This is a genomic window from Variovorax defluvii (assembly GCF_039541515.1).
GTDB classification, from domain to species: domain Bacteria; phylum Pseudomonadota; class Gammaproteobacteria; order Burkholderiales; family Burkholderiaceae_C; genus Variovorax; species Variovorax defluvii.
On sequence record NZ_BAABGJ010000002.1, the window covers coordinates 56,846 to 111,076 of the forward strand.

Below are 54,231 nucleotides of genomic sequence, written 5' to 3' on the forward strand. Positions count from 1 at the left end.
CCCTGGTGGGATATGCTTTTTCGCACCGTCGACTTCCAGCATCGCTTCGATCCGACCGGCATCCGGGACCAGGTCGAGCCCGATGCCAGCGGACGCCTGCGCGACTACGGCCGCGGCTTTTGGGCGCAGCAGTGGCTGGGCCTGAAGCGCATGCTCGGTCGGGCCTGAGTCCAGGGTCACGCGCTGGCGTTATCCTCGGCGTCCCATGCGACTCCTCCTCGACTCCTTCTGGCGATCGGCCGCCTACTGCATGCACCCCCGGGTGATCGTGCTGTCCTTCTTGCCGCTGGGGCTGATGGTCGTGCTGGCGGCGCTGTTCGGCTACTTCTACTGGGATGCCACCGTGGCCTGGACGCGCGATGCGCTCGACGCCTGGCCGCTGATCGCCAGCTTCTGGGCCTGGCTCGGTCGCCTGTTTTCCAGCGATGTCACGGCGGTGGTGGCGCCGATGGTGGTGGTGGTGGCAGCCACGCCCTTGATCGTGGTGGTGTCGTTGCTGGTCGTTTCCGGCTTGATGGCGCCGGCGCTCACGCGGCTCGTGGCCGAGCGACGCTTCCCTTCGCTGGAGCAGAAGAAGGGTGCCTCCTTCCTCGGCAGCCTGTTACGTTCGCTTGGCCTCACCCTGCTGGCGCTGCTTGCGCTGGTGGTCTCGATGCCGCTGTGGCTGATACCGCCGCTGGTGCTGGTGCTGCCGCCCCTGATCTGGGGCTGGCTCACCTACCGGGTGATGAGCTTCGATGCCTTGTCCGAGCATGCCAATCCCGAGGAGCGCGCGGCCTTGCTGCGTGCCCATCGTCTGCCGCTGCTCGGCATCGGCGTGCTGTGTGGCTACCTGGGCGCCGCGCCCAGCATCGTCTGGGCATCGGGGCTCGTCTTTGCCGCTGCCTTCCTCGTGCTGGCGCCGCTCGCGATCTGGATTTACACCCTGGTGTTCGCCTTCTCCAGCCTGTGGTTCGCCCACTACTGCCTGGATGCCCTGGCGCAGCTCCGGGCGCAGCGTGCCGCGGCGGCCATTTCCACCTCGGCGGCCGAGTCGGCGGATGCCCGTGCCGTCGCAACCCAATGGGGGGCTCCATGACCCGTTCGTTCGGCCTCATCGTCGTCGGCGACGAAATTCTCTCCGGCAAGCGGGCCGACAAGCACATGCCCAAGATGATCGAGCTGCTCGCGGCGCGCGGGCTGCAACTGGCCTGGGCCGAGTACGTGGGCGACGAGCCCGTACGCGTCACTGCCGCGCTGGGGCGCGCCTTTGCCTCGGGAGACGTCGTTTTTTCCACCGGCGGCATCGGCGCCACGCCTGACGATCACACGCGCCAGTGCGCAGCTGCTGCGCTGGGCGTGCCGCTCGCCCTGCATCCGGAGGCCGAGGTCCTGATCCGCGAGCGCATGCAGGACACGGCGCGCGAGCAGGGCATCCCCTATGATCCCGACCGGCCCGACAACGTGCATCGCCTGAACATGGGCGTGTTTCCGCTGGGCGCCCGGATCATCCGCAATCCCTATAACAAGATCCCCGGCTTCAGCGTGGCCGACGTGCATTTCGTGCCGGGCTTTCCCGTCATGGCCTGGCCGATGATCGAGTCGGTGCTCGACGAGCAATACGGCCACCTGTTCGAGCAAGGCCGCTCGGTCGAAAAATCGGTGGTGGTATTCGGGTCCATGGAGGCCACCCTCACGCCGCTGATGGAGTCCGTCGAGCGCGCGCATCCCGGGATCCGGGTCTTCAGCCTGCCCAGCGTCGACCATCCTGAGCATGGCCGGCACATCGAACTGGGCGTCAAGGGCGATGGTGCTCGGGTTGACGCGGCCTATGCGCAGCTCCTCGAAGGGTTGCACGCCTTTGGTGTGCGACTCGGCCCTGAATTGGTGCGCTGACTCGACGCGCACCAGTTTGGTTACAAATCGCCTGCTTTTGGGGTCCCAAGAAGGGGCTGAACCGCTCCCGATGCCCTCCACAATGGCATAGAACCTGCATTCTCGATTGCGCTGTATTTCCAACCACTACCGATCCAAGGAGAAGCCTGATGGCTAAGACCGTCGCCGATGTACTCAAGCTCGTCAAGGAAAACGAGGTCAAGTTCGTCGACTTTCGATTCACCGACACCCGCGGCAAGGAGCAGCACGTGACCGTGCCGGTCTCGCACTTCGACGAGGGCAAGTTCAACGACGGCCATGCCTTCGACGGCTCCTCGATCGCCGGTTGGAAGGGCATCGAGGCCTCGGACATGCTGCTGATGCCCGATCCGAACACGGCCAACATCGACCCCTTCTTCGAAGAAACCACCCTGATCCTGACCTGCGACGTGGTCGACCCCACCGACGGCAAGCCCTATGAGCGCGACCCGCGCTCGCTGGCCAAGCGCGCAGAGGCCTACATGAAGGCTTCCGGCCTGGGCGATACCGCCTACTTCGGACCGGAGCCCGAGTTCTTCGTCTTCGACGGCGTGCGCTGGCAGAACGACATGTCCGGCTGCTTCGTCAAGATCGAGTCCGAAGAAGCATCGTGGAACACCGGCAAGGAATTCGAGCACGGCAACACGGGCCACCGCCCGGCGGTCAAGGGCGGCTACTTCCCGGTTCCGCCGGTCGACAGCTTCCAGGACATGCGCTCCGAAATGTGCCTGGTGCTCGAGTCGCTGGGCATTCCGGTCGAGGTGCATCACCACGAAGTCGCCAATGCCGGCCAGATGGAACTCGGCACCAAGTTCAGCACGCTGATCCAGCGCGCCGACTGGGTCCAGCTGCAGAAATACGTGATCCACAACGTGGCTCACGCCTACGGCAAGACCGCGACCTTCATGCCCAAGCCCATCGTGGGCGACAACGGCTCCGGCATGCACGTGCACCAGTCGGTCTGGAAGGACGGCAAGAACCTGTTCGCAGGCGACGGCTACGCCGGGCTCAGCGATTTCGCACTGCACTACATCGGCGGCATCATCAAGCACGCCCGTGCGCTCAACGCCATCACGAACCCCGGCACCAACAGCTACAAGCGCCTGGTGCCCGGCTTCGAAGCGCCGGTCAAGCTGGCCTACTCGGCCAAGAACCGCTCGGCTTCGATCCGCATCCCCTTCGTGGCCAACCCGAAGGGCCGCCGTGTCGAGGCGCGCTTCCCCGATCCGATGATGAACCCCTACCTCGGCTTCGCCGCCATGCTCATGGCCGGCCTGGACGGCGTGGAGAACAAGATCCATCCGGGCGAAGCCGCCAGCAAGGACCTCTACCACCTCCCGCCGGAAGAGGACGCGCTGATCCCGACCGTCTGCCACAGCCTCGACCAGGCGCTCGAGTACCTCGACAAGGACCGTGCCTTCCTGACCAAGGGCGGCGTGTTCACCGATGCCTACATCGACGCCTACATCGACCTGAAGATGCAGGAAGTCACGCGCTTCCGCATGGCTGCGCACCCGGTTGAGTTCGACATGTACTACTCGCTGTAAGGTGATCGCCCCCGCCGGGGCGATCCGCGTGAGAAAAGGACGGCTTGCCGTCCTTTTTTCATGGGCGCGACCACCCGCATGGCGATGGCATCGAATTGCACGAAAATGCCGGTTCGCTGCCCACTTTGCACTCGACGATATGAAGACCTCTTTCGCTCTCCTGCTGGCCGCCGCGGCAGCGGCCGGTGTGCCCATGCAGGCCCAGGCGCAGGAGCGCGTCTGGCGCTGCGGCAACGAATACACCAACAATGCGGCCCTGGCCCAGCAGCGCGGCTGCAAGGTCATGGAAGGCGGCAACGTCACCGTGGTCCAGGGCAGCCGGCCGGTCGCTGCGGCAGCCGCTGCCAGCAGTTCCACGGTCCGGGCGCCCGCCGGCACCCCGCGCGTCGAGAGCGCCGACCAGCGTGCCCGCGATGGCGAGGCCCGCACCGTGCTCGAGGCCGAACTCAAGAAGGCGGAGGAGCGCCAGGCCCAGTTGCTCAAGGAATACAACAACGGCGAGCCGGAAAAGCAGGGCAGCGAGGCCCGCAACTACCAGAAGTACCTGGACCGCGTCGCCGAAATGAAGGCCGAGATCGCCCGCAACGAGAGCGACATCGCAGGCATCCGCCGCGAGATCGGCCGCTTGCCGGCCCCGCGCTGATGGCTTTCGGCAAAGCCGCCGCCAAGCGCTTCCAGGCCTTCGACCTTCTCTCCACGCTGATCGCGGTCGTGCGCACCGATGGCTCGGTGCTGTTCGCCAACGCCAGCCTCGAGGATGCGCTCGGCACCTCGCGCCGCACGCTCGAAGGCTCCCAGTTCGGCGCCTGCTTTCAGGAGCCCCAGGTGTTGCGCACGGCCATCGACGGCGCGCGCAGCAACGACTTCGCCACTCTTCGCTACGAAGCCTTTCTGCGCCGCGTCAACCACGAGCTGATGCCGGTGCAGGTCACGCTCGCGCAGGGCGACAAGGCCGGCGAACTCGTCATCGAGATGTCGCCGCTCGAACAGCAGGTCAAGCAGGACCGCGAGGAGCGTCTGCTGGACCAGGCGCAAGCCAACAAGGAACTGATCCGCAACCTCGCGCATGAGATCAAGAATCCGCTCGGCGGCATCCGGGGCGCGGCGCAGTTGCTGCAGATGGAGGTCGAATCACGCGACCAGATCGAGTACACGCAGGTCATCATCCACGAGGCCGATCGCCTTCAGACGCTGGTCGATCGCCTGCTCGCGCCGCACCGCCGTCCGCACGTGGTGGGCGACGTCAACATCCACGAGGTGTGCGAACGCGTTCGCTCGGTCATCCTTGCCGAGTTTCCGCGCGACTTGCATATCGAACGCGACTTCGACGTGTCGATCCCCGAGTTCCGCGGCGATCGTGAGCAGCTCATCCAGGCCACGCTCAACATCGTTCACAACGCGGCGCAGGCCCTCGCCGAGCGCCGCGCCGCGGGCGATGCCCGCATCACGCTCAGGACCCGCGTCGCGCGTCAGGTGATATTCAACAAGCAGTGGTACCGACTGGCACTGGAATTGCATGTCATCGACAATGGTCCGGGTGTGCCGGACTCGATCAAGGACCGCATCTTCTACCCGCTGGTTTCGGGCAGGGAAGGCGGGACAGGCCTTGGGTTGACGCTGGCACAAACTTTCGTGCAACAGCACCATGGCGTGATCGAGTGCGACAGCGTTCCGGGCCGGACTGATTTCAAGATACTGATACCGTTGCCTTAGGACAGGGAAGAAGGAACCGCATGAAGCCGATCTGGATAGTGGATGATGACCAATCGATACGCTTCGTGCTTGAAAAAGCGCTGCTGCGCGAAGACCTGCCCACACGCAGCTTCACCAACACACGCGAAGTACTCGCAGCGCTCGAAGCTGCAGCCGACGACGAGTCGCAGGGCCCGCAGGTCCTGGTGAGCGATATCCGCATGCCGGGAGGTTCGGGCCTCGATCTGCTCGACAAGATCAAGGCGAGGCACCCCAGCCTGCCCGTCATCATCATGACGGCCTTCTCCGACCTGGACAGCGCCGTTTCGGCCTTTCAGGGCGGTGCCTTCGAATACCTGCCCAAGCCCTTCGACCTGCCGCGCGCGGTCGAGCTGATCCGCCGCGCAGTGGACGAGAGCCAGCGCGAGGAGGTCGCGGAGGAGCGCATGGCGGCCGCCCCCGAAATGCTCGGTCAGGCCCCGGCCATGCAGGACGTATTCCGTGCCATCGGCCGCCTGTCGCAGAGCAACGTGACCGTGCTGATCACGGGCGAGTCCGGCAGCGGCAAGGAGCTGGTGGCCCGTGCGCTGCACAAGCATTCGCCGCGGTCCAACGGACCCTTCGTGGCGATCAACACCGCGGCGATCCCGAAGGATCTCCTGGAGAGCGAGCTCTTCGGCCACGAGCGCGGCGCCTTCACCGGCGCGCAGACCATGCGGCGCGGGCGCTTCGAACAGGCCGAGGGAGGCACGCTCTTCCTCGACGAAATCGGCGACATGCCCTTCGACCTGCAGACGCGCCTGCTGCGTGTGCTGAGCGACGGGCACTTCTACCGCGTGGGCGGCCACAACTCGGTCAAGGCCAACGTGCGCGTCATCGCCGCCACGCACCAAGACCTGGAGCAGCGGGTCAAGCAAGGCGGCTTCCGGGAGGACTTGTTCCATCGTCTCAACGTGATCCGGCTGCGGCTGCCCGCACTGCGCGAACGCGGCGAGGACGTTCCCGCGCTCACCCGCCATTTCCTTCAGCAGAGCGCCAAGCAGCTCGGCGTGGAGCCCAAGCGCATTTCGGACGCAGCGCTGGCGCAGCTGTCGACCTTCTCGTTCCCCGGCAACGTGCGGCAACTCGAGAACATCTGCCATTGGCTCACCGTGATGGCGCCGGCGCAGTTGATCGAGCCCAAGGACCTGCCGCCGGAAGTGATGGTCGCCGTGCCGGCAGAGGCCCCGCCGCACGCCGCTGCGGCCCTGGTCTCGTCATCCGGCGCGGCTGTCGTCGCACCGGCGGGCAATGAGCACGAGCTTGTGAGCAGCCAGGTGCCGGCGGCCGTCGCGCCGCCCGTCGTCGTTGGCGCAGGCGCCGCACCGGCGTCTTCTTCGGCCTGGGAAAGCGGTCTGGAGCAGGAAGCACAGAGTCTGCTCGCGGCTGGCCGTCACGATGTGTGGGACACGCTGACGCGTCGCTTCGAGTCGCGCCTCATCCTCACGGCGCTGGCCAGCACGCGCGGCCGCCGCATCGAGGCGGCGCAGAAGCTCGGCATCGGCCGCAACACCATCACCCGCAAAATCCAGGAACTGGGCCTGGAATAGACCCGCGGGGCGGCGCGAGAGAAGCGTCGAGGGCGCCGCGTTCAGCGGCTGCGCTGCCCCATCGTCAGCGTGTCGAGCTGGAAGTTGCCGCTCCTGTCCCACAGCCAGGTGTCCACGTAGGTGTGGGCGCCCAGCTTGCCCGGGTTGGGCAGCGGCGAGGCATCCTTGATCAGCTGGGCGATCATCCCGCTCACCTCCGGCGCGTGGCTCGGCGTGCGGGTGAAATGCACGCCCGTCACCTTGCCCGTGCTGTCGATGTCGGTTTCGGTCACCACCACCGCATAGACCAGCGGCGGGATCTTGCCCTTGTAGATGCGCTGCGGATACGCGTTGTAGATGTGGCGCGCGCCGACCTTCCGGTAGGCCCGCACGGCGGGCGTCTGCGCAGTGATGAGGCGCGTGGTCGGCACTTCGGCCGAGGGCTTGCCGGCCTCGTCCGCGGGGCGCTCTGCGTCGCGCGAGGCCGTCGGGCCGGTGGCGGTGTCCTGCTTGAAGATCGAGCAGGCGGACAGGGCCAGCGCGGCCGTGAGGACGAGGGTCTTGAGTGCGATGTTCATGCTCATGCGGCGAGTTCCAGGATCACGGGGGCATGGTCGCTGGGCTTGTCCCATTTGCGCGGCACGCGGTCGATCACGCAGCCCTTGGCCAGCGGCACCAGCGGCTGGCTCAACAGGATGTGATCGATGCGCAGCCCGCGGTTCTTCTGGTAGCCCAGCATGCGGTAGTCCCACCACGAGTAGCTCTTTTCCGGCTGCTCGAACAGCCGGAAGCCGTCGACCAGGCCGAGCTGCAGCAGCGCCTTGAAATGCTCGCGCTCCTCGGTGGTGTGGTGGATCGTTTCTGCCAGGCCGACCGGGTCGTAGCTGTCGCGGTCTTCCGGCGTGATGTTGAAGTCGCCCAGCAGCACCAGCCGCGGATGCGCGGCCATCTCTTCGCGCAGCCAGTCCTTCAGCGCGTTCAGCCAACTCATCTTGTAGGCGAACTTCTCCGTGCCCGGGGCCTGCCCGTTGACGAAGTAGCCGTTGACCACGCGCAGCGGCCCGGAGGGCGTGTCCACCGTGGCGCTGATCACACGCGAATGGTCGTCCGCAAAGCCACCGATGTTCTTCGCGACGTCGCGCGAAGGCGTCAGGCTCAGGATGGCGACGCCGTTGTAGGTCTTCTGCCCGAACACCGCGGCGTGGTAGCCGGCCGACTGCAGCACCTCCAGCGGGAACTTGTCGTCGGTCAGCTTGAGTTCCTGCATGCACAGCACATCGACGGGATTCGCGATCAGCCAGTCCAGCACGTGCTGCAGGCGGGCGGTGAGGGAATTGACGTTCCAGGTGGCTAACTTCATGAAGGAGGTGTCTCGTGGGCGTGGGTCGATTTTGCCTTCATCGCGCGAGCCGTCTTGTGCGCCCGTCCGGCGTACCTGTCGGCTCCGCGCTGGGGAGCCAGGCCGTCTCGCCGCTGCCCAGCCGGGCCGCGATGAAATCGAGGAAGCAGGTGACCCGCGCCGCCAGCGCGGTGTTGCGGTAGTACACCGCATTGATCGGCTGCCGCACCTCCACGGTGTCGCGCGCCAGCAGTTGCACCAGTTCCCCGCGGGCGCGGTCCCCGGCGGTCATGAAGTCGGACAGGCAGGCGATGCCGGCGCCCTCCAGGGCCAACTGCCGCAGCGTCTCGCCGCTCGACGCGGTGATGGCCGGCGTGATGGGCCAGGCGTCCCCATGCACACCGCGCAAGGGCCAGCGGTTGAGCGATTCGGGTTGGGTGAAGCCCAGTAGCTGATGTCGGGCAAGGCCGGCCACCGAGCGCGGCCGGCCGTGCCGATCGAAATACGGCGGGCTGGCCAGCACGCGAATCCGGCTGGTGCCGAGAGGGCGCGCGTGCAGCGTCGAGTTGCGCAGCGTGCCGATGCGGATCGCGACGTCGGTGCGGCGTTCCAGCAGGTCGATGTTGAGTTCGTCGGTGTCCAGTTCCAGATCGATCTGCGGATAGGCCGAACGGAAGGCGGGCACCAGCGGCACGATGGCATGCAGCATGAAGGGCGTGGCGGCGTTCACGCGCAGGCGCCCGGCCGGCTGCTGGCGGCGCAGCGCCATTTGTTCCTCCGCCGTGTCGATGGCGGCGAGGATGGCGCGTGCATGAGTGAGGAAGGCCTGCCCTTCTTCGGTGAGCACGATGCGCCGCGTCGTCCGGCGCAGCAGGGTGGTGTCCAGCTTTTTCTCGAGCCGCCCCAGGGTCCGGCTGATGCCGGAGACCGTCTGGTCCAGGCGCTCGGCCGCCGCGGTGACAGAGCCGGTATCGACCACGGCGGTGAAGGCCTGCAGTTCGTCGAGCGTGGTTTTCATGGGGGCTGCCGTGCAGAATGATTGTTGATTTCAAGTCAATTATCTTGTGAGAAAAGACCGCTTTTTCTGCAACGATCGCGGTCCCACACTCCTGGCCTTCACAGGAGTGTTCCATGCCCATTGCATTGTTCGCGCTGACCCTCAGCGCATTCGCCATCGGCACGACGGAGTTCGTGATCGTCGGCCTCATCCCCACTGTCGCGGCGGATCTAGGCATCGGCCTGCCGTCGGCCGGCCTGCTGGTCAGCCTGTATGCGCTCGGCGTTGCCGTCGGCGCGCCGGTGCTCACCGCCATCACCGGCCGCATGCCGCGCAAGGCGCTGCTGCTCGGGCTCATGGCCTTGTTTACCGCCGGGAACTTGCTTGCGTGGCAGGCGCCCGGCTACGAAGCGCTGATCGTGGCGCGTGTCTTCACCGGCCTCGCGCACGGCGTGTTCTTCTCCATTGGCTCGACCATCGCCACCGGCCTGGTGCCGAAGGAGAAGGCGGCCAGTGCGATCGCGATCATGTTCACCGGCCTGACGGTGGCCCTGGTCACCGGCGTGCCGCTTGGAACTTTCATCGGCCAGCATTTCGGTTGGCGCGAGACCTTTCTTGCTGTCTCCGCGCTGGGCGTGATCGCCTTCGTCGGCAGTTGGATCTTCGTGCCCGGCAACATCCGCCATACGCCACCGGCGTCCTTGCTGCAACAGGCGAAGGTGCTGGCCGAACCTCGCCTGCTGCTGGTCTATGCCAAGACGGCCATCGGCTATGGCGGCACCTTCATTCCCTTCACCTTCCTGGCGCCGATCCTGCAGGAGGTCTCGGGCTTCTCGGCGGGCGCCGTGGGCTGGGTGATGCTGGTGTACGGAGTCTCGGTCGCGGTGGGCAACATCTGGGGCGGCCGCCTGGCCGACCGCCGGGGCCCGATTCCCGCGCTGCGGATCATCTTCGCGCTGCTCGCCGCGGTGCTGCTGCTGTTCAACTTCACGGCGCCGCACGGGTGGCTCGCCGTCGTCACGGTGCTGCTGTGGGGCGCCGTCGCCTTCGGCAACGTGCCGGGGCTGCAGGTCTACGTGGTCAAGCAGGCCGAACGCTATACCCCGCAGGCGGTGGACGTGGCCTCGGGCCTGAACATCGCGGCCTTCAACTTCGGCATCGCCGGCGCCGCCTGGGCGGGTGGCCTGATCGTCACGCACCTGGGGCTGATGCAGACGCCCTGGATCGGCGCCGTGGTCGTGCTGGTGTCGCTGGCCCTCACGCACTGGAGCGGCATGCTGGACCGCCGGGCCGGCATCCCGGTGCGTGCCGCCGGGGCCGTGCCTGTCGGTCACTGAGCCTCTTTTTCCTCGTTCGTTCGCAACCTCCATCCTTCGCAGCCCTCCGTGGCGCCACGTGCTGTGCAGTTCGAAGGCGGAGAGGGGCTGGAGGCTTTTTGCGCTGAATCGCCGCAGCTGTTTGAGCGGAGTGCACCGAAGGGGCACGTAGCGAGTTCTGCGGCGCCGCCGCACGCAGCCGCCCTGCGGCGCATGCAGCCCCGAGGCGCACGCAAACCCGAGGGCGTGCAGCACGCACCCGACATCTCACCCATCCGCGAACTGCTCGAAGATCACCCCCCGCAACCACTGATTCCCCGGGTCGCGGTGAAAGCGCGTGTGCCAGAAGCAGTTGATCGCGATCTCCGGCAGCTTGGCCGGATGCGCCCGCCAGACCAACCCGAAGGGCCCGGCAATGCTGTGCGCCAGCCGCTCCGGCACCGTGGCGATCATCGGCGTGGAGCGCAGGATGTGGCCGACGGCCACGAAGTGCGGCACCGTCAGGCGTACGCGCCGCACGATGCCCTGCGATGCCATCACCTCGTCGGCCTGGCCGTGGCCGGTGCCCGCCGCCTTCACCAGCAGGTGCTCCGCCGTGCTGAAGTCCTTCAGCGACAGCCGTGGCTTCGCCGCCAGGGGATGCGCGGCGCTGAAGAGGCACACGTAGCGCTGCAGGAACAGCCGGCGCTGGAAGATGCCGCTCTTGAGCTGCGGCAGCAGCCCGATCGCGATGTCCACCTGCCCGGCCTCCATCGCGTCGCGCAGATTGATGGCGGTGTTGCGCACCGTACTGATGGTCACGCCCGGCGCGCTGCGCGCGAGCGCGTCCATCAGGCGCGGGGTGAAGTAGATCTCGCCGATGTCGGTCATCGCCAGCGTGAAGGCGCGCGTGCTGCTGGCCGGGTCGAACACCGCGTGCTGGTTCAGCGCGCCGTGCAACGCGCTCATCGCGTAGGCCACCGGCTCGGCCAGCTGCAGCGCGAAAGGCGTGGGCTCCATGCCGCGCGCGGTGCGCAGGAACAGCGGGTCGCCGAACGCGCGGCGCAGCCGGGACAGCGCGTTGCTGATCGCCGGTTGCGACAGGCCCAGGGTTTCCGCCACCGCCGAGACCCGCTTTTCCGCAAGCATGCGATCGAAGACCAGCAGCAGGTTGAGATCGATGTCCTTGAGTTCCATCATGAACCTTTATTCATCGCAGTGATTTGATGAATTCACGGAATTCTATTGGCCAATAATGCGAGGGCGCGGATGATCGTCCGCCATGGAACTGCATGTTCGACCCCTTGCGCGCACCATCCCGGTCCAGCCGGGGGCGAACCTGCTGGAGGTGCTGCGCGAGCACCAGGTGCCGGTGTCGTACAGCTGCATGGCGGGCCGCTGCGGCACCTGCCGCTGCAAGGTGGTCGAGGGCGAGGTGCTCGATGCCGGAACGGGGAAGGGCGCGCTGCGTCCCGACGGCCCGCGGGAGCAGCACGTGCTGGCCTGCCAGAGCACGCTGACCGGCAACTGCACCATCGAGATTCCCGAGCCGGACGAGGTGGTGGTCCACCCGGCCCGCATCGTCAAGGCCACCATCGCCGGCATCGACGAGCTGACGCACGACATCCGCCGGCTGCGGCTGAAGCCGGCCAGGCCGCTGTCCTTCTCGCCGGGCCAGTACGCGCAATTGCAGTTCGCGCCCGAGCACGCGCGACCGTATTCGATGGCGCGCCTGTGCGGCGATGCCGAACTCGAGTTTCACGTGCGGCGCGTGCCCGGCGGCCGCGTCACCGACTACGTGTTCGAGAAGCTCAGGACCGGTGACGCGGTGCGCGTCAGCGGCCCGCTGGGCGCGGCCTACCTGCGCACCCGCCACGTGGGCCCGATCCTCTGCGCGGCCGGCGGCACCGGGTTGGCGCCGGTGCTGGCGATCGTGCGCGGCGCCATCGAGGCCGGCATGGCGAATCCCATCCATCTGTACTTCGGCGTGCGCTCGCAGGCCGACGTCTATGGCCTGGAAGACCTGCGCGAACTGCAGGCACTGCACCCGGCGTTGAAGGTGCACGTGGTCGGCGTCGCCGGCCCGCTGCGCCCGGGGATGCGCCAGGGGCTGATCACCGACGCCATCCGCAGCGACTGGCCGCAGGGCTTCGAGGGCTGGCGTGCCTACCTCTGCGGCTCGCCGCCGATGGTGGAGGCCGTAACCCGGCTGCTGCAGGAGCGCGGCCTGCCGATCGAGAAGATCCACGCCGATGCCTTCTATCCGCAGGCCGCATGAGCCCGCCCAAGACAAGGAGACTCCATGACCACCGCCCCATTCACCGTTTTCCCGCAGGAACTGCGCTGGGAGTCCGAGAAGACCAGCCGCATCCCCTTCATGGCCTACACCGGGGAAGAACTGCACAAGAAGGAACTCGAGCGCTTTTTCTACAACAAGCACTGGTGCTACGTCGGCCTGGAGGCCGAGATCCCGAACGCGGGCGACTTCAAGCGCACCGCGATCGGCGAGCGCTCGGTGATCATGGTGCGCGACGAGTCGGGCGGCATCCACGTGGTCGAGAACGTCTGTGCCCACCGCGGCATGCGCTTCTGCCGCGAGCGCCAGGGCAACCGCAAGGACTTCGTCTGTCCCTACCACCAATGGAACTACTCGCTCAAGGGCGACCTGCAGGGCGTGCCCTTCCGGCGCGGCGTCAAGCAGGACGGCAAAGTCAACGGCGGCATGCCGGCCGACTTCAAGACCGAGGAGAACGGGCTCAACAAGCTGAAGGTGGCCACCCGCGGCGGCGTGGTCTTCGCCTCCTTCGACCACGAAGTCGAATCGCTGGAAGACTTCATGGGGCCGGCGATCCTCCATTACTTCGACCGCCTCTTCAACGGCCGCAAGCTGAAGATCCTGGGCTACAACCGCCAGCGCATACCCGGCAACTGGAAGCTCATGCAGGAGAACATCAAGGACCCGTACCACCCGGGACTGCTGCACACCTGGTTCGTCACCTTCGGCCTCTGGCGCGCCGACAACAAGTCGGAACTCAGGATGGACGCGCGCGGCCGCCACGCGGCGATGATCTCCACCCGGGGCAGCGCGGGCAAGGCGGCGCAGGTCACGCAGGTCTCCAGCTTCAAGGAGGGCATGCAGCTGAAGGACCCGCGCTTCCTCGACATCGTGCCGGAGGAATGGTGGGGCGGCCCGACCGCGGTGATGACCACGCTCTTCCCCAGCGTGATCCTGCAACAGCAGGTCAACAGCGTCTCCACCCGCCACATCCAGCCGGTGGGGCACGATGCCTTCGACTTCGTCTGGACGCACTTCGGCTTCGAGGACGACACCGATGAGATGCAGCGCCGCCGCCTGCGCCAGGCCAACCTCTTCGGGCCGGCCGGCTTCGTCTCGGCAGACGACGGCGAGGTGATCGAGTTCTCGCAGCAGGGCTTCGAGCAGAAGCCCTACCACCGCACGCTGGCCGAACTGGGCGGGCGCGAAGTCGAGGACGCCGACCACATGGTCACCGAGACCTTGATCCGCGGCATGTACAAGTACTGGCGCGAGGTGATGGAGGCCTGACGATGAACTTCGAAGACTACTTCGCGCTGAACCAGCTCTACGCCGACTACGCCCGTGCCGTCGATTCCGGCAACTGGGACCTGTGGCCGGCTTTCTTCACCGAGGACTGCAGCTACCGCCTGCAGCCGCGCGAGAACCACGAGCGCGGCCTGCCGCTGGCCACGCTGTCCTTCGAGAGCCGCGGCATGCTGGAAGACCGCGTCTACGGCATCCGCGAGACCCTGTTCCACGACCCGTACTACCAGCGCCACGTGGTGGGCCAGCCGCTGGTGCACAAGGTGGACGCCGACGGGACCATCCACAGCGAGGCCAACTACGCGGTGTTCCGAACCAAGCTGAGCGAGCTGTCGACGGTGTTCAACGTGGGCCGCTACATCGACACCGTCGTGCGCAGGCCCGAGGGCCTGAAGTTCTCTTCGCGGCTCGTCGTCTACGACAGCGAAATGATCCCGAACTCCATCATCTATCCGATATGACGCCCAGCCCCGGGCTGCCGCGCAAGCAAGACAAGGACGAATCACGATGAGCACCACCACCACCACGGCCACCGAATGGACCGACGCCGCCGCCGTCGACGAACTGCCCGAAGACGACGTGCTGGGCGTCGAGGCCGGCGGCCTGGACATCGCCCTCTACAGCGTGGCAGGCGAGGTCTACGCCACCAGCAACACCTGCACCCACGGCCAGGCGCGCCTGTGCGACGGCTTCCTCGAAGGCCACGAGATCGAGTGCCCGCTGCACCAGGGCCGGTTCGACGTGCGCAGCGGCAAGGCGATGTGCGCACCGCTGACGGAGGACATCCGCACCTACCCCGTGAAAATCGAGGGCGGGCGGGTCTACCTGGCGCTGGGCGGGTGAGACCGGCGCAAGAAACCGCGGATCAAGGCGGCTGCAAGCGCTGCAGCAGCTCCAGGGTCGGAAAGCCGTCCGCGGGCAGGCCGATGCTGCGTTGATAGCGCCGCACGCCTTCGCGCGTGGCCGGCCCCATCACGCCATCGGGCACGCCGCTGGCGAAGCCGCGTTCGTTGAGCGCGGTCTGCAGCGCCATCATCTGACTGCGCGTCAACATGGCCAATTCGCGTGGCCAGGGGGCCTGCACGCCAGGGCCGCCGGCGATGCGTTGCGCCAGCAGTCCCACCGCGAGCGCGTAGCTGGTCGAATTGTTGTAGCGCAGGATGGCGCGGAAATTGGGGCCGACCAGGAAGGCGGGGCCGCGCGAGCCGGCCGGCAGCAGGACCCATGCGTCGGCGAAGACAGGCAATGGCTGGCCGTCCGCACTTTGCAGCCCTTCGGCCGCCCACTGCGTGCTCGACTGGCGGATCGACGGATCGGCGCGGGCAGGATCGAAGCCGGGAAACAGCCGGACCTCGGCACCCCAAGGCTGACCCGCCTGCCAGCCGGCGCGCGAGAGAAAGTGCGCGGTCGACGCCATCACGTCGGCCATGCTGCCCCAGATGTCGCGCCGGCCGTCGCCGTCGGCGTCCACCGCGTAGGCCAGGAAGCTCGAAGGCAGGAACTGCGTCTGGCCCATGGCGCCGGCCCAGGAGCCGATCATGGCTTCCCTGCCGATGTCACCCCTGTCGAGGATCTTCAAGGCCGCGAGCAGCTCGCCCCGCGCCCATTCCGCGCGGCGCCCTTCGAAGCCCAGCGTGGCCAGCGCGTCGATGGTCGAGGTGCTGCCGTAGTTGCTGCCGTAATTGCTCTCCATGCCCCAGACGGCGATCAGGATTTCGGGGGGCACGCCGTAGCGCGCCGCTGCCGTGTCGGCCTCGCTGCGCAGCTGCAGCAGCTTGTCCTGGCCGGCCGCGATGCGCTGGGCCGAGACCGCGTTGTCGAGATAGTTCCAGACCGCGCGCGTGAACTCGGGCTGCGCACGGTCCTGCTCGATGACGCTCGGGAGATACCGAGGGTTGTCGAAGGCTGCGTGCAAGGTCGCCTCGCCGACGCCTGCGGCCCGTGCGGTGTCGCGGAAATCGCTGATCCATTGCGCGAAGCCTTGCGGGTTCTGCGTCTCGTTGGTGGCCGTGGGCGTCGAAGGGGTGGGCGCTGCTGCCGGTGCCGGCACTCCGGCTGCAGGAGGCGGCGACGGCGCCGTGGCGCAGGCGCCGAGCAGCGTGGCCACAAGGGCCAGGCCCAGCCGCGCGCGGCGCAGCGATGAACGTGCGATCGGTGGCATCCGGCCCATTCTCGCCCGCGCCAGCAGCCGGGCGTGTAGGCGCGGCGATGATGATGCTGATGCGGATGCCCGGCAGGGCCGCGGCGCTCAGGGCCGCTCGAGCGTGATGAAGCTGTAGCGCAGCCCGTTGGACGCCACGTGCGACTCGCGTGCCGTCTCCCGCCATGAGGTGTCGAAGCGCGGCGCCCAGGCGTCGCCTTCGTAGTGGCGGTCGATCTCGGTCACGATGGCGCGCTGGGCCAGCGGCTCGGCCTCGGCGTAGATCTGTGCGCCGCCGATCACCCACACTTCCGGCTCCTCGGCTTGCTCGCAACGGGCCAGCGCCTCGCGCAGGCCTTCGGCACGCTCGGCGCCTTCGGCCTGCCAGTCCGGCTGCCGGGTGATCACGATGTTGCGCCGCCCCGGCAGCGGCCGGAAGCGCGGCGGGAGCGAGTCCCAGGTCTTGCGCCCCATGATTACCGGCGCGCCGGCGGTCTGCTGCTTGAAGTGGGCCATGTCCTCCGGCAGATGCCAGGGAATGCCGCCCTCGTGGCCGATCACGCCGTTGGCGGCGCGGGCGAGGATGAGGTTGATGCGGGTGGAGGTCATGGCGGACATTCTGGACTGACTACACCGCGACCGGCGCCTTGATCGGATCGTGGTGGCGGTAGTCCAGGATCTCGAAGTCCTCGTACTGGTAGTCGAAGATCGAGTCCGGCTTGCGCTTGATGCGCAGCGTCGGATAGGGGTAGGGCTCGCGGCTGAGCTGCAGCGCCACCTGCTCGGCGTGGTTGCTGTAGATGTGGCAGTCGCCGCCGGTCCAGATGAAGTCGCCCACGTCCAGGTCGCACTGCTGCGCCACCATGTGGGTGAGCAGCGCGTAGCTGGCGATGTTGAAGGGAACGCCCAGGAAGATGTCGGCGCTGCGCTGATAGAGCTGGCAGCTGAGGCGGCCGCGTTCGCCGTCTTTCTGCGGCGGCGCCACGTAGAACTGGAAGAAGGCATGGCATGGCATCAGCGCCATCTTCGGCAGGTCGGCCACGTTCCAGGCGCTCACGATGATGCGGCGCGAATCGGGGTCGGTCTTGAGGGTGTCGATCACCTGGCGGATCTGGTCGATGTGCCCGCCGTCCGGTGTCGGCCAGCTGCGCCATTGCACGCCGTAGACCGGGCCCAGGTCGCCGTCCTCCCGCGCCCATTCGTCCCAGATGGTGACGCCGCGCTCCTTGAGCCAGTTGTTGTCGCTGGAGCCGGTCAGGAACCACAGCAGCTCCACGATGATGGACTTGAGGTGCACCTTCTTCGTGGTGACCAGCGGAAAGCCCTCGTTCAGGTCGAAGCGCATCTGGTGGCCGAACACGCTTTTGGTGCCGGTGCCGGTGCGATCGCTCTTGTAGACGCCGTGGGTGGCCACGTGGCGCATGAAGTCTTCGTATTGGGAGCGGATGGGGCGGGTGGTCATGGAATGAAGCTGGTTTCAGTAGGAGCCGAACAGCGCGTCCAGTGCATCCTGCACCTGGTACTGCTCCGTGCGCAGGCTGGCGACGGGGCTGCGCAGCCAGCCGCGGGGGAAGGTGACAATGGTGGGCGTATCTAGCACGACCTCGCGTCCCTGGATGTGGAATAGGGGGTGAATGCGCTCCAGCCGGGCGCCATGGACGCGGGCATCGCGCATGGGAATGATCACTCGCGTCTCGACACTATCGAGATGGTCGTTCTGGACATCGAGGACGAACGGTGTGTGCCGGTGTTCGGACTTGTCGGGGTTGGCATACACGTCGAAGCGCGCCATGGTCTCAGGCAGCCTTCTTCTTGCCACCCGCCTCTGCCGTTAGCCGCCCGTCACCCAGGCTGCGCGCGACGGTGCGGTACTTCGCACCCCAGATGCCTTCGCTGCGGATGCGCTCGTTGTATTGCTCCAAGGCCTCCTTGTTGCGCTCCTTCCACTGGGCCCAGTAGACCCGCTCGACTTCCTTGGCGAGCAAGGCGTCAACCGTCTGCGACACGTTCATGCCAAGTTCGCGTGCCATCTCCAGCACCTTGCTGTTGAGTGAGAGGTTCGCGGCTTTCTTAGGCGCGTTGTCGAAGCGAAGCATGCACAGGCTCCTTGAGCGTGAGGAATGCGCATAGTTTACGCGCATGGACCCTGCGTGCGACCGGTTCAAGCAGCAAGTCCCGCCGTGCTGGCCGACACGATCTTCAACTGCGTATCACCCGCCCCGGATTCAACAGGTTCTGCGGATCCAGCCCGCGCTTGATGGCGCGCATCATCTCCAGTGCCACCGGCGACTTGTGCGCCTCCAGCGTCTCGACCTTCAGCGAGCCCACGCCGTGTTCGGCCGAGAAGGAGCCGCCGAAGCGCCGCACCGCCTCGTAGACCAGATCGTTGATGCGCTCCTCGTGGTCGCGCAGGAAGTCCCCGTTGGGCGCACCGGCCGGCGCCTGCACGTTGTAGTGCAGATTGCCGTCGCCAAGATGACCGAAGTTCACCAGCCGCACGCCGGGCATCTCGCGCTCCAGCAGGGCATCGGTCTCGGCCACGAAGGCCGGGATGCGCGACACCGGGATCGAGATGTCGTGCTTGATGTTGAGCCCTTCCTCGGCCTGCGCCAGCGGGATGCTTTCGCGCACGTGCCACAGCTGGTGCGCCTGGGTCAGGTTCTCGGCCACCACGGCGTCGCTCACGCAGCCGGACTCGAAGGCCGTTTCGAGCAGGGCCTCGAAGCGCGCGCGCGCATGCTCTTCCGATTCGTTGTCGGAGTTCTCCAGCAGCACGCAGTAGGGCACGCCGTCGTCCTCGATGAAGGGCACGCGCAGGGCCGGGAAGTGCCTGGCCACCAGGCTGAGCGCGAAGCGGCCCATCACCTCGAAGCCGGTGAGCCCGGCGCCCAGGCGCCGGTGGGCCAGGCCCAGCAGTTCCACCGCCTGTTCCATCGTGGGCACGGCGGCCCAGGCGGTCAGGCGCGCCGCCGGCAGGGGATACAGCTTCAGCGTGGCCGCGGTGATGATGCCCAGCGTGCCCTCGCTGCCGATCATGAGGTCGCGCAGGTCGTAGCCGGTGTTGTCCTTGCGCAGGCCGCTGGTGCCTTCCCAGATGCCGCCTTGCGGCGTGACCACCTCCAGGCCCAGGCACAGCTCGCGCGCATTGCCGTAGCGCAGCACCTGCGTGCCGCCGGCATTGGTCGCGAGGTTGCCGCCGATGGTGCAACTGCCTTCGGCTGCCAGGCTCAACGGAAACAGGAAGCCGGCCTTCTCGGCGGTCTCCTGCAGCGACTGCAGCACGCAGCCGGCCTCCACCGTCATCGTCAGGTTGGCGGCATCCACCTCGCGCACCGCGTTCATGCGCTGCAGGCTCAGCACCACCTGGGTGCCGCTCTCGTCTGGGATGGAGCCCACGGCGAGGCCGGTGTTGCCGCCCTGCGGCACGATCGTCGTGTCTGCTGCCGCGCAGGCCTTCACCACCTCGGCCACCTGCGCGGTGCTGCCGGGGCGCACCACGGCCAGCGCCTTGCCGCGGGAGCGCTTGCGCCAATCCTGCTCCCAGGCAGCGAGGTCGCCCTCGCTCAGCACGTTGGCGCCGCCGACGATGCGGCGCAGTTTTTCGATCAACACGGTCTTCATGGGGAACCTCCGCTTTCGTGCAGCCGTGCGGCGTCCACTGGAGTACCTTCGTGGCCGCGGGTCCTGGCGTGGCGCAGGCGGGCGCGAACATGCCAGGCGCAGGCGGCGAAGAGCGCGAGGCACAGCAGCACCTCGGCCAGCGCGAGCACGCGGCTGGCGCCGGTCGCGTCGCTCCAGGCGCGCACCACGCCCTCGGTGAAATAGAGCCAGACCAGCAGGCTGACCCAGCGGTAGGTGTACATGCGGTTCTTCAGGATGCCGGCCAGCGGGATCGCCAGCGGCAGCACCTTGAGCGCCAGCCAGGACCCGCCCGGGCGCAGCGGCGCCAGCCACAGCTCCCAGGCCAGGCCCAGCGCGATCAGCCCGAGCAGGCTGCCGGCGGCGAGCCAGCGCGTGGCTGAGACGGAAAAGGGGGTGGCGGAAGCGTTCACGTCGGCGGAATCGGGGCGGTCGGCGCCGGCTGGCAGAAGACCCGGTGGCATGATAGCCGCCATGAATCGCCGGCAACTCTGGAGGGATCTCTCGCAGTTTCCCTGGGGCAACACGGCGGCGGTGCTGGGCGAGCGCTTTCGCGAGGACCGCCTGGGCCTCACCGCCAGCAGCCTCACCTTCACCACCACCATCGCCATGGTGCCTTTCTTCGCCGTGGCGTTGGCGCTGTTCACGGTCTTTCCCATGTTCGCCGCCATGCAGGGGCGGGTGCAGCGCTGGCTGATCGAGAGCCTGATCCCCGACAACATCGCGCGCCAGGTGCTGGGCTACCTCCACCAGTTCGCCAGCAAGGCCAGCGAGCTGGGCGTGGCCGGCCTGGTGGTGCTGCTGGCCACGGCGATCGCGCTGATCCTCACCATCGACAAGACGCTCAACAACATCTGGCGGGTGCGCAGGCCGCGGCCCTTCGCGCAGCGGGTGCTGATCTACTGGGCCGCCATCACCCTCGGCCCGCTGGTGCTGGCCCTGAGCCTGAGCACCACCGCCTATGTTTTTTCGGTCTCGCGGGAGTGGGTCGGCCGCGGCATCCTCAAGCTGGTGTTCGACACCTTCGAATTCGTGCTGCTGGCCGGCGGCATGGCCTCGCTCTATCACTACGTGCCGAACACGACCGTCAAATGGGCCCACGCCTGGGCCGGCGGCTTCTTCGTGGCGACCGCGATCGAACTCGCCAAGCGGGTGCTGGGCTACTACCTGAGCCTGGTGCCCACCTATTCGGTGCTGTACGGCGCCTTCGCCACGGTGCCGATCCTGCTGGTGTGGATCTACGTGGCCTGGGTGATCGTGCTGCTGGGCGCCGTGATCGCCGCCTACCTGCCCAGCCTGCTGGCCGGCGTGGCGCGACGCGGCGGGATGGCCGGCTGGCCGCTGCAACTGGCCGTGGAGGTGCTGCAGCACCTGGCGCAGGCGCGGGATTCCCAGGCCAGGGGGCTGGGCGCGGCCGAGCTGGTCGCCCGCATGCGGGTCGACGCGCTGCAACTCGCGCCGGTGCTGGAGACGCTGGTGGCGCTCGACTGGGTCGGGCCGCTGGCCGAAGAGCCGGACGACGAGGACCCGCGCTACGTGCTGCTGGCCGACCCGGCCCGCACCCCGTTGGAGCCGCTGCTGCGCGAACTCCTGCTGCCGCAGGCGCCGCCCCTCGATAACCTGTGGCAGAAAGGCCCCTTGCGATCGCTGCTGCTGCAGGATTTGCTGCCGTATCGATAATGACCGGGCTTTCGCTTCGCTCCCATCTCTTTCATCCAGCCTTGAACGATTCCATGACCCCCGCCACCCTGGATGCCGCCGGCGACACCTTGTGGGTGGTCTGCCTCTGCGCCGACTGGTGCGGCAGCTGCCGCGAGTACCGGCCGCTGTTCGAGCAGGTGGCGCGGGCGCATCCGCAGTTCCGCTTCGCCTGGGTCGACATCGAGGACCATGCCGACCTGGCCGACGACTTCGACGTCGAGACCTTTCCCACCCTGCTGGTGGCCGGCGAATCCGGCACCCGCTTCCTCGGCCCGCTGCTGCCGCATGCCGAGACGCTGTCGCGCATGCTCGGCGCGCTGCAGGCCGGACAGCCGCCGGCGCCGGAGGTGCGCACACTGATCGCCGCGCTGGGGCGCGACCCGGGCCGCTTCGAGGTCAGCACCTGACGAACGGCCGCCCATGAAGGTCCTGCTCTTCGGCGCGACCGGCATGGTGGGGCAGGGCGTGTTGCGCGAATGCCTGCTCGACCCCGGCGTGATGCAGGTGCTGAGCGTCGGGCGCCGCATGACCGGCCAGGCCCATCCCAAGCTCGAGGAACTGGTGGTGCCGGACATGCTCGACTACGGCGAGGTCGAGGACCGGCTGGCCGGCTACGATGCCTGTTTTTTCTGCCTCGGCGTGTCTTCGGTCGGCATGAGCGAGGCCGACTACCGCCGCGTGACCGTCGACCTCACGCTGGCCGCCGCCCGCGTGCTGGTGCGGCTGAATCCGCAGATGTGCTTCATCTACGTCTCCGGCGCCGGCACCGACAGCACCGAACGCGGCCCCAGCATGTGGGCCCGCGTCAAGGGCGAGACCGAGAACGCGCTGATGCGCCTGCCTTTCCGGGCCGCCTACATGTTCCGCCCCGGCTTCATCCAGCCCATGAACGGCGTGCGCTCCAGGACGGCGCTGTACCGCGTGATCTACGTGCTGGCCACGCCCGTGTTCGGCCTGGTGCGCTGGCTGTGGCCGAACCGCGTCACGACCAGCGAGCAGGTCGGCCGCGCCATGCTGGCCGCGGCCCGCCACGGCGCGCCCACGCCGCTGGTGGAGGTGCCCGACATCAACGCGCTGCGCTGACGATCAACGCGCCGCGCTGAAGAAGTCGCGCAGCGCGAACAGCACCTCGTCCGGCGCCTCGCTCATCAGCGCGTGTCCTGCCGCGACCTGTACCGTCCGCCCGTCGCGCGCCTTCGCCGCGAGCGCCTGGGTGGCTCGCGGCGGCGTCATCTGGTCGGAGCGGCCCAGCACGAACAGGACCGGGCACTGCACCGCGGCCATCGCGGCCTCGCCGTTGGCGTAGTCGTTGCAGGCTTTGAAGCCGACGTGGAACACGTTGACCTCGCGGTTGCTCGCCAGCACGCGGCGCATCAGCGCGCGCGAGCCGCCGTAGAGCCAGGTGCCCGGCCCCAGCGTGGAGGGCGGCGGCGCCAGCATCGAGTGCGAGAAGCTGTTGACCATGGCGATGGCGCGCTGCGGGTCGTCCAGCGAAGCTTCGAGCAGGGCGGGCGACACGGTCATCGGGTAGGCCGTGCCCACCATCGCGAGGTGCGTGACGCGTTCGGGCGCGCGTGCCGCGGCCTCCAGCGCGATCAGCGAGCCGAAGCTGTGGCCGGCCAGCGCCGCCTTCTCGACGCCTGCCGCATCGAGCAGCGCCAGCACGAACTGGGCGGCCGCCTCCACGCTGGTGGGCGGCGGGCCTTCGCTGCGGCAGTGCCCCGGCAGGTCCACCGCCAGCACGTTCCAGCCGTGGTGGGCGAACCAGCGGCTCTGCAGGATCCACACGCTGTGGTCGTTGAGCACGCCGTGGATGAAGACCACGGTCGGCTTCGCGGCATCGAAGGGCTTGCCGCCGGTGTAGCAGTAGGTCTTGTGGCCGTCGACGAGGAGTTCCATCATGCACCCGCCTTTTCCGCGGCCTTCAGCGCGCGCTTCAGGTCATCGATGAGGTCCGCCGGATCCTCCAGCCCGATCGACAGGCGGATGGTGCCCTGCGAGATCCCGGCCGCCGCCAGTGCCTCATCCGTCATGCGGAAGTGCGTGGTGCTGGCCGGGTGGATCACCAGGCTGCGGCAGTCGCCCACGTTGGCCAGGTGGCTGAAGAGCTTGAGCGCCTCGATGAACACCTTGCCCTGCTGCCGGTTGCCCTTGAGGTCGAAGCTGAACACCGCGCCCGCGCCCTTGGCGCCATGGCGCAGCAGCCGGTTGGCCAGTGCGTGGCTGGGATGCGATTCGAGCAGCGGATGGCCCACGTGCGCCACGAAAGGGTGCGCGGCCAGGAACTCCACCACCTTCTGCGTGTTGTCGATGTGCCGCTCCATGCGCAGCGGCAGCGTCTCGATGCCCTGCAGGATCAGCCAGGCCGTGTGCGGACTCATCGAGGCGCCGAAGTCGCGCAGCCCCTCGCGCCGGGCGCGCAGCAGGAAGGCCCCCACCGTGCTCTCCTCGCTGAACACCATGTTGTGGAAGCCCTCGTAGGCCTGGGTCAGCTCGGCGAACTTGCCCGAGCGCTCCCAGTCGAAGCTGCCCGCATCGACCACCACGCCCCCGATCACCGTGCCGTGGCCGGAGAGGAACTTGGTGGCCGAGTGGTACACCAGGTCCGCCCCCCAGTCGAATGGCTTGATCAGGTAGGGCGAGGTGAGGGTGGAGTCCACCAGCAGCGGCACACCGGCCGCGTGCGCGATCTCGCTCACGGCCGGGATGTCGAGCACGTCCAGGCCCGGGTTGCCGACGGTCTCGCCGAAGAGCAGCCGCGTCTCGGGCCGGATGGCGGCGCGCCAGGCGTCCAGGTCGCCCGGCTTGACGAAGGTGGTCTCGATGCCGAAGCGCCGCAGCGTGTAGTGCAGAAGGTTCTGCGAGCCGCCGTAGAGCGCGGTGCTGGCCACGATGTGCGCGCCCGCGCCCATCAGTGTGGCGATGGCCAGGTGCAGCGCTGCCTGGCCGCTGGCCGTCGCGATCGCGCCGATGCCGCCTTCCAGCGCCGCGACGCGCTGTTCCAGCACCGCGTTGGTCGGGTTGCTGATGCGCGAGTACACGTGGCCGGCGCGCTCCAGGTTGAAGAGCGCGGCCGCATGGTCGCTCGACTCGAACACGAAGGAAGTGCTCAGGTGGATGGGCACGGCGCGCGCGCCGGTGGCGGGGTCGGGCGCTGCGCCGGCGTGCAGCGCGAGCGTGTCGAAGCCGGGATCGGAGTAGCCGGGCATGGGGACCTTTCGAAGCGGGAGCGTTTCTGCAATGCCCCGTTACGCACGCCATGCCTGCATCGGCGGCAGGGCCGGGGACGGGCGGCCATTGTGGGCTATATTCAATTCGGCATCAGCACCTGAGCATGAGAGGAGCATCACGATGAAAGTCAGCGACATCCTGCGCGTCAAGGGAAACGCGCTCTTCACCGTCACCCCTGACACGCCGCTGTCCGCGGCGGTCAACACCATGGCCGAAAAGGACATCGGTTCGCTCGTGGTCATGGAGCATGGCGATCTCGTGGGCATGCTGACTTTCCGCGAGGTGATCGTCGCCATCGTCGGCAACGGCGGCCAGGTCGGCAGCACGCTGGTGCGCAAGGCCATGGACGACCACCCCGTCACCTGCACCCAGGAAACCGACCTGGACGAAGTGCGCCGCATCATGCTGGAGCGCCACGCCCGCTACATGCCGGTCATGGACAAGCGCATGCTGATGGGCGTGATCAGCTTCTACGACGTGGCCAAGGCCGTGGTGGACAGCCAGAACTTCGAGAACAAGATGCTTAAGGCCTACATCCGCGACTGGCCGGCGGAGGACGAGTCGTCCTGAGGATTCTCGAAATGCGGGCTCCGGCGAAGATCGTCCAGCGCTTTTCTTTCGCCAGCCCCGTCAACCCAGCGCCTTGCTCACCGTGACGACGCCGTAAGTCAGGATCGAGCCGTCACGAGCGCCATGCCTTGCATCCCAGATCGCGGGCGCTGCTCACCGCTTCGGCGGCGCCTGGCAGCGCCTTGCTGCGGGCCACCAACGTACCGTCGATATCGCTACTAAAAATGGTAGTTTCTCTTCGGATGAGGGTGTGATATTGCCGGCCTACTCCGCCCCATGATTCAGTGGACTGAGCCATGAACCTGGTGCCCTTCGTCAGCGTGGATGGCACGCCGTTCTCCACCACGTGGGAAGACATGCTGAAGGCGCGGGGGCAGCCCCTGCGCACTGGCCGCAACGGCGTGGGCCTGAACGAACTGGACTATGGTTCGGTGGTGTACCGCTTCCAGGACAGCGGCCGCCTGGAGGAGATCACCCAGCAGGCGCCGCTCCTCCTCATCGGCTGGCAGACCGTGTCCTTCGATGCGCTGGCATCCTTCGTGCGCAGCGAGGACCCGGGCACCTTCGAGCGCGCGGGCTTCCTGGTTTCGCCGCGCTTCGGTCTGGCTTTCGATCCGGAGGAGCCGCACTGGGTGACGGCGCTGGCGGCGCATTGCCTGGACGCGTGGCGCGCGATCTGAGCGCAGATGCGTGCCCCGCTGCGTCAGCCGCGGCGCCCGCGCGTCCCGTGGGGCCTGCTGGCCGGCGCCTGCGCGGCGGGTATCGCTGACGGCCCCGACGCGGCCAGGTGCTTCAGCAGCAACTCCGCCGCCGGCGACAACTGCCCACCCGCCTGCGCCGCCATCAGCAGCCGCCGTTCCGCCCAAAGATCGCTGAGCCGCAGCACCTTCAGGCCCAGTACGCTCACCTGCGCCGAGCAGGCTGCCAGCGGCACCACGCCGATGCCCAGGCCGGCCGCGATCATGTGGCACATCGCGTCGAAGCTGCGCACCTGCACGCGCAGCCGCATCGGAATGCCGGCCTGCTCGGCCGCGCGCGAGGTCAGCTCCAGCAGCGAGCTGCTGCGGTTCAGGCCCACGAACTCGTGGGCGAGGCAGGCCTTGAAGCTCACCCGCTTCGCGCGCGCCAGCGGGTGCTGGCGTGCGCACAGCACCACCAGCTCGTCGGTCTGGAAGGGCATCACCTCCAGCCCGTAGGCCGGGGTGTTCTCGGCGAACACGCCGACGTCGGCCAGGCCGTCGACCAGCGCGCGCACGATGTCGCCGCTGAGCTGCTCCTCCACCTCGACGCGGATGTCCGGGTGCCGCTCGAGAAAGGTGGCCAGCGCCGTGGGCAGGAACTCGGTGAGCGCCGACATGTTGGCCCACAGCCGCACATGGCCGCGGACGCCGCTGGCGTAGTCGCCCAGTTCGCTGCTGAACTGCTCGAAGCCCTGGAACAGGCGCATGGCATGCTGCACGGCGACGTGGCCGGCAGGCGTGAGCGCGATGCCCTGGGCGCTGCGCTCCAGCAACTTCGAGCCAGCGGCGCTTTCGAAGTCGGACAGGCGGCGGCTCGCGGCGGACAGCGCCAGGTGGCAGGCCTCGGCGCCCTTGGTGATGCTGCCCGACTGTGCCACCGCGCAGAACAGGCGCAGGGTGACGAAATCGACGCGTGCGGGATTGATGCTGCGGGCCATGGCAGGGATTCTAGGAAGGGCCTTCGCGTTTTGCGAAGCCCTGCTGCCGTCAGAGCAATTCCGGGATGGCGCCGGCTTTTCTAAAGTCGCGTCCATCCATCCGAACAGAGAAAGAGACAAGCAAGCCATGAACGCACTCGAAGGGCTCAAGGTCCTGGAACTCGGGCAGCTCATCGCGGGCCCCTTTGCCGGCAAGACCCTGGCGGAGTTCGGCGCCGACGTGATCAAGGTCGAACCCGCCGAGGTCGGCGACCCGTTGCGCAAGTGGCGCATGCTGCAGGGCGGGACCTCGGTGTGGTGGGAGGTGCAGTCGCGCAACAAGCGTTCGGTCTGCCTGGACCTGCGCAGCACCGAAGGCCAGGCGGCGGTGCGCGCGCTGGCGCTGGAGGCGGACGTGCTGATCGAGAACTTCAAGCCCGGCACGCTGGAAGGCTGGGGCCTGGGCTGGGAGCAACTGCATGCGTTGAACCCGAAGCTGATCATGCTGCGCATCTCCGGCTACGGCCAGACCGGGCCTTACCGCGACAAGCCCGGCTTCGGCGTGCTGGGCGAATCCATGGGCGGGCTGCGCTACCTCAGCGGCGAGCCCGGCCGCGTGCCGGTGCGCGTGGGCGTGTCGCTGGGGGACTCGCTGGCGGCCCTGCACGGCGTGATCGGCGTGATGATGGCGCTCTACCACCGTGCCGCGCACGGCGGCGAGGGGCAGTTCATCGACGTGGCGCTGTACGAATCGGTCTTCAACGTGATGGAGAGCCTGCTGCCCGAATATGACGCCTTCGGTGCCGTGCGCGAGCGCGCCGGCAGCGCGCTGCCGGGCATCGCGCCCACCAACGCCTACCGCTGCAACGACGGCCACTACGTGCTGGTGGCCGGCAACGGCGACAGCATCTTCCGCCGCCTGATGCGCGCCATCGGCCGGCCGGACCTGGAGGAGGAGCCGGCGCTGCGCCACAACGACGGACGCGTGGCCAACGTGGAGCGGCTCGACGCGGCGATCGAAGCGTGGACCTCGCAGCGTGGCCGAGACGAGGTGCTGGCCGCGCTCGACCAGGCCGGCGTGCCGGTCGGGCGCATCTACACCGTGGAGGACATCGCCAGCGATCCGCAGTATCTGGCGCGCGACATGATCGTCGAGGCACGCACGCGCGACGGCCGCACGCTCAGGGTGCCCGGCATCGTGCCCAAGCTCAGCGCCACGCCGGGCCGCATCGCGCATCCCGCGCCGCGGCTGGGCGAGCACACCGCGGCGCTGGATGGCGGCGGCTGGCCGGTGCGGGCCGAGACCGAAGGCGGGGCGCGATGAACGGCGGCCGAGGCACGCGCCTTTTCATCAACGAGGTGGCGACCCGCGACGGCTTCCAGATGGAGAGCCGCTTCGTCCCCACCGAGGACAAGATCGCGCTGGTCGACAAGCTCGGCGGCCTGGGCTACGCGAAGATCGAGGTGACATCGTTCACGTCGCCCAAGGCCATCCCGGCGCTGCGCGACGGCGAGGAAGTGATGCACCGCATCGCGCGCCGACCGGGGGTGGTCTACACCGCGCTGGTGCCCAACCTGCGCGGGGGCGAGCGCGCGCTGGAAAGCCGCACCGACGAGTTCAACATCGTGATGTCGGCCAGCGAGACGCACAACCTCTCCAACCTGCGCATGACGCGCGAGCAATCCTTCGCGCAGCTGGCCGAGGTGATCGCGCTGGCGAAGCAGGCGAAGGTGCCTGTCAATGTTTCCTTGTCCTGCGTGTTCGGTTGCCCGATGGAGGGCGAGGTCGCGCCGGACGCGGTGCTCGGCTGGGTGGAGCGCTTCGCGGCGCTGGGCGTGGCCGGCATCACGCTGTGCGACACCACCGGCATGGCCTATCCCACGCAGGTGCAGACCTTGTGCGCGGCCGCGATGGCGCGCTTCCCGGGGCTGGAATTGACCGCGCATTTCCACAACACACGTGCGATGGGCCTGGTCAACACGGTGGCCGCGATCGAGGCCGGCATCCGGCGTTTCGACATGTCGCTGGGCGGCATCGGCGGCTGCCCCTATGCGCCCGGCGCCTCGGGAAACGTCGCGACCGAGGACGTGATCCACATGCTCCAGTGCATGGGCTACGAGACCGGCATGGACCTCCCGGGCCTGCTCGATGCGGCCGGCGTGCTGGAACGACTCGTCGAGCACCCGCTGCCGAGCCAGGTCTCGCGTGCCGGTCCCCGGCTGCGGCGGCATGCGCCGCCGGCCGATTTCGAGCAGATCGTGGCGCGCGCGAACGCTCGCCGTCCCGATACGAAGGAGCTGCGCGCATGATCGACCACCTGGACCACCTGGTACTGACCACCGCGAACGAGGACGCCTGCGTGCGCTTCTACGTCGATGTGATGGGCATGACGCTGGAGACCTTCGGCGAGGGCCGCAGGGCTTTCCGCTTCGGCCAGCAGAAGATCAACCTGCACGTGCAGGGACGCGAGTTCGAGCCCAAGGCCCAGGTGCCGATGCCAGGCGCACTGGACCTGTGCTTCATCGCCAGCGTGCCGCTGGAGGCCGTGATCGCGCGGCTCGTCGAGAAGCGGGTGCCGATCGTCGAAGGTCCGGTGCTGCGCACCGGCGCCGTCGCGCGCATCCGCTCCGTGTATGTGCGCGACCCTGACCAGAACCTGGTCGAGATTTCCGAGACCGTGCCTTGAAGGCGCGGCCCGCGACAGAAAGAGCAAGACCATCCATCCCTAGGAGACAAGCCATGACCCGTTCCATCCGCTTCCTGGCGGTCGGCGCAGCGCTCGCCTGCGCCGCCGCCCACGCCGACACCTGGCCTTCCAAGCCCATCACCTTCGTCGTGCCGACCGCACCGGCCGGCTCCACCGACATCATGGCGCGCCTGGTGGCCGACCCGCTGGCGCGGGCGCTGGGCCAGCCGGTGGTGGTCGACAACAAGCCCGGCGCCAGCGGCAACATCGGCACCGAGGCCGTGGCGCGCGCCGCGCCCGATGGCTACACGCTGCTGATGCAGTACTCGGGCTACCACGTCGGCAATCCGGCGATGTTCCAGCAGATCAAGTGGCACCCCACCAAGGACTTCGTGCCGGTCGCGATGGTGATGCGCGCGCCGCACGTGGTCGCGGTGAGTGCCAAGCTGCCGGTGAATTCGATGAAGGAATTGATCGAGTACGGCAAGAAGAAGGGCGACGGCGGGCTCAACTACGCCTCCTCCGGCAATGGCTCGATGCAGCACATCGCGGGCGAGCTGCTGTCGCGCCAGGCGAAGCAGCCGATGACGCACGTGCCCTACAAGGGCTCGGGGCCGGCCATCAACGACCTGATCGCGGGCAATGTCGACATGTTCATCACCACGCCGCCCTCGGTGATCGGCCATGTCGCAGGCGGCAAGCTGAAGGCGCTGGCGTACACCGGCACCCAGCGCCATCCTTCGATGCCCAACGTGCCGACATCGGCCGAGGCAGGACTGCCCGGCTACGAGGTGGATTCGTGGTTCGCCGTGTTCGCGCCGGCGAAGACGCCGCCCGAGGTGGTGGCGCGCCTGGGCAGGGAGATCAGCAAGATCGTCGAGAGCGAGGCCTTCCGCAGGAAGGTGGACGACCAAGGGGCCTTCGCGGTGTCGATGGACCCGGCCACGATGGGCAAGTTCGTGGACCAGGAACTGGCCAAGTGGGCGAAGGTGATCAAGGCGGCCGACATCAAGGCGGACTGAGCACGCCCTGCCCGGCGGCCAGGGGACTCAGCCGGCTTCGGCGATGAAGTGGGCCAGTTCGTGGAAGCCGGGGCCGAATTCCTGCGTGTCGACGCCGGCCAGCAACTGCAGGTGCTTCACGCGTGCGCTGCGGTTCACGCCATGCATGGTGCGCACCGGCAGTTCCGGCCCGGCATCACGCTCGGACATGCAGACCAGCACCACCGAACCCTCGTGCAGCGCGAGGTCGCCGCGATGGAAGGGGCGACGCTCGTCGGCGGCGCGGAACACCAGCCTGGCGCGCTTGCGCGTGGTGGTGTCGGCGGGGCGGGCGGCGGTGATCTTGTGCATGTCGGTGTGTGGGCGGCGTGGTGTGGCGCAATCGTCGCGCAATTCGTGCCGATGAATGGGGATTGTCCGCGCCGGAAGTCAGTGAAACTGTGGCATTAGTCGCCGCGTGGCGCAACAAATCGTCCGGCATAGGCTGAATGCGCGACCCTGCTCCGCCCAGGTTCGTTGCAGGCGTGTGCGCGAACCCTTGCCGACATGCCAGCGGCCGCGTGCAGTAGTTCACGCACGCCGTGGCGGCAGGACGAGGGCCACGCGGCTACGGATGCCATGCCGACACCACCTTCGGCGTCTGTGGCGTCGAACTGCCGGCGAGGGCGTAGGACAGTTGATTGGCCGCCTTGATGATCGTCCTGGCATGCCGCAGCAGCTTGTTCTTCGGCAGGCGATCGGCCGGCCCGGAGATGCAGACCGAGCCGAGCAGCCGCCAGTTCAGGCCGAACACGGGCGCAGACACCGTCGCGACGCCCTTTTCCCGTTCCCCGATGGAGAAGTGATAGCCGCGTTGGCGGATCTCTTCGTACAAGGCACCGGGCTCGCCCGAGAACGCGAGGATCACCCGTCCCGGCGAGCCCTTGTCCAGCGGCAGGGCCGAGCCCATCCGCGCGTGGTGCCGGATCGGTTGCGGCCCTTCGACGCGCATGAGGCAGGTGCGGATGCTTCCTTCGCGCACGTAGAAGGCCGCGCTCTCGCCGGTCGCCTGCGTGAGCTCGCGCAGCATCGGCTCGACCACGTTGTTCACGTCGAAGGCCGCCTGGTAGCGCGCGCCCAGCCAGCCCGCCGCCGGGCCCAGGCGCCACTCGCCGTCGTCCCGCTGCACCACGTAGCCGCTGTGGGCGAGGGTGCGCAGCAGGCGCAGCGCGGTCGTCTTGTGCATGCCGCTGCGGCGCGTGAGCTCCGCGAGCGACAGGCGCTGGTCGTGCATGCCGAAGGCTTCGAGCAATTGAAGGGCGCGCGTGACGGCGGTGACGCCGCCGGCGGGTTCGTCGTGGTCGGGCAGTGCGCCCGGCGTCGGGGTGGCAGCCCTGTTCATTGAGGTTCGTGCCATGGTTCGTGGTTCACGGAGTGGAACAGCATTGTATGGAATGGAACACGCCTCCAGAATCCGGCCAAGCCTGCAGCAGTCGATTCCTCGAACCATCCCACGGAGACAAACGTGCCCCATTCGCACACCGCCCATTCCCGCTCCTCGCGCTGCTTCCGCCGCGTCGCCCTTGCCGCGCTCTCGCTCGCGTCCTGCGCCGCCTTCGCGCAGGCCTACCCTTCGCGGCCCATCAAGCTCATCGTTCCTTTCCCTGCCGGCGGCGGCACGGACATCATTGCCCGGGAAGTGGCGAACAAGGTCGCCACGCAGCAAGGCTGGACCCTGGTGGTGGACAACAAGCCCGGTTCCGGCGGCAACCTCGGCGTCGATGCCGCCGCCAAAGCCGCGCCGGACGGCTACACCATCGTCCTCGGCCAGACCAGCAACCTGGCGATCAACCCGACGCTCTACGCAAAGCTGCCCTACAACCCGCAGAAGGACCTGGCCCCGGTCGGCCTGCTCGCGAGTTCGCCCCTGGTGCTCGTCGCCGCCGCCGATTCACCTTACAAGACGCTGGCCGACGTGATCGCGGCCGGCAAGGCCAGGCCGGAGGCCATCAACTATGCGAGCTCCGGCAGCGGCACGGTGGCCCACTTGGCCGTCGAGCAGTTGCAGAAGGTCGCCGGCGTCAAGTTCACGCACGTGCCCTACAAAGGCGCGGCGCAGGGCGTGACCGACCTGATCGGCGGGCAGATCCAGCTGTACATGTCGTCCGTTCCGACCCTCATCGGGCACATCCGCAACGGCAAGATGAGGGCGCTCGCCGTTACCTCGGACAAGCGCGTCAACGACCTGCCGAACGTCCCGACGATCGCCGAGTCCGGCTACAAGGGCTTCGAGGCGGTGACGTGGTTCGGCATCGCCGGCCCGGCCGCGATGCCCAAGGACGCGGTCGCCAAGCTCAACGGCGCCTTCAACAAGGCCCTGCAGGATGCCGAGGTCAAGAAGAAGCTCGAAGGCCAGGGCGCCGACGTGCTCGGCGGCACGCCCGAGCAGTTCGGCAAGCTGATCCAGGACGACATCGTGCGCTGGGGCAAGGTCGTCAAGGACTCCGGCGCCAGGGTCGACTGACCGCCACCTGCGCGATATCGCCGGCCCCGTCGCCAACGCCTGTCGTCAGCCCACGCGCGACAGGGCGGGGCGAAGCCGTGCCCCGCCCCCCACCTCCTTCATTGAAAGACACACCATGAGCGATCAACTTCCCGAGATCATTCGCGACTTCGAGCGCGTTCCCGCCGACATCGTGAAGCAGGCCTGCGAATTCCAGCCCGCCATCCTGGCCGACGTGGCAGGGCGCCGCGGCGCATTGCACGGCCGCATCAGGCCGCTGCGTTCCCGCATGAAGCTCGCCGGCCCGGCGCTGACCGTCGAAGTGCGGCCGGGCGACAACCTCATGATCCACGCGGCGATCGCGCTGGCCCAGCCCGGTGACGTGCTCGTCATCGACGGCAAGGCGGACCAGACTTCGGCACTCATGGGCACCATCATGATGACGGCGTGCCGCCAGCGTGGCATCGCGGGTGTCGTGGTCGATGGCGCGGTACGCGACAGCCTCGAGATCGACGAGATGGACTATCCCGTCTTCTCCGTCGGCACCAACCCCAACGGACCGACCAAGAACATCGGCGGCCGCATCGGCCATCCGGTGACGGTGGGCGGCGTGACGGTGCGGGCCGGCGACTTCGTCATCGGCGACGGCGATGGCGTCATGGTCGTCGAGCGCGAGAAGATCGAATCGCTCATCGGCCCGGCGCGCAAGAAGGTCCAGGACGAGGCCAGGCGCATCGCGGCGATCAAGGAAGGCGACACGGCCGCTTCCTGGCTCGACGGCGCGCTGCGCACCGCGGGCGTGCTCAAGGAAGGGGAGAAGCTGTGAGCGTCATCCTCGTCACGGGCGCCGACCTGGCGCCGCAGGCGCTCGAACTCCTGCACGACCACGACGTGGTCTTCGCGGGGAAGACTCCGACGGAAGACGAGATCGTCGCACTCTGCGCCCGGCACAACCCTGTCGCGATCATCGTCCGCTACAGCAAGGTCGGCGCCGCGGCGATGGACGCGGCACCGGCCCTGCGCGTCATCTCCAAGCACGGCAGCGGCACGGACACCATCGACAGGCGGGCCGCGCAGGAGCGCGGCATCGAAGTCGTTGCCGCAGCGGGCGCCAACGCAGCCGCCGTGGCGGAGCAGGCACTGGCGCTGATGCTGGCCTGCGCGAAGTCGGTCGTGTCCCTCGACGCGCGCATGCACGCCGGGCACTGGGACAAGGCGACGCACAAGAGCCTGGAACTGGGCGGCCGTACTCTCGGACTGGTGGGACTCGGCGCCATCGGACTGCGCTTCGCCAGGATGGCGGATGCGCTCGGCATGCGCGTGATCGGTTTCGATCCCTTCGCCAAGGGTTTGCCGGACTACGTGATGCGGGTGGAGATGCCTGACATCTGGCGCGAGTCCGACGTGATCTCCCTGCATTGCCCGTTGAGCGATGGCAACCGCAAGATGGTGAACGCGCAGACGCTGGCCCAGACCCAGCGCGGCGTGATCCTGGTCAACACCGCGCGCGGCGGACTGATCGACGAGGATGCGCTGCTCGCCGCCGTGAAATCGGGCCAGGTGATGGCCGCCGGGCTGGACAGTTTCGCCGTCGAGCCGATGGTGGCGGGACACCCATTTCAGGGCCAGAAAGGATTCGTGCTGAGCCCGCACATCGGCGGCGTGACCGGCGACGCCTACGTCAACATGGGCGTCGCCGCGGCGAGAAACGCACTCGCGGTGCTGGCGACGCAGCGGACACCCGCCTGACCCTCCAAGAGCATCCCCGGAGACATTCAATGACCCTTTCGAAAAGAGCCGTCATCGTCCTCGCGACAGCGGCGATCTGCGCCGGCGCCGCCGGCGGTGCGTTCGCACAAGCTGCCTATCCATCCAAGCCCGTCCGCATCGTCGTGCCGTATCCGCCGGGCGGTGCGGTCGACCAGGTGACGCGGCGCGTCGCCCAGAAGCTCACGGAGCAGACGGGCCAGAGCTTCTTCGTGGAGAACAAGGCCGGTGCGACAGGCACCATCGGTGCGCAGCAGGTGGCCAAGGCCGCGCCGGACGGCTACACGCTGATGGCGAACGACACGACCTATTCGATCCTGCCGCACGTCTTCAACAAGCTGCCCTTCGACCACGAGCACGACCTGGTTCCGGTTTGCGCCTTCAACTTCGCACCGATGGCGCTCGTGGTCGGCGCCGACTCCAGATTCAAGACGCTCTCGGACCTCGTCGGCTACGCCAGGTCGAACCCCGGCAAGCTCAACTACGGCACGGGTGGTGCCGGCACCACGCCGCACTTCGCGACCGAGGCGCTCGCGAGCGCAGCGCGCATCGACGTCACGCACGTCCCGTTCAAGGGCGCCGGCGAAGCGACGATGGCCCTGCTGTCCGGCACCATCGACTTCCAGATCGCGTCGACGCCCGGCGTCATGGGCCAGGTGAAGGGCGGCAAGGTGCATTTGCTGGGCATCAGCGGCGACAAGCGCCTGGCCGCGTTGCCGGGCGTGCCCACTTTCGCCGAGGCCGGTGTCAAGGACTATGGCGTCATCAATTTCACCGGCCTCTGGGCACCGAAGGGAACGCCGTCGCCGGTCATGCAGCGGCTGCAGAAAGAGATCGCGGCAGCCATGGCCAGTCCGGACGTGCAGAAGTTTTCTGCCGACCTGGGCGCGGTGCCCTCGGTCGTCTCGGGCGATGCCTTTGCGAAGATGCTGCGCGACAACACGCAGCTGTGGAGCCGGGTGGCCTCGGCCGCGAAGGTCGAGAAGCAGTAGGCGAGCGAGGCAACGGCACTGCCGGCGCAAGCCCCCTCACGAACGAAGGAGCGACCCATGTGGCTTCCGCAAGCGCCTGAAGTGCGCGATCTCGAAGTCTTCACGCGCATGCCCGAGCGCTTTCGACGCACCGGTCGGCGCAGCGCCTGGGCCGATGCCAACCGGGGCGGCGCGCCCGTGGACTCCTTCCTCGAAGGCCCGGTCTTCGACCAGGCCGGGCATCTCTACGTGACGGACATCCCGTGGGGCAGGATCTTCCGCATCGATCCGGCCGGCCAGTGGGACCTGGTGGCCGAGTTCGACGGCGAGCCCAACGGCATGAAGTTCGCCGATGAACACACGCTCGTCATCTCCGACTACAAGAACGGCCTGGTGGCGCTCGATGTGCGCAGCGGCGAGATCAGGCCCTGGCTGGAACGGCGCAACAGCGAGCGTTTCCGGGGCGTGAACGACCTGATCTTCGATTCGCGCGGCAACCTCTACTTCACGGACCAGGGCCAGAGCGGCATGCACGAGCCCACGGGCCGCGTCTACCGCCTGGCGTCGGACGGGCGCCTGGACCTTCTCATGAGCAATGTGCCGAGCCCGAACGGGATCGTGCTGTCGCCGGACGAGCGCGTGCTCTTCGTCGCCGCCACGCGAGGCAACTGCGTCTGGCGCGCGCCGCTGATGGCGGACGGCAGCGTGGCCAAGGTCGGCCAGTTCTTCACCTCCTACGGGCCGAGCGGACCCGACGGCCTCGCAATGGACGAGGGTGGCCGGCTGCTCGTCGCCAACCCCGGGCTCGGCTACGTGTGGGTGTTGAACCACCGGGCGGAGCCGGTGCTGGTGCTTCGAAGCGTCGAAGGCATGTCGCTGACCAACCTGGCTTTCGGCGGCGAGGCGCGCCGGGTTCTCTGCTGCACGGAATCGACGTCCGGCTCGATCCTGCGGACGGAACTGGATGTGCCGGGCCTCAAACTGACCACCCGCGCGCAGGCGTAGCCCGGCCTCGCCCCGGCATGCGGCGGGCCGCCCGTCACTTGCCGTTCGACGGCCTGAGGCCCAGCCGCTCGTAGCCGCTCAATTCCAGGAAGCCCTGGCCCTCCTGGCTGCCGCTCACCTTCACCGGCCCTTCCCAGTACACGTTCGCCGTCGTTCCGGTCGAATCGAACTCGCTGTCGGGCACGAAAGGCGTGACGTTGAGGATGCCCGAGGGCAGCTTGATGCTCCACTCGACGACATAGGTGATGTTCGTCTTCGGGCTGGTCCACCGCTTGCCGGGCATCAGCTCGGCCTCGCCGCGCTTCAGCGGCACGGCGCCCTTCGCGTCGGAGAAGGTGCCTGCGGTGACGACGCTGCGCCCCTCCTTGTCGAAGAGCTGGTACAGCATCAGGTCGGAGCCGTCCTTCAGGTGCAGGGAGAACCAGTTCCACCCCAGCGACAAGACGTCGAACTCGCCCCATTGCTGGTCGAACCACACTTCGCCGCGTACCGGCTGCGCCTTGCCGTCGATGACGATGTCGCCGCGTGCCGGCAGGCGGGGGCGCGAGTAGTAGTAGCTGATGCCGCTGCTGCCGAAGTCGAGCAGGCCCGGCGTTTCCGAGCCCGGCGCGCGGTGGGCGACGACGGGGCCGCTGTTGTCCAGCGTCAGCGTGATCGCGGCGTCGGCAAAGTCGGCGCGCAGCGCATGGCCCGATTCGGTCGCACTGGCCTGCCATCCTTCCTGCCGGAAGTCGAAGCCGTTGGGGATGGCCGCCGCGGGGCTGCCGCCGGTGCGGGTCTGGCTGACGTAGCGCTTGCCGGTCTGCAGATCGGTCAGTGCCGCATGCATGACGGTGTGCTTGATCAGCCCGTTGGCGACGAACACGACCATGTGGAAGGCATAGTGCCGGTCCGCCGCCGCATCGAGGATGCCGCTGTAGTACCACCACTCCATCCCCGAGCCATGGGGCGCCTGGTCGGCCGGCAGCCGGAGGGGCGGCAGCGCGGCCGTGCGCTCCACGGGCCTGGGGCTTGCCGCGGCCGGCGTGGTGGCGGCTGCGACGGCGACCGGTGGCTCCTCCACGGAGACCAGGAAATAGAACAGCCCACCGCACACGACGATCAGGATGGCGAGGAAGACCGCGAGGTTCTTCCAGCGCGCTCGCGCGCGGGCCTGGGGGGAGCGGTAGGTCCTCGAGGAGGAACGCCTGCGGCGGCGGCGCCTTCGAGGCCGGTCGTCGACATTCATGGAGCACTGTCCTTTCCGGGGCCGGCGGCATCGCGTCCGGCGATTTCCGATCCGCGGCCGCGGCGGCGGCCTTGTCTCGTTCGACCGGGATGGTAACCAGGGCCGCGGGCCCGCCGTCAGTGCGCGTGGGCGTGCTGCTCGGCCGGCCCGTTCGCCGAGGATGCCTTGCGCTCCGGGATGGTCACGTCGACGATCTGGCTGCCGAGGATCATGTGCGTGGGATCGGCGAGTTCGACCTGCAGCTTGTGCGGCCCCGGCTTCAGTCCGACCACGATGATGGGGTCGCCGCTGGTGTGGGCCCAGGTGGCGGGGCCGTCGTCGACCGTGACGTGAAGGTGGCCGACACGGGGCGATACCTCCGCCGCCTCCTTGCCGAAGATCGGGATGATTCGGAAGTTCTCGGTCCGGTGATGCAGGATGATCACGCCGCGGGCCAGCGGCTCGGGCAACGCCGGGTACACCACGAGGCGGGCCGGTGCCTCCGACTCGACCGGCAGGATGGCCGGCGGGCGGCCGGCCTCCGTCGGCGCCTGGGCCCAGGCGGCGATGGAGAAGAGGGCGCCCGCGGCGGCGAGGGTGAGCTGTCTGCGCAAGGTGTGTCTCCGGTGGGTGGCGGTGCCTGCATTGGACGCGCCGCTTGTATCGCCGCTGTGTCGAGCGCAGGCCGATTTGCATGCCCGTGTGTGGGCGGGCATGCCGGACACACTGGGATACAGCCAACCGGCAGGCTGGCAGGTGCGCGGCATGCGCGCCGCCCTCGATGCGGCGGACTGGGTGGGCGGCCGGGAAACGGTGGGCCCCCAGGGCGCGCAGGTCAAGCAGAATTGGGACGACCATCGCGGCGGGGCCGCGTGGCTCATTCGTTTCTGTCCAGCTCCGGTTCGTGCGTGCGCACGCAGCGGAAGGCGTCGTTGCGGGCGCTGAAGTCCCATTGCTCGACCACGCAGCGGCGCGGGCTGCCCGGATCGGCCACGCCGCCGAAGCGGATGAGGTTCACCGAATTGGGCGCATCGGCGCGCAGCCGGGTCGAGAGCGCCGTGCCCGCCTGCACGCACCACATGCGCCGATCCAGCGCATCGAACACTTCGTGCAGCGGCAGCACGAAGGGCAGGTGGATGTGCCCGCCGAGCACCAGGTCGGCACCGGCACGGGCCCACGCGCGCACCGCCTGCTCGCGCCCGATCAGGAGGTTCTTCCGGTCCTCCTGGCGCGTGACGGCGACCGGCTGGTGCACCACCACGATCTTGAGCTGCCCGGGCCGGCCGCCGGCCAGGCGCTGCGCCACGCGTGCCGCCTGCGCCTCCGAGACGGCGCCGTTCACATGGCGCCACCGCCGCGTCGTGTTGACGCCGACCAGCAGGACATCGGGTGCGTCCACCACCGGCTGTAGCTCCTTGCCGAAGGCGCGCCGGTAGCGCGCATAGGGTGCGAGGGCCCGGGTGGCCAGGGCGATCAGCGGGATGTCGTGGTTGCCCGGCACCACGAGCAGTTGCGGCAGCGCCAGCCTGTCGATGAAGGCGCGCGCCAGCGCGAATTGCCCGCGGGTCGCGCGCTGCGTGATGTCGCCCGACAGCACCGCGGCCAGCGGACGTTCGGCCTCGACCAGCGCAGCCAGCGCGCGGGCGACCGTCGGCTGCTCCGTCCCGAAGTGCGGGTCGGACAGGTGCAGCAGGCAGTTCACCGGCGCGCGTCCTCGCTGCCGTCCTCGCCGGGCGCCGGCTTGATCAGCCACAGCGGCTCCGGCGCCACCCGGAAGTGCAGCGGCATCGCCATTGGCTGGACTTCGCCGTCGGTCGCGACCTTGGCCCGGCGCCGGCCCGGTCGCGCCGCGCTGACCGTCATCGCGCGGAAGGAGGCGTGCATCACCTCGTCGGCCTCGCCCAGCCGCGACAGCGCGCCGTGCACCATGAGCCTGAACATCGCGAGTCGGCCCACGGGCTTGAGCGCGATGGCGGTGAGTTCCCCCTGCTCGACCGCCTCGGGGCGCGGCATGCCCACCTGTTCCAGTTGCAGTGCGTTGTTGCCGACGAAGAGCGTCGTGGTGCGCACGATGCGTTCCTCGCCGCGCCATTCGATCCGCAGGTCCCAGCCCGGGTGGCGGCGCATCGCCGTGACCAGTGCCGCCCACAGCGCCACCCAGCGGCTGCGGCCGTAGCGCGACTTGTAGACCTCCCGCTCTTCCAGCACGCGGGCATACAGGCCGAGGCTGGCGTTGACCAGAAACACGCGCTCGTTCACGAGCCCGGCCTGCACCGGCACCGGCCGGGCGCGCAGGAGCAGCGACAGGGCCTCTTCCGTGTCTGTGGGAATGGCATGCGTGCGGCTGAAGTAGTTGAAGGTGCCCTGCGGCAGCAGGCCCATCGCGCAGCCGCTGCCCATCACCGCCTGGGCCACTGCGTTGATGGTGCCGTCACCGCCGGCGGCAACCACGATGCCCGAGGCGGCGCGCGCGGCGTCGACGGCCTCCCGGATCTGTGCGGCAAGGCGCCCGGCGCGGCCGATCTCGAACAACTGGTAGTCCCGGCCGTTCTCGGCGCAGACCCGTGCGATCGTGGCGCGCACGGCCTGCGCCCGGCCACGGCCGGAGCGGACGTTGAAGACGATGAAGAGTTTCGAGTGTTGGTGCGAAAGGCAGGGCGGCATCAGGCGGGCTTTGTCTGGGGTTGCAGCCATGCTGCCATGCCGTCCAGCAATTGCTGCAGGACGTCTTCGTCAGTGCGTCCCGAGCGTCGCAGCACGTGGAAGGCATGGTCCGCCTCGGCGATCTCCAGCAGCGTGGCCAGGCGCCCCAGCGTCGAGACCACCGATCGGATGTGGCCGATTTCCGCCAGTTCGTCGCGCGTGCCCTGGACGAAGAGCATCGGCACGCGCACGTCGGTCAGGTGGGTGGCTCGACCGGTCGAGGGCGTTCCCGCCGGATGGAGCGGAAACCCGACGAACACCAGGCCGGCCACGCCCGGTAGCGGCTGCAGCGCCTGGGCCTGCGAAGTCATCCGCCCGCCGAAGGACTTTCCGCCGGCATACAGCGGCAGCGCGCCGAAGCGCCGTGCCGCCTGGTCCACGGCCGCGCGCACGGTGGCATGGGCCACCGCCGGCGGGTCGGGCCGCTTCCTGCCGGCCTCCATGGACGGGAACTGGTAGCGCAGGGTGGCGATGCCGCGTTCGGCCAGCCCCTGCGCCACCGCGGCCATGAAGGCATGCCGCATGCCGGCACCCGCGCCATGGGCGAAAACGTAGCAGGCGAGGGGATCGGCCGGCGCCTGCACCAGGCCCGACACGGCGCCGTGCTCGCCGGCCTGGAAGCGGATATCTTGCGCGCTCGAACTCATGCCAACTCCAATGAGGCGCAGAAGCGCGCCGAACCAAGGGTAAACCCGGGCGTTATATAGAACCTCCACATAGGCCGTATGGGCACCCTCGTATGCATCCGGCCCGGTAAAGGAATAACTTCGCAGGCACGATTTTTGATCGCCACGAAAACCGCCCCACCCGCCATGAGCATGACACCGAGCACCCAACCCATCCGCTTCTTCCACCGCGGCCGGATCGTCGACGTCAGCGGCGTGCATCCGACGCGCTCGGTGCTCGACTGGCTGCGCGAGGATGCCCGCTGCACCGGCACCAAGGAGGGCTGCAACGAAGGCGACTGCGGCGCCTGCACGGTGGTGATCGGCGAGCTGGCCGAGGCGGGCGAGAAGGGCGCGGTGAGCGGCCTGCGGCTGTCCACGGTCAACGCCTGCATCCAGTTCCTGCCCACGCTGCACGGCAAGGCGCTGTTCACCGTCGAGGACCTGAAGGCGCAATGCACCCGCCAGCGCGAGAAGGCGCCGCGCGAGAAGCAGACGGCGATCCAGCTGCACCCGGTGCAGCAGGCGCTGGTCGACTGCCACGGCTCGCAGTGCGGCTTCTGCACGCCGGGCTTCGTGATGTCGCTCTGGTCCACCTACGAGCACCACCAGAACGCCGGCACCCAGCCCAGCCGCCAGCAGCTGGCCGACGACCTGTCGGGCAACCTGTGCCGCTGCACCGGCTACCGGCCCATCCTGGATGCCGGCCAGCGCATGTTCGACCTGCCTGCAGTGCGGCTGGATACCGAGCCGGTGGTGGCGGCGCTCGCCAGCCTGAAGCACGAGGGCGCCTTCGAGTACGCCGCGCCGCTGGGCCAGCGCGTCGACCATTTCCATGCCCCCACCACCCTGGCCCAGCTGGCCGCGCTGCGCGAGGCCAAGCCCTCGGCCCAGCTGCTGTCCGGCTCGACCGACGTGGGCCTGTGGGTCAACAAGCAGTTCCGCGACCTCGGCGACATCATCTACGTGGGCGACGTGGCGGAGATGAAGGTGGTGGAGGAGCGCGGCGACGAGCTCTACATCGGTGCCGGCGCCTCGCTGGAGAACGCTTTCAGTGCCCTGGCCCGGCGCGTGCCCAGCCTCACCGATCTGTGGCTGCGCTTCGCCTCGCCGCCGATCCGCAACGCCGGCACCATGGGCGGCAACGTCGCCAACGGTTCGCCCATCGGCGACTCGCCGCCGGTGCTGATGTCGCTCGACGCGCAGATCGAGCTTCGCCGGGGCGAGCGCGTGCGCCGCATGCCGCTGGCCGACTTCTACGTCGACTACATGAAGAACGAGTTGGAGCCGGGCGAGTTCGTGCAGGGGCTGGCGGTGCCGCTGGCCGCGATGCGGCGCCAGGTGCGCGCCTACAAGATCAGCAAGCGCTTCGATTGCGACATCTCGGCCCTGTGCGCCGGCTTCTCGATCGAGCTCGACGGCGACACGGTCAGGGAGGTGCGCCTGGCCTACGGCGGCATGGCCGCCACCGTCAAGCGCGCCGCCCGCGCCGAGGCCGCGCTGGCCGGCAAGCCCTGGACGCAGGCCAGCGTCAACGCCGCCAAGCTCGCGCTGGCGCAGGACTTCAAACCGCTGACCGACATGCGCGCCAGCGCCGATTACCGCCTGCTGGTGGCGCAGAACCTGCTGCAGCGCCTGTGGCTGGAAACACGCGCCCAGGACCCGCTGCCGGTCGAAGCCGTCAGCGTGTTCAGCGTGATGCCGCATGCCGCCGTGGGCGTTGCCGCCGCCGAAGGAGTCTGACATGAACAAGCCCATCGATCCCGCACTGCTCCAGCCGGCCGAAGCCTTCGCCGACTACCTGAAGAACACGGCGGCCCGCATCGACGCGGATGCCGAGGCCAAGGCGCTCGGCGACGGCGCGCGCGTGGGCATCAGCCGCCCGCACGAATCGGCGCACCTGCACGTGGCCGGCGAGGCCACCTACATCGACGACATCCCCGAACTGGCCGGCACGCTGCATTGCGCGCTGGGCCTGTCGCCCGTGGCCAACGGCCGGCTCAAGGACATGAAGCTGCAGGCCATCAGCGCCATGCCCGGCGTGGTGGCGGTGCTCACCGCGGCCGACATCCCCGGCACCAACGACTGCGGCTCGATCGTCCACGACGACCCCATCCTGTGCAGCGGCGACATCCGCTACCTGGGCCAGCCGGTGTTCGCGGTGATCGCCGAGACGCGGGACGCCGCGCGCCGCGCCGCCGCCCGCGCGAAGGACGCGCTGGACATCGAGGCCGAGCCCCCGGTGATCACCCCCGAGCAGGCACACGCCAAGGGCCAGTACGTGCTGCCGCCCATGCACCTGGTGCGCAGCACGAACGAGGGCGGCGCCCAGGCCGCGATCGCGAAGGCACCGCGCCGCCTCAAGGCCACGCTGAACGTCGGCGGGCAGGAGCAGTTCTACCTGGAAGGGCAGATCAGCTACGCCATCCCGAAGGAGGGCGGGGCCATGCACGTGCACTGCTCCACCCAGCACCCCAGCGAGATGCAGCACCTGGTCGCGCATGCGCTGCATCTGCACGCCAACCAGGTGCAGGTCGAATGCCGGCGCATGGGCGGCGGCTTCGGCGGCAAGGAATCGCAGTCGGGCCTGTTCGCCTGCGTGGCGGCGGTGGCGGCCCACAAGCTGCAGCGCCCGGTCAAGCTGCGGCTGGACCGCGACGACGACTTCATGATCACCGGCCGGCGCCACTGCTTCTGGTACGAGTACGAGGTCGGCTTCGACGACGAGGGCCGCATCCTCGGCGCCGAGATCACCATGGTCTCGCGTGCCGGCCATTCGGCCGACCTGTCGGGCCCGGTGATGACGCGCGCCCTGTGCCACTTCGACAACGCCTACTGGCTGCCGGACGTGGCCATGCACGGCTACTCGGGCCGCACCAACACGCAGAGCAACACCGCCTTCCGCGGCTTCGGCGGGCCGCAGGGCGCCATCGCGATCGAGAACATCATGGACTCGGTGGCGCGCGAGCTGGGACGCGATCCGCTGGACGTGCGGCGCATCAATTTCTACGGCAAGACGGAGAACAACGTCACGCCCTATTGCCAGACGGTCACCGACAACGTCATCCACGAGTTGGTCGGCGAGCTCGAAGGCAGCAGCGACTACCGCGCTCGGCGCGAGGCGATCGCGGCCTTCAACAGGACCAGCCCGGTGCTCAAGCGCGGCATCGCGCTGGCGCCGCTGAAGTTCGGCATCTCCTTCAACGTCAAGCACTTCAACCAGGCCGGTGCGCTGGTGCACGTCTACACCGACGGCTCGATCCTGGTGAACCACGGCGGCACGGAGATGGGGCAGGGTCTCAACACCAAGGTGGCGCAGGTGGTGGCGCACGAGCTGGGCGTGAGCTTCGAGTGCGTGCGCGTCACCGCGACCGACACGCAGAAGGTGGCCAACACCTCGGCCACCGCCGCCTCCACCGGCGCCGACCTCAACGGCAAGGCCGCGCAGGACGCGGCGCGCCAGATTCGCGAGCGCCTGGCGGCCTGCGCCGCCGCGCGCCACGGCGGCACGGCGGAGGAGGTGCGCTTCGCCAACGACAAGGTCACGGTCAACGGCCGCACCTTCCCCTTCAGCACCCTGGTGGGCGAGGCCTACCTCGACCGGGTGCAGCTCTGGTCCGACGGCTTCTATGCCACGCCGGGCCTGAGCTGGGACAAGGACAAAATGCAGGGCCGCCCCTTCTACTATTACGCCTACGGCGCCGCCGTGAGCGAAGTCATCGTCGACACGCTGACCGGCGAATGGAAGCTGCTGCGTGCCGACATCCTGCACGACGCCGGCAAGTCGCTGAACCCCGCCGTGGACATCGGCCAGGTCGAGGGCGCCTTCATCCAGGGCATGGGCTGGCTGACCACCGAAGAGCTGGTCTGGCACCCGAAGACCGGGCTGCTGACCACCCACGCGCCCAGCACCTACAAGATCCCCACGGCCAACGACTGCCCGCCGGTTTTCAACGTGCGCCTGTTCGAGGGGCAGAACTTCGAGGACTCCATCCACCGCAGCAAGGCGGTGGGCGAGCCGCCGCTGCTGCTGCCCTTCTCGGTCTTCTTCGCGATCCGCGATGCGGTGTCGGCGGTGGGGGACCACCAGGTCGATCCGCCCCTGCAGGCGCCGGCCACCAGCGAGTCGATCCTGCGCGCCGTGACGGCGGTGCAGAGCGCCGCCGGCTGAAAGCCTTGTATGTGAGCAGCGCCGTATCTGTATAACTGCCCGCACATTTCGCAACCAGCGGGCAGCTCATGAGAGACCAAGCGCTTCTTGACAAGATCGACCTTCACCTCATCCGGATCCTGCACACCGTGTTGACCGACCGCAGCGTCTCGCGTGCCGCCATTCGCCTGGGCATGTACCAGCCGGCCGTCTCGGCCGCGCTGAAGCGCCTGCGCGAGCTGTCGGGCGACCCCCTGCTGGTGCGCTCGGGCTCGGGCATGGTGCCCACCGACGCCGGGCTGCGCATGATCGATCCGGCCGCCAGCATCCTTCGGGCGGCGGAGATGCTGTTCTCGGACGCACGCGGCTTCGATCCGCAGACCGCGCAGACCACCTTCCGCATCGCCGCCTCGGACTACCTGGACCCGCTGTTCCTGCCCATGCTGGTGGCGCAGGTCAAGGCGCAGGCGCCGCTGTGCGGCATCGAGATCCATGCGCTCACGTCCGACTCCGACTACCACGCGCACCTGTCGCTGGGCCAGGTCGACCTGGTGATCGGCAACTGGCTCAAGCCGCCGGAAGACCTGCACATGGCGCGCCTCTTCGGCGACGAGATCGTCTGCCTGGTGAGCAAAGACCATCCGGCGGTGCGCCGGGGCTGGGACCTGGAGAGCTGGCTGGCGGCCGAGCACGTGGCGCCCACGCCGCTGCACCCGGGCGCGCGCGGCATCATCGACCAGATGCTCGACGAGATGGGGCGGCAGCGCCACATCACCGCGCGCTGCGCGCACTTCGGCCTGATCCCGGACATGGTGGCCTCCAGCCTGCTGGTGCTCACCACCGGCCGACAGTACTGCGAGCGCTTCCTCGAGCGGCTGCCGGTGGCCATCCTGCCGTGCCCGGTGGCGCTGCCCCGCCTCATGTACTACCAGCTGTGGCATGAGCGCACCCATTCCTCCAGCGCCGCGCGCTGGCTGCGCGAGCGGACCAAGTCGGTGGCGGCCTCGCTGAGGCCTTCCAGCGCCGCTTCCGGTTCCGATTCCCCTTCCGCCGCCGGCTCCGGATAGCCGGTCCTGCCAACCCGCGCCCGGCGTCGCGGACTTTCCGAAAACGCCAAGCAGAGAATCACTCGGAGACAACGCGATGAACCCCACAGAGCAGATGCTCGGCATGCCCGAGCAGGAATCACAGCAACGGCCCGCGACCGGCTGGACAGAACGCCTGTTCAAGCTCAGGGAGCACAACACCACCGTGCGCACCGAAATCGTGGCGGGGCTGACCACCTTCCTCACGATGGCCTACATCATCTTCGTCAACCCGTCGATCCTGGGCGACGCGGGCATGCCGAAGGACGCCGTCTTCGTCGCGACCTGCCTGATCGCGGCGCTGGGCACGGGCATCATGGCCTTCTATGCCAATTACCCGATCGCGCTGGCGCCGGGCATGGGGCTCAACGCCTATTTCGCCTACGTGGTGGTGCTGCAGATGGGATTCACCTGGCAGGCCGCGCTGGGCGCGGTTTTCGTCTCGGGCTGCCTGTTCCTGCTGGTCACCGTGTTCCGGCTGCGCGAGCTGATCATCAAGGGCATCCCGCAGTCCATACGCCTGGCGATCACGGTGGGCATCGGCCTGTTCCTGGCGATCATCGCGCTCAAGAGCGCGGGCATCGTCGCGCCGTCGAAGGCCACCTACGTCACGCTGGGCGACCTGCACACCCCGCAGGCGGTGCTGGCGGTGATCGGCTTCTTCCTGATCGTGGTACTCGACCGGCTGAAGGTGCCGGGCGCCATCCTGATCGGCATCGTGGCAGTGACGGTGCTGTCCTTCTTCTTCGCGGGCAACACCTTCCACGGCATCTTCGCGCCGCCGCCCTCGATCGCGCCCACCTTCCTGCAGCTGGACATCAAGTCGGCGCTGTCGGGCGGCATCCTGAACGTGATCCTGGTGTTCTTCCTGGTCGAGCTCTTCGATGCCACCGGCACGCTGATGGGCGTGGCGCGCCGCGCCGGGCTGCTGGTGCCGGGCAAGATGGACCGGCTGAACAAGTCTCTGCTGGCCGACAGCGGCGCGATCTTCGCCGGCTCGCTGCTGGGCACCTCCAGCACCACTGCCTACGTGGAGAGCGCGGCCGGCGTGCAGGCGGGCGGCCGCACGGGCCTCACGGCGCTGACGGTGGCGGTGCTCTTCCTCGCCGCGCTGGCGATCTCGCCGCTGGCCGGCGCGGTGCCGGCCTACGCCACCGCCCCCGCGCTCTTCTTCGTGGCATGCCTCATGCTCAGGGACATCACCGAGCTCGAATGGGACGACACGACGGAAGTGATTCCCGCCGCGGTCACCGCGCTGGCCATGCCCTTCACCTATTCGATCGCCAACGGCCTGGCCTTCGGCTTCATCACCTATGCGGTGCTCAAGCTGTTCACCGGGCGCGCCAGGCAGGTGCACTGGATGGTCTGGCTGATCGGCGGCGTGTTCCTTTTCAAGTTCATCTATATCGGTGGGCATTGACCCCACCCCCAGGCTGCGCGCACTTCGTGTCGCTCCGCCAACCCCCTCACCGGGGGCAGCACCAGCGGCCCGGCAGAGCCGGTTCCGCGGTGCTCCCGAATGGGCTGGTTGATGTTTCCGAGTTGTAATACGCAGGACTTTGAGGCACGGCATGACCATTCCAAGACTCCAGCTTTCCAACATCACCAAGCGCTACCCCTCGGTCGTCGCCAACAGCGACGTGTCGCTGGTGGTGGCCCCGGGCGAGACCCACGCCGTGCTCGGCGAAAACGGCGCGGGCAAGTCCACGCTGATGAAGATCATCTACGGCTCGGTCAAGCCGGACGAGGGCAGCGTGATGTTCGACGGCCAGCCCGTCGCCGTGCGCAACCCGCAGGAGGCGCGGGCGCTGGGCATCAGCATGGTGTTCCAGCACTTCAGCCTGTTCGACACCCTCACGGTGGCCGAGAACGTCTGGCTGGGGCTGGACAAGAGCCTGTCGCTGGCCGAGGTCACACGCCGCATCGCGGCCAAGGCCGGCGAATACGGTCTGGACATCGACCCCTCCCGCCCGGTCCACACCCTCTCGGTGGGCGAGATGCAGCGGGTCGAGATCATCCGTGCCCTGCTGACCGACCCCAAGCTCCTGATCCTGGACGAGCCCACCTCGGTGCTCACGCCGCAGGCGGTCACCAAGCTGTTCGTGGTGCTCAAGAAGCTGGCGGCCGAGGGCTGCAGCATCCTCTACATCAGCCACAAGCTGCACGAGATCCGCGAGCTGTGCAGCGCCTGCACCGTGCTGCGCGGCGGCAAGGTGACGGGGGTGTGCAACCCGCGCCAGGAAAGCAACGAGTCGCTCTCGCGCCTGATGATCGGCGCGGAGCCGCCGCCCCTGCAGCACCGGCCGGTGCATGCGGGCGCCGTGGCGCTGCGGGTCGAGGGCCTGAGCCTGCCGCGCGAGGACCAGTTCGGGGTGGACCTGGACGGCGTCTCGCTCGACGTGCGCGCGGGCGAGGTGGTGGGCATCGCCGGCGTGTCGGGCAATGGGCAGAAGGAGCTCCTGTACGCGCTCTCCGGCGAGGACACGCGCGCCGAGGCCGGCATGATCGAGATCTTCGGCCAGGCGGCCGCGCAGTTCCGGCCGCGCCGGCGGCGCGCGCTGGGCCTGCACTTCGTGCCGGAGGAGCGGCTGGGCCGCGGCGCGGTGCCGACCCTGAGCCTGGCGCACAACATGCTGCTCACGCGCAGCGACGCGGTGGGCCAGGGCGGTTGGATCCGCACCGGCGCGCTGCAGCAGCACGCGGGACGGATCATCGAGCGCTTCAAGGTCAAGGCCGGCGGGCCGGGTGCGGCGGCGCGCTCGCTCTCGGGCGGCAACCTGCAGAAATTCATCGTCGGGCGCGAGATCGACGCCAACCCCAAGGTCTTCATCGTCTCGCAGCCGACCTGGGGCGTGGACGTCGGCGCCGCCGCGCTGATCCGCGGCGAGATCCTGGCGCTGCGCGATGCCGGCTGCGCAGTGCTGGTGGTCAGCGAGGAACTGGACGAACTCTTCGAGATCAGCGACCGGCTGTACGTGATCGCCAAGGGTCGGCTGTCGCCCTCGATCGACCGTGCCGCCGCCACGGTGCCGCAGATCGGCGAGTGGATGAGCGGGCTGTGGGGTCCGCAGGCGCAAGTCAGGAAGACCGAGGAGGTGGCCCATGCTTAAGCTCGAACCCCGCCCGCAGCTCTCGCGCTTCTGGAGCTACGGCTCGCCGATCCTGGCGCTGCTGATCACCGTGGTGATCGGCATGGCCCTGTTCTCGGCGCTGGGCAAGGACCCGGTGCGCGGCCTGCAAGTCTTCTTCTGGGAGCCGATCAAGAACGGCTACGCGCTGGGCGAGCTGATGGTCAAGGCCACGCCGCTGCTGATCATCGCGCTGGGGCTGGCCGTGTGCTTCCGCTCCAACGTGTGGAACATCGGTGCCGAGGGGCAGTTCGTGTTCGGCGCCATCGCCGCGGGCGGCGTGGCGTTGATGGCGGACAAGACCACCGGCCAGTGGATCGTGGCCGCCATCCTGCTCGCGGGCATCCTGGGCGGCATGGTGTGGGCCGGCATCGTGGCCCTGCTGCGGGACAAGTTCAACGCCAGCGAGATCCTGGTGAGCCTGATGCTGGTGTACGTGGCGACGCTGCTGCTGGGCTACATGGTCTACGGGCCCTGGAAGGACCCGTTGGGCTACAACTTCCCGCAGACCAAGACCTTCGAGGCGGTGACGCAGATTCCGCGCCTCATGAAGGGCTCGCGCGTGAGCATCGGCTTGGTGATCGCGCTGCTGGGCGCGGCGGCGCTGTGGGTCTTCCTGTTCCGCACGCGTGCGGGCTTCGCGCAGCAGGTGGGCGGCCTGGCGCCGGCGGCGGCGCGCTACGCGGGCTTCTCGGCCCGGCGGGCGATCTGGATCGCGCTGCTGACCTCGGGCGGCGCGGCCGGCCTGGCCGGCGCGCTGGAGGTGGCCGGCCCGATCGGCCAGCTCACGCCCTATGTGCCGGCCGGCTACGGTTTCGCGGCCATCATCGTGGCCTTCGTCGGGCGGCTGCACCCGGTGGGCATGATCTTCTCGGCCGTCCTGATGAGCATGTTCTACATCGGCGGCGAGCTGGCGCAGTCGCGGCTGGGGCTGCCCAAGTCGCTGACCGGCGTGTTCCAGGGGCTGCTGCTGTTCACGCTCCTGGCCTGCGACACGCTGATCGCCTACGGCATCCGGCGCAAGGCGGCGCCCAAACCTGTCGCAGCGCCGGCGGGCACCTCCTCGCTGCAGGCCAGCACGCCGCTGACCGCGCCCGTCACCGCCCGCGCCACCGAGGGAGCACTCTGATGGAAAGCTACGCACTCCTTTTAGGGTCGACCCTCAGCGCCGGCACGGTGCTGGCGATCGCCGCGCTGGGCCTGCTGATCAACGAGAAGGCCGGCATCGTCAACCTCGGCGCCGAGGGCATGATGCTGTGCGCCGCCATCGCCGGCTTCGCGACGGTGGTGAACACGCACAACACCTGGCTCGGCTTCGCGGCCGGCATGGCGGCGGGGGCGCTGCTGGCCGCTTTCTTCGGCGTGCTGGTGATCTGGCTCAACACCAACCAGTACGCAACCGGCCTGGCGCTGAGCCTCTTCGGCGTCGGCTTCTCGGCCTTCGCCGGCATCCGCTTCGTGCAGGCCAAGCTGCCGGAAAGCACCAGCTACGCGCTGCCGGTGCTCGGCGACATTCCGCTGGCCGGCCCGGCGCTGTTCCGGCATCACCCGATGGTGTACTTCGCGGTGCTGCTGACCATCGGCCTGATCTGGTTCCTCTACAAGACGCGCGCCGGGCTGGTGCTGCGCTCCGTCGGCGAATCGCCCGAGTCCTCGCATGCGCTGGGCTTCCCGGTGCGGCGCATCCGCTTCATGGCGGTGATCGCGGGCGGCGCCCTGTGCGGGCTGGCGGGGGCGTACCTGTCGACCGTCTACACGCCGCTGTGGGTCGAGGGCATGGTGGCCGGCCGGGGCTGGATCGCCCTGGCGCTCACCACCTTCGCCACTTGGCGGCCGGTGCGGGTGCTGCTGGGCGCCTACCTGTTCGGCGGGGTGTCGATGCTGGGCTTCCACCTGCAGAGCACGGGCGTGAACGTGCCCAGCCAGTTCCTGAGCATGCTGCAGTACATCGCGCCGATCGTGGTGCTGGCGCTGATCTCGCGCAACCCGGCTTTCATCCGCGTGAACATGCCGGCTTCGATCGGGAAACCGTTCTACCCCGGCTCATAATCGACGCTGCGTTCCATTTCCATTTGCCAACCCCCGTCCTTCGAGGATTCGAACAATGAATGATCTGAACAAGCGTTCCCTGCTCAAGCTGGCGGCCCTGACCGCGGTCGCTTCGGCCGCCCTGATCGGCTGCGGCAAGAAGGAAGAGGCGCCGGCCCCTGCGCCCGCCGCCCCGGCCCCGGCACCTGCCGCCGCCGCGCCCGCGCCCGCGCCGGCCGCGCCCTTGAACGTCGCGTTCGCCTACGTGGGCCCGGTGGGCGACGGTGGCTGGTCCTTCGCGCACGACAACGGGCGCAAGGCCATCGAGAAGGAATTCGGCGACAAGATCAAGACCACCTTCGTCGAGAGCGTGCCCGAGTCGGCCGATGCCGAGCGCGTATTCCGCGACATGGTGGGCCAGGGCAACAAGCTGATTTTCGGCACCACCTTCGGCTACATGGAGCCGATGCTCAAGGTCGCCAACGACAACAAGGACGTGAAGTTCGAGCATGCCACCGGCTACAAGACGGCCGAGAACATGCGCACCTACGACAGCCGCACCTACGAGGGTGCCTACATGGCGGGCGTGATCGCGGGCGCGATGACCAAGAGCAACACGCTGGGCGTGGTGGGCTCGGTGCCGATCCCCGAGGTGCTGCGCAACATCAACTCCTTCACGCTGGGCGCGCAGTCGGTCAATCCGAAGATCACGACCAAGGTGGTGTGGGTCAACGAGTGGTTCAGCCCGCCGAAGGAGACCGAGGCCGCCACCGCGCTGATCAACGGTGGCGCGGACGTGCTGTTCCAGAACACCGACTCGCCCGCGGTGCTGAAGACCGCGCAGGAAAAGGGCAAGCGCGCCTTCGGCTGGGACTCGGACATGACCGCCTACGGACCCAAGGCGCACCTGGCCTCGGCCATCATCAACTGGGCCCCGTACTACACCAAGGCCGTGCAGGACGCGCTGGACGGCAAGTGGGCCACGGGCCAGACCTGGTGGGGCGTGAAGGAAGGGGCGATCGACATCGTCTCCATCGCCGAGGACGTGCCGGCCGAGACCAAGGCCAAGGTCGAAGAGGTCAAGAAAGGCCTGAAGGACGGCAGCTTCTCGATCTGGAAAGGCCCGATCGTCGGGCAGGACGGCAAGGAACTGGTGGCCGCCGGTGCGGTGGCCGACGACAAGTTCCTCTCGGGCGTGAACTTCTACGTCAAGGGCGTGGAAGGCAAGGTGCCGGGCGGCGAGAAGAAGTAAGCGGTCCCCGGACTTTCGATCAAGGGTTGCCTCGTGCAACCCTTTTCTGTTTTTGGAGCCGACACGATGAGCGCAGGTCGTGGATTGTTCTTCGGGGTGCGGGTGCGGGTGCGGGCGCGCCGCGGGAGGTGGTCTGCGGCCCGGGCTCATACTGGGACGGTCGCCGCTTTGCGTCGACTCCGCTGCGGTGCTCGCGTGGGGGCGGTGCCGCAGAACTCGCTACGCGCCCTTCGGCCGCTACGCTCAAACAGCTGCGGCAAGCTAGTCAACGAAGCACGCCTGTCCTTCGGCAGGCGTGCCCGCCCCCACACTCCGCTCCTCGCCGCCCCAGAAATCGCCCGGTCCGCAGACCACCTCCCGCGGAGGACGCGACAGGGGCGCATTGCCTCGCAGGAGCCGCGCAACTCCCATGCGCCGTGGTCCGCTGACCGCTCTTGCGACGATCGACGGTGTGTGCCCCCGGCAGAAACTGGCGCAGCACTCATCCGCAAAGGCGGCGGCGGGTGTGCCGGCGGTGCGCCTCTGCGGCGCCGAGGAGCGGAGTGCAGCCGGCCTGCACGCCTGCCGAAGGACAGGCGTGCTTTGTGATCTGACTTGCCGCAGCTGTTTGAACGGAGTGCACCGAAGGGGCACGCAGTGAGTTCTGCGGCAGGCCGGTTGCGCGAGCACCGCAGGGGAGTCGGCGCGAAGCGACGACCGCCGCAGTGAAGCACCGCCGGCACACCCGCAGTCGCCTTTGCAGCGCGCAGGCTCAAGACCCGCAGCCGCCTTTGCGTCGCGCAGGCTCCAGTCAGCGCTTCGGCCGAAGCGTCACGATGAGGCGCGGCGGCACCGTGCCGTCCACGTCGCGCGGCAGCTTCTCGGTCTTCTGCAGCGCGCGCAGCGCAGCCTCGTCCCAGTTCGACAGACCGCTGCTCTTGACCAGTTGCGGTGTGCCAACAATGGTGCCGTCCGGCGCGAGGCGGACGTCGAACTCGGCCCCAGGGTTGCCGCTGACCAGATCTGCCTCGGGGTACACCACGTTGGGCCGCACGGCCGCGGCCACCTTGCCGCCGTAGCTGCCGGAGGGCCCGGAGGAGCGCGCCGCGTTGCCTTCGCCGCCCGTTCCTGCCATGGCCTGCATGCGCTTGAGGGTGGCGGCACGATCGGCGGCAGCCTGCGCGGCGGCCTTGGCCTCGGCCTCCTTCTTCTTCGCGGCCTCGGCCTCCTGCTTCTTCTTGGCCTCGGCCTCCTGCTTTTTCTTCGCCTCCG

At 68.4% G+C, this 54,231-nt stretch carries 56 protein-coding genes (2 of these 56 only partly in view); 34 read left to right on the forward strand and 22 right to left on the reverse strand.

The window, feature by feature from the left end:
* The 7 genes from ABEA07_RS01630 to ntrC form a co-directional block, all read left to right on the forward strand.
* A protein-coding gene (locus ABEA07_RS01630; RefSeq protein WP_345535450.1) for a sterol desaturase family protein crosses the window boundary here: on the forward strand, positions 1 to 168 show its final stretch. The gene continues 804 nt to the left of window position 1, outside the view; the window shows 168 of its 972 coding nt (coding positions 805-972); its start codon lies off the left edge, out of view; its stop codon occupies positions 166 to 168.
* 37 nt (positions 169 to 205) lie between these two features.
* Entirely contained in the window at positions 206 to 1,078 is an 873-nt protein-coding gene (locus ABEA07_RS01635; RefSeq protein WP_345535451.1) for an EI24 domain-containing protein, read from the forward strand.
* Entirely contained in the window at positions 1,075 to 1,875 is an 801-nt protein-coding gene (locus ABEA07_RS01640; RefSeq protein ID WP_345535452.1) for a competence/damage-inducible protein A, read from the forward strand. The genes ABEA07_RS01635 and ABEA07_RS01640 overlap by 4 nt, the downstream gene beginning before the upstream one ends.
* A 149-nt stretch (positions 1,876 to 2,024) precedes the next feature.
* Positions 2,025 to 3,440: a type I glutamate--ammonia ligase gene (gene glnA / locus ABEA07_RS01645; protein ID WP_345535453.1), complete on the forward strand. Its 1,416-nt coding sequence runs from the start codon at positions 2,025 to 2,027 to the stop codon at positions 3,438 to 3,440.
* 139 nt (positions 3,441 to 3,579) lie between these two features.
* Complete coding sequence (locus tag ABEA07_RS01650) at positions 3,580 to 4,083, forward strand: hypothetical protein (protein WP_345535455.1); 504 nt, start codon at positions 3,580 to 3,582, stop codon at positions 4,081 to 4,083.
* Positions 4,083 to 5,153 (forward strand): nitrogen regulation protein NR(II), encoded by a 1,071-nt coding sequence (gene glnL, locus ABEA07_RS01655; RefSeq protein WP_345535457.1) that lies wholly within the window; start codon positions 4,083 to 4,085, stop codon positions 5,151 to 5,153. Before ABEA07_RS01650 ends, glnL begins: the two co-directional genes overlap by 1 nt.
* Before the next feature lie 20 nt (positions 5,154 to 5,173).
* Complete coding sequence (ntrC, locus tag ABEA07_RS01660; RefSeq protein WP_345535459.1) at positions 5,174 to 6,721, forward strand: nitrogen regulation protein NR(I); 1,548 nt, start codon at positions 5,174 to 5,176, stop codon at positions 6,719 to 6,721.
* A 41-nt stretch (positions 6,722 to 6,762) separates the two neighbouring features.
* Here the strand turns inward: ntrC and ABEA07_RS01665 are convergent, their stop codons facing one another.
* Genes ABEA07_RS01665 through ABEA07_RS01675 form a run of 3 tightly spaced genes read right to left on the reverse strand, consistent with a single transcriptional unit; the run spans position 6,763 to position 9,057 of the window.
* On the reverse strand, positions 6,763 to 7,284 hold the full coding sequence (locus tag ABEA07_RS01665; protein ID WP_345535460.1) for a hypothetical protein: 522 nt from the start codon (positions 7,282 to 7,284) through the stop codon (positions 6,763 to 6,765).
* Positions 7,281 to 8,060 (reverse strand): exodeoxyribonuclease III, encoded by a 780-nt coding sequence (gene xth / locus ABEA07_RS01670; RefSeq protein WP_345535462.1) that lies wholly within the window; start codon positions 8,058 to 8,060, stop codon positions 7,281 to 7,283. The genes ABEA07_RS01665 and xth overlap by 4 nt, the downstream gene beginning before the upstream one ends.
* 37 nt (positions 8,061 to 8,097) lie before the next feature.
* Entirely contained in the window at positions 8,098 to 9,057 is a 960-nt protein-coding gene (locus ABEA07_RS01675; protein ID WP_345535463.1) for a LysR substrate-binding domain-containing protein, read from the reverse strand.
* Positions 9,058 to 9,170: 113 nt separating this feature from the next.
* Here ABEA07_RS01675 and ABEA07_RS01680 point away from each other — a divergent pair, with 113 nt between their 5' ends.
* Positions 9,171 to 10,373: an MFS transporter gene (locus ABEA07_RS01680; RefSeq protein ID WP_345535464.1), complete on the forward strand. Its 1,203-nt coding sequence runs from the start codon at positions 9,171 to 9,173 to the stop codon at positions 10,371 to 10,373.
* A gap of 246 nt (positions 10,374 to 10,619) precedes the next feature.
* Here the strand turns inward: ABEA07_RS01680 and ABEA07_RS01685 are convergent, their stop codons facing one another.
* Positions 10,620 to 11,528, reverse strand: coding sequence for a LysR family transcriptional regulator (locus ABEA07_RS01685; RefSeq protein WP_345535695.1), 909 nt, complete (start codon positions 11,526 to 11,528; stop codon positions 10,620 to 10,622).
* An 85-nt stretch (positions 11,529 to 11,613) separates the two neighbouring features.
* Between ABEA07_RS01685 and ABEA07_RS01690 the strand changes: the two genes are divergently transcribed.
* From ABEA07_RS01690 to ABEA07_RS01705, 4 genes are read left to right on the forward strand one after another with little or no spacing between them, the layout of a single operon-like run.
* Complete coding sequence (locus tag ABEA07_RS01690) at positions 11,614 to 12,609, forward strand: 2Fe-2S iron-sulfur cluster-binding protein (protein ID WP_345535465.1); 996 nt, start codon at positions 11,614 to 11,616, stop codon at positions 12,607 to 12,609.
* Between the two features lie 24 nt (positions 12,610 to 12,633).
* Positions 12,634 to 13,896, forward strand: coding sequence for an aromatic ring-hydroxylating dioxygenase subunit alpha (locus ABEA07_RS01695; RefSeq protein ID WP_345535466.1), 1,263 nt, complete (start codon positions 12,634 to 12,636; stop codon positions 13,894 to 13,896).
* A gap of 2 nt (positions 13,897 to 13,898) precedes the next feature.
* Positions 13,899 to 14,372 carry an aromatic-ring-hydroxylating dioxygenase subunit beta gene (locus ABEA07_RS01700; RefSeq protein ID WP_345535467.1) on the forward strand — a complete coding sequence of 158 codons (474 nt, stop codon included), beginning with the start codon at positions 13,899 to 13,901 and terminating at the stop codon, positions 14,370 to 14,372.
* 46 nt (positions 14,373 to 14,418) lie between these two features.
* Positions 14,419 to 14,754 (forward strand): non-heme iron oxygenase ferredoxin subunit, encoded by a 336-nt coding sequence (locus tag ABEA07_RS01705; protein ID WP_345535468.1) that lies wholly within the window; start codon positions 14,419 to 14,421, stop codon positions 14,752 to 14,754.
* Positions 14,755 to 14,776: 22 nt separating this feature from the next.
* Here the strand turns inward: ABEA07_RS01705 and ABEA07_RS01710 are convergent, their stop codons facing one another.
* The 7 genes from ABEA07_RS01710 to ABEA07_RS01740 form a co-directional block, all read right to left on the reverse strand.
* Entirely contained in the window at positions 14,777 to 16,072 is a 1,296-nt protein-coding gene (locus ABEA07_RS01710; protein ID WP_345535470.1) for a lytic murein transglycosylase, read from the reverse strand.
* A gap of 87 nt (positions 16,073 to 16,159) precedes the next feature.
* Entirely contained in the window at positions 16,160 to 16,660 is a 501-nt protein-coding gene (locus tag ABEA07_RS01715; RefSeq protein ID WP_345535472.1) for a dihydrofolate reductase, read from the reverse strand.
* Positions 16,661 to 16,679: 19 nt separating this feature from the next.
* Complete coding sequence (locus ABEA07_RS01720) at positions 16,680 to 17,513, reverse strand: thymidylate synthase (protein WP_345535473.1); 834 nt, start codon at positions 17,511 to 17,513, stop codon at positions 16,680 to 16,682.
* 15 nt (positions 17,514 to 17,528) lie between these two features.
* Positions 17,529 to 17,843, reverse strand: coding sequence for a CcdB family protein (locus ABEA07_RS01725; RefSeq protein ID WP_345535474.1), 315 nt, complete (start codon positions 17,841 to 17,843; stop codon positions 17,529 to 17,531).
* Between the two features lie 4 nt (positions 17,844 to 17,847).
* The gene (locus ABEA07_RS01730; protein ID WP_345535476.1) at positions 17,848 to 18,147 is read right to left on the reverse strand and encodes a type II toxin-antitoxin system CcdA family antitoxin; all 300 of its coding nucleotides are present in this window, start codon (positions 18,145 to 18,147) and stop codon (positions 17,848 to 17,850) included.
* A 103-nt stretch (positions 18,148 to 18,250) separates the two neighbouring features.
* Positions 18,251 to 19,672 carry an FAD-binding oxidoreductase gene (locus ABEA07_RS01735; RefSeq protein ID WP_345535477.1) on the reverse strand — a complete coding sequence of 474 codons (1,422 nt, stop codon included), beginning with the start codon at positions 19,670 to 19,672 and terminating at the stop codon, positions 18,251 to 18,253.
* A complete protein-coding gene (locus ABEA07_RS01740) occupies positions 19,669 to 20,154 on the reverse strand; it encodes a DUF2069 domain-containing protein (RefSeq protein ID WP_345535478.1) in 486 nt (161 codons plus the stop codon). Before ABEA07_RS01740 ends, ABEA07_RS01735 begins: the two co-directional genes overlap by 4 nt.
* Here ABEA07_RS01740 and ABEA07_RS01745 point away from each other — a divergent pair.
* From ABEA07_RS01745 to ABEA07_RS01755, 3 genes are read left to right on the forward strand one after another with little or no spacing between them, the layout of a single operon-like run.
* Positions 20,153 to 21,370: a YihY family inner membrane protein gene (locus tag ABEA07_RS01745; protein WP_345535479.1), complete on the forward strand. Its 1,218-nt coding sequence runs from the start codon at positions 20,153 to 20,155 to the stop codon at positions 21,368 to 21,370. The genes ABEA07_RS01740 and ABEA07_RS01745 overlap by 2 nt on opposite strands.
* 53 nt (positions 21,371 to 21,423) lie before the next feature.
* Entirely contained in the window at positions 21,424 to 21,798 is a 375-nt protein-coding gene (locus ABEA07_RS01750) for a thioredoxin family protein (protein WP_345535480.1), read from the forward strand.
* A gap of 13 nt (positions 21,799 to 21,811) precedes the next feature.
* Complete coding sequence (locus ABEA07_RS01755) at positions 21,812 to 22,474, forward strand: NAD-dependent epimerase/dehydratase family protein (RefSeq protein ID WP_345535481.1); 663 nt, start codon at positions 21,812 to 21,814, stop codon at positions 22,472 to 22,474.
* Between the two features lie 3 nt (positions 22,475 to 22,477).
* Here ABEA07_RS01755 and ABEA07_RS01760 read toward each other — a convergent pair whose 3' ends face one another.
* Both ABEA07_RS01760 and ABEA07_RS01765 read right to left on the reverse strand, forming a co-directional pair.
* Positions 22,478 to 23,290: an alpha/beta fold hydrolase gene (locus ABEA07_RS01760; RefSeq protein WP_345535697.1), complete on the reverse strand. Its 813-nt coding sequence runs from the start codon at positions 23,288 to 23,290 to the stop codon at positions 22,478 to 22,480.
* A complete protein-coding gene (locus tag ABEA07_RS01765; RefSeq protein ID WP_345535482.1) occupies positions 23,290 to 24,600 on the reverse strand; it encodes an O-acetylhomoserine aminocarboxypropyltransferase in 1,311 nt (436 codons plus the stop codon). The genes ABEA07_RS01760 and ABEA07_RS01765 overlap by 1 nt, the downstream gene beginning before the upstream one ends.
* Before the next feature lie 142 nt (positions 24,601 to 24,742).
* Here ABEA07_RS01765 and ABEA07_RS01770 point away from each other — a divergent pair, with 142 nt between their 5' ends.
* The gene (locus ABEA07_RS01770) at positions 24,743 to 25,192 is read left to right on the forward strand and encodes a CBS domain-containing protein (RefSeq protein WP_345535483.1); all 450 of its coding nucleotides are present in this window, start codon (positions 24,743 to 24,745) and stop codon (positions 25,190 to 25,192) included.
* 296 nt (positions 25,193 to 25,488) lie between these two features.
* On the forward strand, positions 25,489 to 25,872 hold the full coding sequence (locus tag ABEA07_RS01775) for a hypothetical protein (protein WP_345535485.1): 384 nt from the start codon (positions 25,489 to 25,491) through the stop codon (positions 25,870 to 25,872).
* 23 nt (positions 25,873 to 25,895) lie between these two features.
* Here ABEA07_RS01775 and ABEA07_RS01780 read toward each other — a convergent pair whose 3' ends face one another.
* Positions 25,896 to 26,870 (reverse strand): LysR family transcriptional regulator, encoded by a 975-nt coding sequence (locus tag ABEA07_RS01780; protein ID WP_345535486.1) that lies wholly within the window; start codon positions 26,868 to 26,870, stop codon positions 25,896 to 25,898.
* Between the two features lie 127 nt (positions 26,871 to 26,997).
* Between ABEA07_RS01780 and ABEA07_RS01785 the strand changes: the two genes are divergently transcribed.
* From ABEA07_RS01785 to ABEA07_RS01800, 4 genes are read left to right on the forward strand one after another with little or no spacing between them, the layout of a single operon-like run.
* Complete coding sequence (locus ABEA07_RS01785) at positions 26,998 to 28,173, forward strand: CaiB/BaiF CoA transferase family protein (RefSeq protein ID WP_345535487.1); 1,176 nt, start codon at positions 26,998 to 27,000, stop codon at positions 28,171 to 28,173.
* Entirely contained in the window at positions 28,170 to 29,159 is a 990-nt protein-coding gene (locus tag ABEA07_RS01790) for a hydroxymethylglutaryl-CoA lyase (RefSeq protein ID WP_345535489.1), read from the forward strand. Before ABEA07_RS01785 ends, ABEA07_RS01790 begins: the two co-directional genes overlap by 4 nt.
* Positions 29,156 to 29,536 (forward strand): VOC family protein, encoded by a 381-nt coding sequence (locus tag ABEA07_RS01795; RefSeq protein ID WP_345535490.1) that lies wholly within the window; start codon positions 29,156 to 29,158, stop codon positions 29,534 to 29,536. The genes ABEA07_RS01790 and ABEA07_RS01795 overlap by 4 nt, the downstream gene beginning before the upstream one ends.
* Before the next feature lie 53 nt (positions 29,537 to 29,589).
* A complete protein-coding gene (locus ABEA07_RS01800; protein ID WP_345535491.1) occupies positions 29,590 to 30,558 on the forward strand; it encodes a Bug family tripartite tricarboxylate transporter substrate binding protein in 969 nt (322 codons plus the stop codon).
* A 27-nt stretch (positions 30,559 to 30,585) separates the two neighbouring features.
* Here ABEA07_RS01800 and ABEA07_RS01805 read toward each other — a convergent pair whose 3' ends face one another.
* Together ABEA07_RS01805 and ABEA07_RS01810 are read right to left on the reverse strand one after the other, a co-directional pair.
* A complete protein-coding gene (locus ABEA07_RS01805; RefSeq protein ID WP_345535493.1) occupies positions 30,586 to 30,888 on the reverse strand; it encodes a hypothetical protein in 303 nt (100 codons plus the stop codon).
* Positions 30,889 to 31,144: 256 nt separating this feature from the next.
* Complete coding sequence (locus ABEA07_RS01810) at positions 31,145 to 31,918, reverse strand: IclR family transcriptional regulator (protein ID WP_345535494.1); 774 nt, start codon at positions 31,916 to 31,918, stop codon at positions 31,145 to 31,147.
* Positions 31,919 to 32,041: 123 nt separating this feature from the next.
* On the opposite strand from ABEA07_RS01810, the gene ABEA07_RS01815 reads away from it, so the two are divergent.
* From ABEA07_RS01815 to ABEA07_RS01835, 5 genes are all read left to right on the forward strand, one after another.
* Positions 32,042 to 33,040, forward strand: a complete 999-nt coding sequence (locus ABEA07_RS01815; RefSeq protein ID WP_345535496.1) for a Bug family tripartite tricarboxylate transporter substrate binding protein — start codon at positions 32,042 to 32,044, stop codon at positions 33,038 to 33,040.
* 115 nt (positions 33,041 to 33,155) lie between these two features.
* A complete protein-coding gene (locus ABEA07_RS01820; RefSeq protein WP_345535497.1) occupies positions 33,156 to 33,845 on the forward strand; it encodes an RraA family protein in 690 nt (229 codons plus the stop codon).
* The gene (locus tag ABEA07_RS01825) at positions 33,842 to 34,768 is read left to right on the forward strand and encodes an NAD(P)-dependent oxidoreductase (RefSeq protein ID WP_345535499.1); all 927 of its coding nucleotides are present in this window, start codon (positions 33,842 to 33,844) and stop codon (positions 34,766 to 34,768) included. Before ABEA07_RS01820 ends, ABEA07_RS01825 begins: the two co-directional genes overlap by 4 nt.
* A gap of 29 nt (positions 34,769 to 34,797) precedes the next feature.
* Positions 34,798 to 35,778 (forward strand): Bug family tripartite tricarboxylate transporter substrate binding protein, encoded by a 981-nt coding sequence (locus ABEA07_RS01830; protein ID WP_345535501.1) that lies wholly within the window; start codon positions 34,798 to 34,800, stop codon positions 35,776 to 35,778.
* A gap of 57 nt (positions 35,779 to 35,835) precedes the next feature.
* On the forward strand, positions 35,836 to 36,762 hold the full coding sequence (locus ABEA07_RS01835) for an SMP-30/gluconolactonase/LRE family protein (RefSeq protein WP_345535502.1): 927 nt from the start codon (positions 35,836 to 35,838) through the stop codon (positions 36,760 to 36,762).
* A gap of 34 nt (positions 36,763 to 36,796) precedes the next feature.
* On the opposite strand, the gene ABEA07_RS01840 is transcribed toward ABEA07_RS01835, so the two are convergent.
* The 5 genes from ABEA07_RS01840 to ABEA07_RS01860 all read right to left on the reverse strand — a co-directional run bounded on the left by ABEA07_RS01840 (position 36,797) and on the right by ABEA07_RS01860 (position 41,319).
* Positions 36,797 to 37,990 (reverse strand): lipocalin family protein, encoded by a 1,194-nt coding sequence (locus tag ABEA07_RS01840; RefSeq protein WP_345535503.1) that lies wholly within the window; start codon positions 37,988 to 37,990, stop codon positions 36,797 to 36,799.
* A gap of 116 nt (positions 37,991 to 38,106) precedes the next feature.
* Complete coding sequence (locus ABEA07_RS01845; RefSeq protein ID WP_345535504.1) at positions 38,107 to 38,583, reverse strand: DUF6130 family protein; 477 nt, start codon at positions 38,581 to 38,583, stop codon at positions 38,107 to 38,109.
* 263 nt (positions 38,584 to 38,846) lie between these two features.
* Positions 38,847 to 39,671 (reverse strand): metallophosphoesterase family protein, encoded by an 825-nt coding sequence (locus ABEA07_RS01850; RefSeq protein ID WP_345535506.1) that lies wholly within the window; start codon positions 39,669 to 39,671, stop codon positions 38,847 to 38,849.
* Complete coding sequence (locus ABEA07_RS01855; RefSeq protein WP_345535698.1) at positions 39,668 to 40,633, reverse strand: diacylglycerol/lipid kinase family protein; 966 nt, start codon at positions 40,631 to 40,633, stop codon at positions 39,668 to 39,670. Before ABEA07_RS01855 ends, ABEA07_RS01850 begins: the two co-directional genes overlap by 4 nt.
* The gene (locus tag ABEA07_RS01860) at positions 40,633 to 41,319 is read right to left on the reverse strand and encodes an alpha/beta hydrolase family protein (RefSeq protein ID WP_345535507.1); all 687 of its coding nucleotides are present in this window, start codon (positions 41,317 to 41,319) and stop codon (positions 40,633 to 40,635) included. Before ABEA07_RS01860 ends, ABEA07_RS01855 begins: the two co-directional genes overlap by 1 nt.
* Before the next feature lie 165 nt (positions 41,320 to 41,484).
* Between ABEA07_RS01860 and xdhA the strand changes: the two genes are divergently transcribed.
* From xdhA to ABEA07_RS01900, 8 genes are all read left to right on the forward strand, one after another.
* On the forward strand, positions 41,485 to 43,080 hold the full coding sequence (xdhA, locus tag ABEA07_RS01865; protein ID WP_345535508.1) for a xanthine dehydrogenase small subunit: 1,596 nt from the start codon (positions 41,485 to 41,487) through the stop codon (positions 43,078 to 43,080).
* 1 nt (position 43,081) lies between these two features.
* A complete protein-coding gene (xdhB, locus tag ABEA07_RS01870; protein WP_345535510.1) occupies positions 43,082 to 45,508 on the forward strand; it encodes a xanthine dehydrogenase molybdopterin binding subunit in 2,427 nt (808 codons plus the stop codon).
* 68 nt (positions 45,509 to 45,576) lie between these two features.
* Positions 45,577 to 46,554 carry a LysR family transcriptional regulator gene (locus ABEA07_RS01875; RefSeq protein ID WP_345535511.1) on the forward strand — a complete coding sequence of 326 codons (978 nt, stop codon included), beginning with the start codon at positions 45,577 to 45,579 and terminating at the stop codon, positions 46,552 to 46,554.
* 94 nt (positions 46,555 to 46,648) lie between these two features.
* Positions 46,649 to 47,992 (forward strand): NCS2 family permease, encoded by a 1,344-nt coding sequence (locus ABEA07_RS01880; protein ID WP_345535700.1) that lies wholly within the window; start codon positions 46,649 to 46,651, stop codon positions 47,990 to 47,992.
* A 151-nt stretch (positions 47,993 to 48,143) separates the two neighbouring features.
* Complete coding sequence (locus tag ABEA07_RS01885; protein WP_345535512.1) at positions 48,144 to 49,682, forward strand: ABC transporter ATP-binding protein; 1,539 nt, start codon at positions 48,144 to 48,146, stop codon at positions 49,680 to 49,682.
* Positions 49,675 to 50,829: an ABC transporter permease gene (locus tag ABEA07_RS01890; protein WP_345535514.1), complete on the forward strand. Its 1,155-nt coding sequence runs from the start codon at positions 49,675 to 49,677 to the stop codon at positions 50,827 to 50,829. Before ABEA07_RS01885 ends, ABEA07_RS01890 begins: the two co-directional genes overlap by 8 nt.
* Positions 50,829 to 51,749, forward strand: coding sequence for an ABC transporter permease (locus ABEA07_RS01895; RefSeq protein ID WP_345535515.1), 921 nt, complete (start codon positions 50,829 to 50,831; stop codon positions 51,747 to 51,749). The genes ABEA07_RS01890 and ABEA07_RS01895 overlap by 1 nt, the downstream gene beginning before the upstream one ends.
* Positions 51,750 to 51,804: 55 nt before the next feature.
* Complete coding sequence (locus ABEA07_RS01900; RefSeq protein ID WP_345535517.1) at positions 51,805 to 52,980, forward strand: BMP family ABC transporter substrate-binding protein; 1,176 nt, start codon at positions 51,805 to 51,807, stop codon at positions 52,978 to 52,980.
* 790 nt (positions 52,981 to 53,770) lie between these two features.
* Here ABEA07_RS01900 and tolA read toward each other — a convergent pair.
* A protein-coding gene (tolA, locus tag ABEA07_RS01905; RefSeq protein WP_345535518.1) for a cell envelope integrity protein TolA crosses the window boundary here: on the reverse strand, positions 53,771 to 54,231 show its end. The gene runs 529 nt beyond the window's last position; the window shows 461 of its 990 coding nt (coding positions 530-990); its start codon lies beyond the right edge, outside the window; its stop codon occupies positions 53,771 to 53,773.

Bases quoted from the DNA above. Each gene is read 5' to 3' on its own strand.
- ABEA07_RS01635 (WP_345535451.1), top strand. From the start codon at position 206: ATGCGACTCCTCCTCGACTCCTTCTGGCGATCGGCCGCCTACTGCATG.
- ABEA07_RS01640 (WP_345535452.1), top strand. From the start codon at position 1,075: ATGACCCGTTCGTTCGGCCTCATCGTCGTCGGCGACGAAATTCTCTCC.
- glnA (WP_345535453.1), top strand. From the start codon at position 2,025: ATGGCTAAGACCGTCGCCGATGTACTCAAGCTCGTCAAGGAAAACGAG.
- ABEA07_RS01650 (WP_345535455.1), top strand. From the start codon at position 3,580: ATGAAGACCTCTTTCGCTCTCCTGCTGGCCGCCGCGGCAGCGGCCGGT.
- glnL (WP_345535457.1), top strand. From the start codon at position 4,083: ATGGCTTTCGGCAAAGCCGCCGCCAAGCGCTTCCAGGCCTTCGACCTT.
- ntrC (WP_345535459.1), top strand. From the start codon at position 5,174: ATGAAGCCGATCTGGATAGTGGATGATGACCAATCGATACGCTTCGTG.
- ABEA07_RS01665 (WP_345535460.1), bottom strand. From the start codon at position 7,284: ATGAGCATGAACATCGCACTCAAGACCCTCGTCCTCACGGCCGCGCTG.
- xth (WP_345535462.1), bottom strand. From the start codon at position 8,060: ATGAAGTTAGCCACCTGGAACGTCAATTCCCTCACCGCCCGCCTGCAG.
- ABEA07_RS01675 (WP_345535463.1), bottom strand. From the start codon at position 9,057: ATGAAAACCACGCTCGACGAACTGCAGGCCTTCACCGCCGTGGTCGAT.
- ABEA07_RS01680 (WP_345535464.1), top strand. From the start codon at position 9,171: ATGCCCATTGCATTGTTCGCGCTGACCCTCAGCGCATTCGCCATCGGC.
- ABEA07_RS01685 (WP_345535695.1), bottom strand. From the start codon at position 11,528: ATGGAACTCAAGGACATCGATCTCAACCTGCTGCTGGTCTTCGATCGC.
- ABEA07_RS01690 (WP_345535465.1), top strand. From the start codon at position 11,614: ATGGAACTGCATGTTCGACCCCTTGCGCGCACCATCCCGGTCCAGCCG.
- ABEA07_RS01695 (WP_345535466.1), top strand. From the start codon at position 12,634: ATGACCACCGCCCCATTCACCGTTTTCCCGCAGGAACTGCGCTGGGAG.
- ABEA07_RS01700 (WP_345535467.1), top strand. From the start codon at position 13,899: ATGAACTTCGAAGACTACTTCGCGCTGAACCAGCTCTACGCCGACTAC.
- ABEA07_RS01705 (WP_345535468.1), top strand. From the start codon at position 14,419: ATGAGCACCACCACCACCACGGCCACCGAATGGACCGACGCCGCCGCC.
- ABEA07_RS01710 (WP_345535470.1), bottom strand. From the start codon at position 16,072: ATGCCACCGATCGCACGTTCATCGCTGCGCCGCGCGCGGCTGGGCCTG.
- ABEA07_RS01715 (WP_345535472.1), bottom strand. From the start codon at position 16,660: ATGACCTCCACCCGCATCAACCTCATCCTCGCCCGCGCCGCCAACGGC.
- ABEA07_RS01720 (WP_345535473.1), bottom strand. From the start codon at position 17,513: ATGACCACCCGCCCCATCCGCTCCCAATACGAAGACTTCATGCGCCAC.
- ABEA07_RS01725 (WP_345535474.1), bottom strand. From the start codon at position 17,843: ATGGCGCGCTTCGACGTGTATGCCAACCCCGACAAGTCCGAACACCGG.
- ABEA07_RS01730 (WP_345535476.1), bottom strand. From the start codon at position 18,147: ATGCTTCGCTTCGACAACGCGCCTAAGAAAGCCGCGAACCTCTCACTC.
- ABEA07_RS01735 (WP_345535477.1), bottom strand. From the start codon at position 19,672: ATGAAGACCGTGTTGATCGAAAAACTGCGCCGCATCGTCGGCGGCGCC.
- ABEA07_RS01745 (WP_345535479.1), top strand. From the start codon at position 20,153: ATGATAGCCGCCATGAATCGCCGGCAACTCTGGAGGGATCTCTCGCAG.
- ABEA07_RS01740 (WP_345535478.1), bottom strand. From the start codon at position 20,154: ATGCCACCGGGTCTTCTGCCAGCCGGCGCCGACCGCCCCGATTCCGCC.
- ABEA07_RS01750 (WP_345535480.1), top strand. From the start codon at position 21,424: ATGACCCCCGCCACCCTGGATGCCGCCGGCGACACCTTGTGGGTGGTC.
- ABEA07_RS01755 (WP_345535481.1), top strand. From the start codon at position 21,812: ATGAAGGTCCTGCTCTTCGGCGCGACCGGCATGGTGGGGCAGGGCGTG.
- ABEA07_RS01760 (WP_345535697.1), bottom strand. From the start codon at position 23,290: ATGGAACTCCTCGTCGACGGCCACAAGACCTACTGCTACACCGGCGGC.
- ABEA07_RS01765 (WP_345535482.1), bottom strand. From the start codon at position 24,600: ATGCCCGGCTACTCCGATCCCGGCTTCGACACGCTCGCGCTGCACGCC.
- ABEA07_RS01770 (WP_345535483.1), top strand. From the start codon at position 24,743: ATGAAAGTCAGCGACATCCTGCGCGTCAAGGGAAACGCGCTCTTCACC.
- ABEA07_RS01775 (WP_345535485.1), top strand. From the start codon at position 25,489: ATGAACCTGGTGCCCTTCGTCAGCGTGGATGGCACGCCGTTCTCCACC.
- ABEA07_RS01780 (WP_345535486.1), bottom strand. From the start codon at position 26,870: ATGGCCCGCAGCATCAATCCCGCACGCGTCGATTTCGTCACCCTGCGC.
- ABEA07_RS01785 (WP_345535487.1), top strand. From the start codon at position 26,998: ATGAACGCACTCGAAGGGCTCAAGGTCCTGGAACTCGGGCAGCTCATC.
- ABEA07_RS01790 (WP_345535489.1), top strand. From the start codon at position 28,170: ATGAACGGCGGCCGAGGCACGCGCCTTTTCATCAACGAGGTGGCGACC.
- ABEA07_RS01795 (WP_345535490.1), top strand. From the start codon at position 29,156: ATGATCGACCACCTGGACCACCTGGTACTGACCACCGCGAACGAGGAC.
- ABEA07_RS01800 (WP_345535491.1), top strand. From the start codon at position 29,590: ATGACCCGTTCCATCCGCTTCCTGGCGGTCGGCGCAGCGCTCGCCTGC.
- ABEA07_RS01805 (WP_345535493.1), bottom strand. From the start codon at position 30,888: ATGCACAAGATCACCGCCGCCCGCCCCGCCGACACCACCACGCGCAAG.
- ABEA07_RS01810 (WP_345535494.1), bottom strand. From the start codon at position 31,918: ATGAACAGGGCTGCCACCCCGACGCCGGGCGCACTGCCCGACCACGAC.
- ABEA07_RS01820 (WP_345535497.1), top strand. From the start codon at position 33,156: ATGAGCGATCAACTTCCCGAGATCATTCGCGACTTCGAGCGCGTTCCC.
- ABEA07_RS01830 (WP_345535501.1), top strand. From the start codon at position 34,798: ATGACCCTTTCGAAAAGAGCCGTCATCGTCCTCGCGACAGCGGCGATC.
- ABEA07_RS01835 (WP_345535502.1), top strand. From the start codon at position 35,836: ATGTGGCTTCCGCAAGCGCCTGAAGTGCGCGATCTCGAAGTCTTCACG.
- ABEA07_RS01840 (WP_345535503.1), bottom strand. From the start codon at position 37,990: ATGAATGTCGACGACCGGCCTCGAAGGCGCCGCCGCCGCAGGCGTTCC.
- ABEA07_RS01855 (WP_345535698.1), bottom strand. From the start codon at position 40,633: ATGCCGCCCTGCCTTTCGCACCAACACTCGAAACTCTTCATCGTCTTC.
- ABEA07_RS01860 (WP_345535507.1), bottom strand. From the start codon at position 41,319: ATGAGTTCGAGCGCGCAAGATATCCGCTTCCAGGCCGGCGAGCACGGC.
- xdhA (WP_345535508.1), top strand. From the start codon at position 41,485: ATGAGCATGACACCGAGCACCCAACCCATCCGCTTCTTCCACCGCGGC.
- xdhB (WP_345535510.1), top strand. From the start codon at position 43,082: ATGAACAAGCCCATCGATCCCGCACTGCTCCAGCCGGCCGAAGCCTTC.
- ABEA07_RS01875 (WP_345535511.1), top strand. From the start codon at position 45,577: ATGAGAGACCAAGCGCTTCTTGACAAGATCGACCTTCACCTCATCCGG.
- ABEA07_RS01880 (WP_345535700.1), top strand. From the start codon at position 46,649: ATGCTCGGCATGCCCGAGCAGGAATCACAGCAACGGCCCGCGACCGGC.
- ABEA07_RS01885 (WP_345535512.1), top strand. From the start codon at position 48,144: ATGACCATTCCAAGACTCCAGCTTTCCAACATCACCAAGCGCTACCCC.
- ABEA07_RS01890 (WP_345535514.1), top strand. From the start codon at position 49,675: ATGCTTAAGCTCGAACCCCGCCCGCAGCTCTCGCGCTTCTGGAGCTAC.
- ABEA07_RS01895 (WP_345535515.1), top strand. From the start codon at position 50,829: ATGGAAAGCTACGCACTCCTTTTAGGGTCGACCCTCAGCGCCGGCACG.
- ABEA07_RS01900 (WP_345535517.1), top strand. From the start codon at position 51,805: ATGAATGATCTGAACAAGCGTTCCCTGCTCAAGCTGGCGGCCCTGACC.